Here is a 54238-nt window from a genome sequence, read left to right on the forward strand (position 1 = left end):
CCCGCCTTCGCGCAACGGGCCTGCTTCATACGGACGTACGTGGCCGACGCGGGGTCCTCGCCCACCAGCACCGTGGCCAGACAGGGGCCGGTCCCCGAACTCCGTGAGATCTCCGCCGCTTCGGCCGCGGCCTTCTCGATGATGCGCCGGGCGAGGCCGGTGCCGTCCATGAGCTGGGCTGTTCGAGTCGTGGACATGATGCCCTCCAGGCGTGGCTGACTGCTCGCCCAGGCGCACGGCAACGACATCTCGTCAGACCGCTCCCCGGTGGTGCTCCACCTCAGCGCCAGTCACGGCCTGTACCCCAGCCTACTGGGCGAAGCCCTGCACCTCGGCGTACTTCGCGACTCCGCCGGTCACCGGGCGCCCGGCACGGATGTCCTCCGCCGCGCCCACCGCCGCCCCCAGCGCCGCCCGGTAGAGCAGCGAGCCGAGGCTGACACGGCGTACGCCCAGGGCGCCGAGTTCCGCCACGCCCGGGCCCGAAGGCGAGTACAGGATGTTCAGCGGTACGTCGAGGAACCGCACCAGGGCGGAGATCCCCGCCGGGTCGGACAGACCGGGGACGAAGACGCCGTCGGCGCCGGCCCGGATGTAGGCGTCGAGCCGGGCCGTGGTCTCGTCCTGCTGGGTGCGCAGCCAGTGGGTGTCCGTGCGGGCGTTGACGAAGAGGTCGGGCACGGCCGCCTTGACCGCCGCGATCTTGGCCGCGTGCACCGGGACGGGGCTGAGCGTTCCATCGCCCCTGCCGTCCTCCAGATTGATGCCCACAGCACCGGCGGCGGCCAGCCGGACGGCCAGCTCCGCCACCTTCGCCGGGTCGTCGCTGAAACCGCCCTCGGCGTCCACGGACAGCAGGAACCCCCGATGGCCCAGGAGCTGTGCCAGCCGAAGAGTCTCCTCCTCGGCCACCCCCGCACCGTCGGGCAGCCCGGCCGCGGCGGCCACGCCCAGGCTGGTCGTCCCGATCGCGGGAAAGCCCCGTGCGGCGAGGGCCGCGGCGGACGCGTGGTCCCAGGCATTGGGCAGCAGCAACGGCGTCCCGGTGTGGTGCAGTGCGTGGAAACTGGTCATGGCGCCAGGCTAGGACCCGCATGGTTCGGCGCCGGCCGAACCATGCGGGCGGGAATCCTCGGCGTGGGTCAGGGCTGCCAGGTGAACGTCGCCACCGCACCCGCCGGAAGCGTGTACGTCAGCGAACGGCCGTCGTCCGTGAGGGAGAACTCCTGATCGGACGTGCCCGTGTTCACGGCGTACAGGACGCGTTCGCCGTCCGGATTCTGGAAGGCGACGTTCTGGATCGTGCCGTCGGCCGTGGAGCCGATCCGGTCCGCGCCGACGTCCACGAACTTCGACAGATGTCCGAGGGTGTAGTACTCGGCGTTGGGTGTGACGTCGCCGCCCGCGATCTCCACCACACCGTTGCAGCGGGTCGAGCAGTTGCCCTGGTGGGGGCCGCCGTTCTGGTCGAGGGCCAGATTCCAGTCGACGACCGTCTCACCGCCCGAGCGCATGTTCCGCACGACCAGGTTCTCGGCGTGCCACCGCAGGGTGTCCTCGAAGGTGTTCGCGGTGTTCTCGGAGTCGGAACCCGAGCACTCCGTGAAGAAGACGCGCTTTCCCGCGTCGCGGACCTGCTGCTGCGCCTCGGGGGTGCCTCCGTAGCAGTGGAAGGCCGCGCCGATCAGACGGTTCATCCCGGACGTCCTGCTGAAGACGTCCAGCGGATAGTCGGGGTGGTCCCAGTTGTGGTCGTAGGCCAGGAGGTTGGTGTCCAGATCGTTCTCCGTGAGGGTCTCGTCCAGGACCTTCAGGAAGTCCGCCTGCTCGGACGAGGTCATCGCCATGGAGGGATAGGTCGCCTCGAACTCGGGCTCGTTCTGGGCGGTGAGGTCGGTGAGCTCGATCCCCTCCGCTCCGTACGCCTCGACGGCCTTGACCAGGTAGTCGGCGTAGTCCTGGTAGTGGGCGGGGTCGAGCTTGCCGCCCTTGAGATCGTTGCCGGTCTTCATCCAGGCAGGGGCGGACCAGGGTGTCCCCATGAACCGGATCGAGGAGTTGACCGCCTGGGCCTGCTTGATCACCGGGATGGTCTCCTGCCTGTCCCGGTCGATGGAGAAGGCCCCTGGGGTGTCCTCGTACGTCGTGAAGCCAGGTTCGGCGTTGAAATCACTGCTGCCGAGCGGCTGGCGCAGATAGTTCAGGCCGATGCCGTCCCCTTCCCGGGAGAAGAGCGACCTGAGCAGGGAGTCCCTGGTGTCCGAGGGAAGCTGCTGGATCAGATGGGCCGACGCCTCCGTCACGGAGGCACCCGCGCCGGTGAACTTCTGTCCGGTGTCCCCGGCGTCGATCCTGATGTCCGTCGACTGCGGGCTGCCGGTGAAGGCGGCGGTGCCGTCGTCCTTGAGCTTGCTGGTGCCGTCCGGCGTGGTGATCCAGACATGGGCCGCATCGTCGGCGGCCACACCGGGGGGTGTGCTGTGGGCGCCGTAGGCGATGCCCGTGCAGGTGAGGGTCAGAACGGCCGCCGCGACGGCGGTCCTCGTGGCTCTCGCCCGGGCGCGACTGTGTGCGGGTGCTGTCATCTTGCGGCTCCTTCGACTGCGGTGGGGCGCGTACGTGATGTGCCGCCGGCTCCTCTCGTGCGGTGGTTGCCTGAGTGGGTCACGGGCGGCATACAAGCACGCTTACTGAGTACTTAGTAAGTGGTTGTGCGGAACTTCTTCTGCATCGATCACGTCCGGCCTAGACTCCGGCAGGTGAGCACCGAAAAGACGGCGACGTCCGCACCTCGAACCGGTCGGCGCAGCCGCCGGGAACGCAGCCCCGCCGCCCAGGAACGTCACGACGAGATCCTCGGCATCGCGATGGAGACCTTCGCGGCCCGGGGCTACGGCAAGGCATCCCTCGCCGAGATCGCCGACCGCGCGGGCCTGACCCAGGCCGGGGTCCTGCACTACTTCCACTCCAAGGCCAACCTGCTGACCGAGGTCCTCGACCTGCGGGACGCCACCGACATCGCCGACCTGGGCCCGGACCGGCCGCGCGGCCTGACCTTCCTCCGGCATCTGGTGGACACGGTCCGCCACAACGCCGAGCGCGAGGGCATCGTCCGCCTCTACGCGGTGCTCTCGGCGGAGAGCGTCACCGACGACCACCCCGCGCAGGCGTATTTCCGTAACCGCTACGCCGGCCTGCGTGAATTCGTCGCCGAGGCGCTGACGGAGGCCTGCGCACTGGGCGAGGTGCGCCAGGACCTGGATGTCATCGGTGCCGCGAACGCGATCGTCGCCGTGATGGACGGCTTGCAGGTGCAGTGGCTGCTCGACCCGGATGCCGTGGACATGGCGGCATCGACGGAGTGCGTGATCGAAGCGCTGGTGGGGAGGCTGCGGGCCTAGGGCATTTCGTACGTGGTTTCGCGCAGGGCGACGGTGTTCCCGCGGCGGGCCAGCAGCCAGTAGAGGACCGCCGGGACGACCAGGCCGACGATCCAGGAGATGTCCGCGCCGCCCAGCGGATCCGCCAGCGGGCCCGTGTAGAAGTGCGTCACGAGGAACGGGAGCTGCGCGAGGATCCCCACCCCGTAGACCGTGAGGGCGTCCCAGCGCCAGGCGCCGTAGCGGCCATCGGGGTCCGTCAGTGCCGGTATGTCGTACCGCTCCCGGGAGATCAGGTAGTAGTCGACCAGGTTGATCGCCGACCACGGGGTGAAGAACGTCAGCAGGAACAGCAGGAAGTCCTTGAAGGACGTCAGGAAGGTGTCCTTGCCCAGCAGGGCGACCACCGTGCCGGCCACCATGATCAGGGTGATGTACGCGGTCCTGCCGCGCGCCGACAGGGTCCTCTGCCCGCGGAACCCGCTGACGCTGGTCACCAACGACATGAAGCCGCCGTAGGTGTTGAGCACGTTGATGGTCAGCTTGCCGAGCGCGATCACGAAGTACAGGAACGAGGCGATCAGGCCCGTGCCGCCCAGGCCGACCACGTATCCCACCTGGTTGTCGAGGAACGCGTCCCCCGCACTCGCCGCCACGAGCACCCCGAAGGTCATCGACCACTGCGAGCCGACCGCCGACCCGGACAGGGTCCACCAGAACGTCGCGCGCCCCGACGTCGAACGCGGCAGATAGCGCGAGTAGTCCGCGACGTACGGCCCGAAGGCGAGCTGCCAGGACGCCGAGAGCGACACGGCGAGCAGGAACATCGGCAGGTCGAAGTGGGCGTCACCGAGCAGCGCCGAAAGATCCACGCGGTCCAGCAGCCGGATGCCCAGGTAGACGAAGGCGAGGGCGCAGACCACGCCCGCCACCCGTCCCAGGGCGTGGATCAGGCGGTAGCCGACCGCCGCAGTCACAGCGGTGATGACCGCGAAGACGATGATTCCGGTGGTGTCGCTCGTGTGCGTGAGCTCGGCGGTCGCCTGGCCGGCGAGGACGCTGCCGCTCGCGAAGAAGCCCACGTACATGAGGATGACCAGGAGGAGGGGCACGATCGCGCCGCGTACCCCGAACTGGGCGCGGGACTGGATCATCTGGGGCAGCCCGAGCTTCGGCCCCTGCGCGGAGTGCAGGGCCATGACGGCGCCGCCCAGCAGATTGCCCAGCAGCAGACCGGCCGCGGACCACACCACGTCGCCGCCGAAGACGACGGCGAGCGCGCCCGTGACGACCGCGGTGATCTGGAGGTTGGCGCCGAGCCAGAGGGTGAACTGACTGAACGCGGTCCCGTGTCGTTCGTCGTCCGGGACGACGTCGATGGAGCGCCGCTCCACCAGGTCTTCAGCTGCCATGACTCGGCTCCCTGGCCTCTCGGTGTGTCCCGCCGCCCGGCCGGGCGGCGGCTACTTCTTGATCCCGTGCCGTGCGGCCCAGTCGTGCGCGACGTCCTCGGGGTCCTTCTTGTCCTTGTCCACCAGACGGTTGAGCTCGGTGAGGTCCTTGGTCGTCAGTGCGTTGCCCAGGCGGGCGAGTGCCGCGCGCACCGTCGAGTCGGCCTTGCGGTCGGCGATGAGAGGCACCACGCGCTGGCCGGGGACGAGGTTCTTGGGGTCGGTGAGCACGACCCACTTCTCGGCGACGATGTCGGTGTCGGTGGTGAAGAGGTTCGCGACATCGACGTCCCCCTTCTTCAGGGCGCCCTTGACCAGCGGTCCCGAGGAGTCGAGTGACTTGAACTCCTTGAACTCCACGCCGTACACGTCCTTGAGGCCCACCGCGCCCACGGTGCGCTTCTTGACCTCGGGCGCCGCGCCGATGATCAGCTTGCCGTTGTGCCGCGCGAGGTCCGCGAGTGAGCTCAGCCCGTACGTGTCGGCCGTCTCCCGGGTGACGACGAAGGCGTCGGAGTCCTCGGCCGTGCCGTAGGGAAGGATCTGCAGGCCGGGCGGCAGGACCATGGCGAGGGCGTTCTGCATCTCGCCCTCCTCGGTCGCCGTGGCCTTGGGGTCGAGGTAGTGCAGCAGCGCGCCCTGGTATTCGGGCAGGAGGTCGATGTCGCCGCCCTTGAGGGCGGGGATGAGGATCTCGCGGGTGCCGAGGTTGGGGCGGACCGTGGTCTTCACCCCGGCCGCTTCGAGCGCTGCGGCGTAGAGGTGTCCCAGCACCTGGTTCTCGGTGAAGTTGGCGGTGCCGATGGTGACGCCGCCCTCGCTGGAGCCCGCGCCACCGCCGCCGGATCCCTGCCCGTCGAGTGAGGTGATGCCGCTGCTGCAGGAGGCGAGCGCGGGGACGGATGCGGCGGCGAGGAGCCCGCCGAGGAGAGTTCTGCGGTTCATGGTGCGTACTCCTAGGCAGGCGTGGCCGGGCGGTGGCGGAAAAGGACGCGCTGGAGCGCGGAGAGCGCGAGATCGAGGACGACGGCGACGACCGCCACGAGCACGGCGCCGCCGAGCACCTGCACCAGGTCGCGCTGGGCTAGCCCGTCGAAGACGTACCGTCCGAGCCCGCCGAAGGAGACGTACGCGGCGATGGTGGCCGTCGCGACGACCTGGATGAGCGCGAGCCTCAGCCCGGTCGTGATCAGGGGAAGCGCGAGAGGCAACTCGACCTGGAGGAGGACCTGGTGCCAGCGCATCCCCTGGCCGCGTGCGGCGTCCCGCACCTCGGGGTCGACGGCCGTCATCCCGGCGTACGTGTTGGTGACGATGGAGGGAACGGCCAGCGCCACGAGGGCGATGTAGACGGGCCACATCGACAGGCCGCTGGCGAGGAAGACCAGGACCACGAGTCCGACCGTGGGCAGTGCGCGTCCGAAGCCGGCGAGATTGATGGCGAGGAAGGCGCCGCGTCCGGTGTGCCCGATGAGCAGTCCGACCGGCAGTGCGATGGCGGCGGCGATGAGGGTGGCGAGCAGCGAGTACTGGAGGTGCTCGGCGAGGCGGTGCCCGATGCCGTCGGGGCCGGCCCACTGCTCGCCGCTGACGAGCCAGGAGCCGAGGCCCTTGAAGAGTTCGTACATGAGGTCAGGCCCTCTGCTTCTGCCGACGGGTCCAGGGAGTCAGGACGTACTGGAGGGTGACCAGCAGCGCGTCCGCGACGAGTGCGAGGAGCAGCGTCAGGACGACGCCGACGATGACGGGGGTGGGGAAGTTGCGCTGGAACCCGTCCGTGAAGAGCTGCCCGAGTCCGCCGTCGCCGATGTATGTGGCCACGGAGACGAGGGAGATGGCCATCACCGTCGCGATTCGCACGCCCGCCATGATCACGGGCAGCGCGAGGGGCAGTTCGACGGTGAGCAGGGTGCGCAGCGGCCGGGAGCCCATGGCCCTGGCGGCCTCCTTGGTCCGGGCGGGGACGGAGTCCAGACCTTCGACGGTGTTCCGCAGGAGCACCACGAGCGTGTAGATGGTCAGGCCGATGACGGTGGTGGTGCGGGTGAGCCCGCTGACCGGCAGGAGGAGCACGAAGACGGCGATGGACGGGATGGTGAACAGGATGTTCGACAGGCCCAGGAGGAGTCCGCGCAGCGCGTGTACCCGGTGGGCGACCACGGCCAGGGGGAGCGAGACGACCAGGCCGAGGAGTACGGCGGTGAGGGCGGCCTGGAGATGGGAGAGGGCCAGGGTGGTGAGATCGCCGGCGTGGTCGGATATCCACGACCAGTCGACGGTCATGCGACCACCTTGCTCGCCGCGCTGTGTACCTGCCCCGCGTGGTCGTGGATGTCCTCGCGGGACGTCACGCCCGTGAGGACGCCGTCCGTGTCGACCCGTGCGACCAGGCCGCTCGGTGCGGCGATCGACTCGTTGAGCGCGGAGAGCAGCGAGTCCGTGTCCCGGAGCGGCCGGACCGGGGTCCGGGTGTCCGTCTCGCTGTCGCGCCAGGCCAGCGGCTTGCGGGCGGAGTCGAGGACCAGTCGCCAGCGGGTGCCTTCGGGGGCGGGGCCCTGAGGGGCATCGGCGAGCGTCGACAAGGACAGCAGCTTCAGACCGCGCTCCGCGCCCAGGAAGTCCGCGACGAACGCGTCCGAGGGCCGGGCGAGCAGTTCGGCCGGGGCCGCGCACTGGACGAGATGGCCACCGGTGCGGAAGACGGCTATGCGGTCACCGAGTCGTACCGCCTCGTCGATGTCATGGGTGACGAATACGATCGTCTTGCTCAACTCCCGCTGAAGTCTGAGTAGTTCGTCCTGGAGCTGGGTGCGGACCACCGGGTCGACGGCGCCGAACGGCTCGTCCATCAGAAGCACCGGCGGGTCGGCGGCGAGAGCGCGGGCCACACCGACCCGCTGCTGCTGGCCGCCCGAGAGCTGGTGGGGATAGCGCTTGCCCGCGTCGGCGGCGAGGCCGACCGTCTCCAGGAGCTCCGCCGCCCGCGTACGCGCCTTCCTGCGGCCCCAGCCGAGGAGCAGCGGCACGGTCGCGATGTTGTCGAGGACGGTGCGGTGCGGGAAGAGGCCGGACTGCTGGATGACGTAGCCGATCGAGCGGCGCAGCTCGGCGGCGTCCTGTTCCAGGACGTCCCTGCCGTTGACCCTGATGGTCCCGGAAGTCGGATCGACCATCCGGTTGATCATGCGGAGTGTCGTCGTCTTGCCGCAACCGGAGGATCCGACGAGGACGGTCACGCCCCCTTCCGGCATCTCAAGGGTGAGGTCGTGCACCGCGGTTGTGCCGTTGGGGAAGCGCTTGTGGGCCTTGTCGAATTGGATCATGAGGAGTCCCTTGCCCGGCTGCATATCATCATGCAGAGTTCTCGGTGACTGAATAGATTGTCAATAGGTCGTCGCCACTCAGGCGTAAATCCCTGGTTACGAGTGGTCGTCGTGCATGACAGAGCGCCTGATCGAGGAGGAATCACCACTGATGTCGTCTCGAATCGCGGACGAGGTCGTCGGCGGCACCGGCGCGACCGTCGTCCTGGACGGCTGCGGACTGATGGTCGCAGATGTCGTACGCCTGGCCGAATCCACCGCAAGGCCCGTTCCGGCAGCCGACGGGATGAAGCGGGTGGAGACCTCGTGGAACGCCGCCCGGGAAATCGCCTCATGGGGCCGCGTCTACGGTCGTTCCACCGGAGTGGGCGCCAACCGGAACGAGTCGGTGCCGACCGAGGCGGCCGCCGACCACGGCCTGCGGCTGCTGCGGAGCCACGCCGGCGCGATCGGCGCGGAACTGCCCGCACGACAGGTCCGCGCCATGCTCGCGGTCCGGGCCAACCAGCTGCTCGCGGGCGGTGCGGGCGCGCGCCCGACCGTCGTCACGGCGCTCTGCGACGCCCTGGAGGCGGGCGCGTACCCGAAGGTCAACGAATTCGGCTCGGTCGGCACCGGCGACATCGCGGCGCTCGCACAGATGGGCCTCGCGCTCGCGGGCGAGCATCCCTGGCAGGGCGAGGGACGGGCCCCGGACCCGCAACCCCTCGACAACAACGACGCCCTAGCCCTCATCAGCAGCAACGCCCTCACCCTCGGCCAGTCCGCGCTCGCCGTGCACGAGCTGCGCGGTCTGATCGAGGCCACCCAGGTGGTGGCGGCGCTTTCCCTGATGGCGACCGACGGTTCGTACGAGGCGTACGCGCTGCCCGTGCACGAGGCACGGCGGCACGCCGGGTCCTACGCCGTAGCGGAACGCATGCGGACACTACTGGGTGCGCCCGACCGCCCCACGCCGCCACTCGGCAGGATCCAGGACCCGTACGGCTTCCGCTGTGTGCCGCAGATCCATGGGCCGGCGCACGACGCTGCGGACGCGCTCGACGACGTCCTGGCGGTCGAGATCAATGCGGCGGCGGAGAACCCGCTGATCTCGGCTGACGACATGGCGGCCTATCACCACGGCGGCTTCTACCTTGCTCAACTCGCCCTGTCGTTGGACCACTTCAGGCTGGCGGTGGCACAGGTGGCGCGCCTGTCGACCTCGCGTCTCTCGACATTGAACGAGCCGGGCTTCACCCGTCTGCGGCCATTCCTCGCGGACGGCGAACCGGCCTCGTCGGGCGTGATGATCCTCGAATACGCGGCCGGTGCGGCGCTCGGCGACCTGAGGGCCTTCTCCGCACCCGCTTCACTGGGCCACGCCGTGCTCTCGCGGGGCGTCGAGGAGCAGGCCAGCTTCGCCTCGCTGGCGGCGCGTCAGACACTGCGGGCCTGCGAGGCGTTCCGGCTCGTCGTGGGATGCGAACTCGTCGCAACCGTACGGGCGTTGAGGCAGCGGGACATGCGTCTGGACCCCGCGCTGCCCGTCGGCCGCGCCTTCGAACTGGCGGACTCGGTGCTCGACGTCGATCTGGCGGACCGGCCGTTGACGGACGATGTGACGGTGGCTGCCGGGCTGCTCGACCGCTTCAGCGAGCTCCGGCTGAGCCTCGGCTCCGGAGGTGGGACGGCGTTCGACGGTCTGGGTGCGGTGCGGCGTTGACGTTCATCCACCGCGCGGTCCAGCTTCCGTCTCCGTCCACGGCCAGGGTGGTTCCGGTGACGTGATGTGCGGCGCTGGGATCCGTACGGAAGCGGCCAGGCGCCAGGGTGTTGGCGCGCACATTGCGGTCGGCCCCGGGGAACGCGGTGCGCAAGCCGCTGCCCTAGCGGCGGAGTGTGGCGACCGCCTCGTCGAAGAGTCGCACGGGATCGTCCGCCCCACCGGAGCGGTACCACGCGTCGACGGCCGCGTCGACGCAGGCAAGCGCGGCAGCGACGAACGCCAGGGCTCTGGGGTCGGCCTCGGTGGACGCGGGCAGGCCCAGGCGGCGCTGAATCTCGGGGGCGAGCAGCTGCTGCCAGCGCAGGTGCTTCTCCAGATGCCGGGCGCGGAGCGAGGGCGCCTCGTGGTGGAGGCCGGCGAGGGTCAGCCGCTCCGCCGGGTCGCCCCCTACTTGGCCGAGGATCAGCAGGGCTCCCCGGATGGCCTCCCAGGCCGACTCGCCTTCCGGCCGGGCCTCGAGTTCGGCTCGCACCGACTCGCCCAGCGCGTCGGTGTCGCCCAGGACGAGATCTTCCTTGCTTCCGAAGTAGTGGAAGAAGGAGCGGCGCGAGATGCCGACCGCTGCGGCGATCTGGTCGATCGTCGTCGCCTCGAAGCCGTTCTCCGCGAAGAGCTGGATGGCGGTGGCGGCGATCTCCGCGCGTGCCGCGCGGCGCGCACGCTCTCGAAGCGTGGGGGTGTCGGCCATGCACCCACCCTACAAGCGTGCACTTGATGTGCCATCTTGCACTGAGTGCAAAAGTCAGCCTACAGTGCAGAAATGACTCCGATCGACTTCTCCGGCCAGACCACGATCGTCACCGGTGCCAGCTCCGGCATAGGCGCCGCCTTCGCCCGCGAACTCGCCCGCCGCGGCTCCGACGTCGTCCTCGTCGCACGACGACGGGACCGTCTGGAGGCACTCGCCTCCGAATTGCGGGCGCGACACGGGGTGCGGACCACCGCGATCTCCCTCGACCTGAGCGAGCCGGGCGCGGGCCGACGGCTGGCCGCCGACCTGGCCCAGCGGGGCATCGCCGTCGACGGCCTGGTGAACAACGCCGGGTTCGGCACCGACGGCGCCTTTCACCAGGAGGACCCCGACCGCCTCACCGACGAGATCAACGTGGATGTCGCCAACCTCGTCGATCTCACCCGCGCCTTCATCGAGCCGCTGCGCACCTCCGGCCGGGGCATCCTCGTCAACCTGGCGAGCATGGCCGCCTACACGCCCACTCCCGCGATGGCGGTCTACGCCGCCTGCAAGGCATTCGTCCTCAGCTTCACCGAGGCGCTCTGGTACGAATCACGCGGCACCGGCCTGCGCGTGCTCTCCTTCGCTCCGGGCCTCACCCGCACCGAGTTCTTCGACGCTCTGGGCGGTGGGGCGTACCGGGGCAGATACCAGACCCCCGAGCAGGCGGTCGCGACCGCGATGAGAGCACTCGACCGCGGCCGCCGGCCCAGTGTGCAGTCGGGCCGTGTGAACGCGCTGGCAGTGAGGCTGCCGCGCCTCTTCACCCGCCGACGCGCCGCCCTGCTCAGCGGGATGATCTCAGCGCGCTCCTCCGGACTCGTAACAGCGGCCACCTGACCCGTCCTGCCGGTCCAGTGGCTCCGCCCGTGAGCTCCGTCGGCCCCTAGGGTGTGTCGTCAAACTGTCGCCTGCCGCGCCGCCCTTCGGGCGACGACGGCAGTTTTGACGACCCCTAGTCGCCGGTCGTGCCGTCCAGCATCTCGCGCAGGATGTCCAGGTGCCCGTTGTGGCGGGCCGTCTCCTCGGTGAGGTGGAGCAGGATCCAGCGCAGGTCGACATGGAGATCGCCACGCACGGCCCGCTGGGCCGGCTTGTCCAGGTCGTTGCCGACGGCCAGTTCGCGGTAGCGGGCGCTCTGTTCGGCGTATTCGTCGAGCAACTGCGTGAGCGGGAAGTCGACGGCGATACGCATCTCGCGGTCGGGGTCCTCGTCGGTCCAGGGCCCGTGGTCTTCCTCACCGAGGAACACCACCTGGAACCAGTGGTACTCGACCCAGCGGAGATGGTTGATCACTCCGCTCATGGTCATCAGCGGCGACCCCGGCAGGAGCGCCTTGCGGGCGTTCTCCGCGGAGACGCCGTCGCACTTGGCGCGGGCGGTGTCACGTGCGTAGTCGAGAAACGTGGTGAGCTGGGTGCGCTCGTCCCACGCGTGCGGCGTGTCGTCGATTCTTGTCATCGCGTGAAGCCTCCCCGATCACCGCGAGCCATGTCGAGGCAATTAACGTCGGCGGGAGTCGAGCTGTTCGGTCAGCCGCTCCAGTTCGGCCGCCGTGGAAGGTGAGAGGTCGCTGAGTCCGCTGTTCACAGCCGTCGGGCTCTTCAGGAAGCGCTGGAGTGCGGCCACGAGGAGCCCTTGCGGCAGTGCCCGCAATGCGGCGAACGCGCGAGGTACCGGCGGTGTCTCCATCGCGGCGAGGTTCTCTCGCATGAGGTGGAGCATGCCGCGTACCGCGTCCGGGGTGCCGGCCAGCGCCACCGGGCCGGCAGCGGCGTGCACCGCCCGACCGAGCGGGACCTCGAACGCGGCGTGCGTACGGAGCCATGTATCCATCTGCGGCTCGGCCTTGGCGTTGATCCCAGCGGCACGGAACGTCTCCACGATCCGCTCCAGCCGCGGGGTGGTGCGGCCGTCGGGCTCGCCGATCGGCATCGCGACCCGGCGGGTGATGACATTGGTCTTGCGGTAACGGACCACGTCGCCGTCCATCGTGCCGCCGAACGCGGGGAAGCCGAGCAGCACCCGCTCGTCGCCGATCGCCGCACCCAGCGCCTTGGGGCCGGCTGCCCAGTTGAGCAGGAACAGCACGTCACCTTGGACGCCGACGAGAGACTCCAGCACCGCGTCCACCTGGTGGGTGCGGACGAAGACGGTGATCAGGTCGTACCTGTCGTCCGGATGCGCTGTCACCGGTACCGGCACCTGCCTGACAGGGGCGTCCTCCTCGGCCATCTGTACTCCCAACCGGCGCAGTGCGGTCAGGCGTTCGCCCCGGGCGAGGAGCGAGACGTCGTGTCCGGCCTCGTGCATGCGGGCGGCGAACAGACTGCCGCAGACCCCGGCGCCGTACACGAGCAGCTTCATGACAGTCTCCCTCAAACGCTCGTTTGATTCATACGTTCGTTTGATTCAAGCATATGTAGAGTCCCTCGTGTGGCGACCCCAGACACCCGCACCCAGATCCTCGACGCGGCCGAGCACCTCTTCGCCGAGCACGGATACCGTGGCACCTCGGTCCGCGCGATCACGAAACTCGCCGGGGCGAACCTGGCCGCCGTCGGCTACCACTTCGGCTCGAAGGCGGAGCTGATGGGGGCGGTCGTCCGCCGTGTGGTCGAGCCCATCACGGCTGCCCAGTGCGCCGGGCTCGACGCATTGCTCGCCCGGACCCCCGAACCATCGGTCAGTGAACTGGTGGAGGCGTTCGCGGGGCCGCTGTTCGACGAGATGCCGGCCGGCGGCGAGGGGGGCGCCCGGACGTCCCGGCTGATCGTGACGATCCTCAGCGACCCGGCCGAGGAAGCACGCAGCTGGACCGGACCGGCCGATGACTCGGTCCGTGAGCGCTACTTCGCAGCCTTCACGCGCGCACTGCCCGGCGTTTCCTCGGAGGAGCTGGCGTTCCGGATGCGGGGGATTTTCGCCGTAACGGCCGTCGACCGCCTTCAGGTTCACCAGCAGTCCACACCCGGCTGTATGTCCCCGGTGGCGGGCGACGCTGCCCGGCGATGGGCGATCACGTTCCTCACGGCAGCGATGAGTGCGCCGCCGATCCGGCCCTGACGACCCGGACCTTGACCCGGCCCCGGCCCCGGTCGGTCCACTGAAGGTATCGCGCGTGGACGCAGGACCATGAGCGAGCCATCCCACGTCGCCACCATGGCAAAGGGGAACCGGTCGACCTCCAGGCACAGCGCAACGTCGTCAGGATGCACCCCTTGACGCACGCCCTCCGTCAGTTCAGCGGCGGCGCGTGACGTGGCAGCGCGGCGGACGAATGGAGCGCTGTCCGGACCGGATCACCGGAAACAGGTGATCAGTGACCACTCCGCGCCGTGGGCCGTGTCGGCTTGGCACGACGGATCCTGGCCTCACCGAGCAGGGATGTGCGCCGCTCCGAACCGACGCTTGGCCATACCGAGGCGTTCATACGTGGCGATGGCAGGCGCGTTGCCGGTGAGCACCATGAGCGCGGCGCGGCCGTAGCGGTCGACGAGGGCGTCCAGGACGAAGGCGGACACAGCGAGGGCGAGCCCCCGCCCGCGGGCGCCCGGGTGGGTGACCACCCCGCCCATGAACCCGCACCCGGCCGCGGACCACGCATCCGCCGCGACCGCCATCGGCTCCGCACCGGCGTTGCCGTCCACCGTGCCCACCACCCCGGCCCATCGGCGCACGCCCGCGCGACCAGGCTGCGCATAGGAGTCGGGGAAGAAGCGATCGAACAGCGTTGTCGCTTCCTTCTCCTCGTGGGTCTCCAGCCACCGCACGCCTGGGGTGGCGACGCCGCAACGGGACGTGGTCTCCATCCAGAGGAAGTGGTGGACCGGCACCAGGCCGGGCAACTGCCGCACCAGCGCATCGATGAGTTCGGCCTCTCCCAGAAGCCGGTAGGACGCGCCGACCTCCTCCAGAACCTGCCGCACCAATACGACCGCGTCGGCGCTGTCACCGTCGACCATGAGCCGGTCCTGTTGCTGACTGGGGCTGGCGACCGCCAGCGCCGCGCCATGGCGCCAGGCCCGCACCCCCGGTCCCAGGCTCTCGCCGCCTTGCCCCTGGGCGGCCCACACCAACTGCCCGTGACCGCCCGTGGTCTGCTCGATGTCGCTGAGGCGCGTGAGTTGCTCCATGTGTCGTGCCTACCACGCCTACCAGGAATTCCTGGAACTTCTGGAACTCCTCGATCCGTCCAGGGAGTCGACGTACGCGGAGAGTTGCCCGGCGGCGTACAGCTGGGCCGTGCCACGGGACCTGAGGTCGCGCCGCCACCCTTCCAGGGTCCTGGTGAGCGCCTCGGGGCTTCCGGCGTCGCGGAGTTCTCGGAGGACCGTGGCGATGGTGTCCAGGGGCTGGCCTCCCCGGCGTAGCAGGTGGGCGAGTTCGGCGTCGCGTACGTCCTGTGCGACGTACTGGCGGTGTCCGCGCGGGTCACGCTGTGGGGCGAGGACTCCGGCGCGTTCCCAGGCGCGCAGGGTGGCCGGGTCGAGCGAGAGGTGGCGGGCGAGTTCACCGATGCTGTACGGCGCCGAGCTGTTGTACGGCGACAGAGCGCCGGACAACGTATCGGGGGTGGAGGCTCCGAGGGATGAGAGTGCCGCTTCGACGGTTCGGAGCGTGTCGCGGTCGCGAGCCAGGAGGCAGTGCCCGTCGTCGACGTACTCCAGCGCTTCGTCGAGCCGGCCGGCGGTGACGGCCCGCATGATGCGACGGCTCGTCGAGTAACCGAAGGCAGGTACGAGCGCCAGGTAGGCCGCGAGGCCGGCGGCGTGAGTGGCGGTGTAGTTCCGGTACCCCGTGCGGCTGCGCTGGGCCGGCGGGATGATGCCGCCGTCCTCGTAGTTGCGGACCGCCTGCGTGGAGAGGCCATGACGACGGGCCAGGTCCACGGGCCGCATGTGACCTCCGGTTGAGGGTTGGGACGGAAAGTGGGCGGAGAAGTGGCGCAGAGTCTCCACCGGGCGTTCAAGGATACGATTCAGGTCCATGGCACAGAGCAAGCACACAGTGTCCGGAGACTTCGACCTGACGATGGACGAGTTGCGCGTCGTGGCGCGTTACGTGGCCCGGCACGCAGAGGACGTCCTATCCGTTTTCGAGCAGGCCGTTCCCGACGATCCGCGTCCACGTGCGGCGATCGAAGCGGCCTGGGTGTTCATCAACGGCGCCAACAGGACGATGTCGCAGCGCATCACCTCCCTCGACGCTCATCGAGCCGCCCGATACGCACCCTCCGAAGCCGCACGACTGGCAGCGCGATCTGCCGGTGACGCGGCGTCGGCCGCATACCTGCACCCCATCGCCCAGGCCGGCCAGGTCGGCCACATCCTGCGAGCCCCCGCGAGCGCCGCACACATCGCGCGGATCGGTGCGGGTGGCGATCCCGCGATGGTGGACGCCCCGCTGGAACGGTCGAGGCGGCGCGCGACACCGGTGCTCATCGATGTGCTCTGCCGCTACCCGCCCGTGGCGGGCGGCAGCAGTCCCGTCGCCCGGCTGATGAGCACTCTGGACCGCTTTCTGCGTCAGGCCGGTGGGCAGCCGCCAGGGCGCACTGAGGCGGGCGGGGTCGATGCGCGCAAGGAGAGGAAGTACACGTCGTGATCCTTCCGAAGGTCCGCGACCCCCGCTTCGTGACGATCCGCAGCGGCGGGACGCTCACCGATGCGGATCACCACCTCCTCGCGCTCTGGGCCGCCGCCTGTGCGGAGCATGTCCTCGGCCTCTTCGAGTCGGCCCGGCCTCAGGACCCACGACCGCGTCAGGCGATCGAGCAGGCGAGGGCCTGGGTACGTGGCGAGGTCAGGATGATGCAGGCGCGCGCGGCGGGCGGCCATGCGATGGGGGCAGCCAGAGATCTGAGCGGGGCCGCACGGCATGCCGCGTACGCCGCAGGCCAGGCCGGGGCCGTCGCCCATGTCGCCGCGCACGAACTCGGTGCGGCAGCCTACGCGATCAAGGCCGCACGTGCGGCGGCACCGGAGGGCGAGAGTGAGACCGCGGGACGAGCCGAGTGCCGGTGGCAGCGCAACCAGCTCCCGGAAGCGATCCGGGAACTCGTACTCGATGACCAGCGGCTGCGCAACGACATCTGCTGGTCGGTGTTCGACTGCTGAGCCGAAGCCCGCTCTTCGGTGGGGGTCCTCAGAAGCCTCGGCCGAGCGTCGTCCCGGCACCGCCGAAGAGGGATCCGAGAACATCACCGGCGAACCGCAGGCCGCTCTTCTCCTTCGCGGTGAGGTGATGCGGGTCGTTCGTGGGCGCGGCGGACGCGGTGCCTGTGGCGAGAGACCCCGCGAGGACGAGACCTGTGAGCACGATGGCGATACGTCGAGACATGTTCATACTCCTGCGGTGTGTGACTGCGGCGCTCAGCGCGCGCACCTGGTACGGCCGGCGCACGGCACATGTGCTGAATGTCTGACGCCGGATGGTATGTGTCCGGGAGCCCGCACTGTTGGTGGCGCGCCACCCGGCACCCCCATCGGGGCAAACACTGCGGCGCCACACCACGATTCTCGGCGAGTTCAGACATCTCGGAGACCACCTGTTCCAGGGCATCAACTGCCAGCTGTTGAAGGCTTGCAGGGGCCAGGCGATTCCTGAACAGCACAGGTTCAAACGGGATGAACAAGCCTCGGAGGTGGACATATCCTGCGGATCATGACTGCGGTATTTGTGCTGGACGGAAAACGGATTCGAACGCTGGACGACTTCTGGCGGGTCATCATGGACGCTTTCGACAGTCCCGGGCGCCAGTACTTCGGCAGGAACCTCGACGCTTTCGCCGACTGCCTCAGTGGCGGCCCCGGACACCCCGACGTCGATGACTACATGGTCGAATGGCGCGACCACGAAGTATCGCGTGATCATGATCATCTCGGATACCCGGAGACGGTGCGCCAACTGGAGCTTCAGCAGGCGCGGTGCCACCCGTCGAATCGAACCGCCGTCGCGGCGCGACTGGCCGCGGCCTGTGACCAGCATGGACCGACCGTCTTCGACCAACTGGTCGAGATCTTCGAGAATCGTGCTCCCGGCGTTTTGCGGCTGCAGTAGCTCGGTTGCCCGGACCTCTGGTACGCAGATCGGTGGACTGCTCGGCCAGGACGAGGCCGACGGCCGCTGCCCGCCTCGTGCCCTGCCAGCGGTGACCGGGAAGCCGTCGCCGTCCTCATCGGCTTGTACAAGTAATTGCGCCGTTCATGGAGCCGATGACCACTCCTTCGACGTCCATGACGGTGGCGGTGCGAGCGTGTTGGTGCGCGTTGGTCACATCGCTGACTGCTACTCACCGAATCGTTCCGTGGACGAGGTTGCCTTCATGCCGTTGCACTACCGGTCCTGTACGTTCCGCTACAGCCGCAGGAGACCCCCTGTCATCGACGGGCTCGACCTGCATTTCTCGTCGGGCAACACCGTGCTCCTGGGGCCCAACGGCGCCGGCAAGAGCACTCTGCTCGCGCTCGGAGCGAGCGCGAGTGCGCCCCAGAGCGGGGAGGTCCGCTTCGGTGAGCTGCGGTCCTCGAACAGCAGGACTCTGCGCGACTACCGACGCAAGGTCTCCTGGCTTTCCCAACGGGCTGCGTTCCTTCCAGGTATGACATGCCAGGAACACGTCGCCTACGTCGGCTGGCTCAAGGGAATGAGGGAGCGTGAGGCGTGGAGTGCCGCCCCCGCAGCGATCGAACGTGTCGGACTGACGGCCAGGGTGAAGGACAAGGTCGGCACCCTGTCCGGTGGACAACAGCAGCGGCTGGCCATCGCCCAGGCCCTGGTCCACGATGCGGAACTTCTCCTGCTGGATGAGCCCACGGCCGGCCTTGACCCCAGCCAACGCCGCAGGTTCCACGATCTGCTCGTCGAACTCCGTGGAAGCGTGCACGTGATCGTCTCCACCCACGACATAGCCGATCTGGACCAGGCCTTCGACGAGGTCGTGGTGGTGGAGGACGGCACTGCCAGGTTCCAGGGCGGGGTGGCGGAATTCGAGAATCACGCCGACCCCGAAAGCGTTCCGGGGCGACGTATGGAGAGTGCGTACTCGGCTCTGCTGGGAGTCGTGGAACAGTGATCGCACTCGGGAATCTGCGTGCGTCCTCCGCTCCCTGGCTGTTACTACCGGCGCTCCTCCACATGGGAAGTCTCATCAGGGGCGAAAGCCTCTGGGGCATACCCGATTACGGACCCGCGTCGGGTGAATTGGCCTCGTGTGGAATCGCCGCGATCGCTCCTGCGGTTGCTGGTGCCGCGGCCTGGGAAGCCGGCCGTCAGCGAAGTCTGGGGGACATCCGGAAAGTCAGTTCACGAAGCACGGTGAGCCGGTGGTTCTGGGCAGTCCGACCAGTCTTCGTACTCCATCTCCTTCTCGTCGCCGGCGCCCTCATCATGGCCAGGCTCGCAGTCGGGGTCTGGCCCGGCGGCTCCGGACTGTTCGCCGTCGGGCACCTGTTGCTGCTGCCCTGCGGCTGGATGGTCATCGGTTGGGTGGTGGGGCTGCTGTGCCCCCGCGCCGTGGCCGCACTGGTCGCCGCGGTCGGCAGCTGGGTGTGGCTGGCCATTCCGCAGTCCATGAGCGCTCCCGCCTGGCGCCATCTGGCCGGATTCCCGACCGAGAGCTCCACGCTGACCGACACGCTCGACCCGCTGGTCTACCTCATCCCATGGCTGGTCACAGCAAGCCTCGCTGCGGCCGTCGTGCTGCTGACCGGTGTCCGCCGCAGGCCTTGGCTGCTCGCCTGCAGCGTGGCCATCGTCGCAGCCGTACTGTTCGCCGGCCGCGTCCTGGTGTCGGACTGGGGGTACAGCCCACTGATGGATGCGCGTGTGGGCCACACCGCATGCGTGGGTACGGCGCCCGCACTCTGCCTGCCCGAGGAGTACGAGCAGGAGGCAGCCGCTCTGCGCCTCGATGCCTTGCCTGCTCTGGAGGCACTGAGAGCCGCCGGAGTGCCCGGCCCTCGGACGCTTCGCATGGCCTCCGACGACCTCGATCTGAAACCGGGCACCTGGCCCCTGTACTGGTCGCCGGAAATCTCCACGCAGGACTTCGAGACACACCTCGCGCGGTCGGCCGTCGTCGGCGTTGCCGCACTCCACGGAGTGCGTGACTGCCAGCAGCCGTACCTGGCCGACTCATGGGCGCAACTGGTCGTGGGTGCGGACGAGGAGGACGTGCGAGCGAGCGTCCCTCCCCAGGAGTGGGCACAGGTACAGCGGATACGCGAACTCCCGGCCACGCAGCAGGCCGACTGGTTCACCAAAGCCGCCCAGGACCAGACGCACTGTGTGGCAGGCCAGACATGAGGCTTTACTTCTCCGTCGTACGACGCTGGTGGGCCGTGCCCGCAGCACTCGCACTGCTCACCCTGGTCTGCTGGACACTCGGTGGGACAGAGGTACCCGTCCCGAGTTTCCTGGGCGGCATGGTCGGCACGCGCGTCGAGTACTTCACACCGATTCTGGTCATCGGGGCGGTCCTGTACTGCGTCGACCGCTGCCTCAGCGCCCCGGAGGCCACAGCAGTCGTGCGTGTGCGGCGCTGGGACCTGACGGTCGTCACAGCGGCTGTGGCGGTGTGCCACCTGCTCGGCCTGGTCGTGGGCATGGACATCCCACGCAACCTCATGGTGCTTCTTGCGGTGGCCCTGATCGTCCGGCGACTGAGCAACGAGGCCGCGGCCGGCGCCGCCTGCCTGCTCCTCCTGCTGGTCAGCGCCAGCCTCGGCCGCGCCTACCAGCCTTCCGGACAACCTGTGGGCCGCTGGTGGGCCCTCACGCTCTACCCACCCGAGAGCCTGAGCGCTTGGACGGCAGCAGTCGTGCTGTTCGGATCGGGGCTACTGGCATCCGGCCATCGACTCTCATCGAACCGCTCCCCGCGATGACCGGCAGACGACGAGGCGGCGATCCCGAATCCCCCGAATCCCTTACCGCGTCGCGTCATGACGATCCTGATCATCCGTACACGTACGCGCGGTGCATGATCTTGCGGCCGGCACTCGGGACGGTGTCCTCTTCACCGATGACATCCGCTGCCCTGTACACGTCGGGGACCTGGCCGCCGCTCTGCTGGAACTCGCATTCGATGGAGCGAGCGGCGTTCACCATGTGGCAGGGGCCGACGCCATGAGCCGGCATGAGCTCGGAACCCTCATCGCCAAGCGCGGTGGGCTCGACGCCTCCCGGCTTCCTGCCGGCCTGCGGGCCGCCGGCGCGCTTCCAGGGGCGCTCGATGTCCGCCTCGACAGTCGCGTCACCCAGCGCATGCTGAAGACCACGTTGCGCGGCGCCCGCCAGTTTCTCGCGTAGGCAGGGCCGGACCACCAGCGCACGGCTTCTCCTCCCTACACCGGCTCCCCGTGCTCCAGGTACACAGCCAGCCCTTGCTCACGGGCCCGCACACACGCCTCGACCCGCACAGCGAGCCGCTCCACCAAACGCTCCCTGATCCGTGAGACCGCAACGAATTCCATGGCCCCCAGTTCCTCGGGCTGCAAGCGGATCTCCGCCAGCCGGTCCTCGCTGAGCACCCCGCCGTCGAACACATAGGCCAGGCTCTCGCTGCGCCCCGGCCGTGGGCCGCGCCAGTCCACGCCGAGGAGCTGCCCAGGTGTCCACTCCAGCCCCAACTCCTCCCTGACCTCTCGCGCCGCGCCGGCGCGAGGGGACTCGTCCCGCTCCACGGCACCGCCGGGGATCTCCCACAAGGGTTTGTAGACCGGATCCACCAGCAACACCCGCGCCTCCAGGTCAAAGAAGAGGACGCCGGCGGCGACGCGCTTCCGCGGCAGCGTCCGTTCGTACTCTTCCGGGCTCAACTGCACGTCCATGGCAGGACCCAAACACACCCGCCCGGAAAACCAGGGACTTCTCGCACCACCGGGAACACAACCGTTGCAAGACGCTCCGCCGGCCTGGACGCGTCGGCCGATCGGCGTGGGGCTCGGGCGGCCTGTCGGTGGGTACTGCCGTGCGCACGGTGGCCCTACAGCCTCGTACGGAGGGCGAGCCCGCCCTGACCTCGCTGGAGCTGGTGGAGGTCTTCCTGAGCGCCGGAACCACACATTTTCTGGACTTGCAGGTCCAATTTGTTCGTCGCACAGTGGCACTCCGCCCCGGCTTCCCAGGGCCCCGACCGGTCGGAAGCGCCATGCGGTTCGGCCGTGCGTTTCGAAGCAGATGACCAAGCAAAGGAGTGAATCATGTCGACGCGACTTGAGGGTAGGACCGCCCTGGTGACCGGAGCCACCAGCAACATCGGACGAGCCATCGCGGAGGCCTTCGCAGCCGAGGGGGCGCACGTCGTCGTCTCCGGCCGCAGCGCCGGACGCGGCAAGGAGGTCGTCGACGGCATACGCGCCCGGGGCGGCCGCGCCGACTTCCTGGAGGCCGACCTGGACGGCAGCGCTGCCGCCTCGCAGGCGCTGGCCCGGGAGGCTACGCGGGTACTAGGCGGCCGCATCGACGTACTGGTCAACAACGCGGGCATTTTCCCCGCAAACAACACAGCAACCACCGACGAGAAGACCTTCGACCAGGTCTACGCGGTCAATGTGAAAGCCCCGTTCTTCCTCACCGCGGCCGTCGCACCAGCCATGGCGGAGGCCGGCGGCGGAGCGATCATCAACCTGGGCTCCTGGATCGCCCGCCTGGGCGTTCCGATCAGTGCCCTCTACAGCTCCACCAAGGGAGCCACGGAAACCCTGACCCGCGCCTGGGCGGCGGAGTTCGGGCCGCAGGGTGTCCGGGTGAACGCCATCTCGCCGGGCGTCGTGCAGACGCCCGTCCCCGGCGAGATCCGCCCCGGCGAGGTCATGATGAAGGGCACGCCCGCGGGCCGGACGGGGACCCCGGACGCCATCGCGAACGCCGCCGTCTATCTGGCCAGTGACGAGTCGGCCTTCGTGCACGGCATCGTGCTCGACGTCGACGGCGGTCGCACCGCGGTTGCTGTCATCGCCGGCTGACACACGCACGCGCTGTCGCCCTGGGCGAGGAAAGGCGGTGAGGGGTGCGGCGCCGGGTCACGGGCCTGCACTGCCCGCGTGGCGCAGGTCCGCGATCCCTTGGCCGAGGGCGGCGCGTAGGTGAGCGGACCGGCCCGTCGACAGCAGGATCGACACGCCCCCTTGGATCGCGGCCAGCAGCGCCGCAGCCCTGGTGTCGACATCGAGCGTCGCGGGAAGCCGGCCGGTGGCCTGTAGCGACCGGATGCCCACCGCCAGGGCCTCCTGCCAGCGGCTCATCAACTCGATCACGATGGCCCGTGCCCCGGGGGTCGAGCGCCCGATCTGTTGAAACAGCGATCCGAGCGGGCACTCGTCCCCCTGGACCTCGTACCGCTCGATCATCACGTCCCGCCACTGCTCCCAGGCCTCCCATGAGTCCAGACGGCCCAGATACGGCTGCTGGTCTTCCAGCACTTGATCCGCCTCGAACTGGGCGACCGCGAGCAGCAGTTCGTCCTTGCCTTCCGGGAAGTAGTGGAACAGCTGACTCTTGCTGGTGCTGGTCCGCGCCATGATGTCGTCCAGCCTCGCCGAACCGACACCCTTCTCCCGCAGCACCGCCGCGGCCCCCGCGACGATCCGGCCGCGCGTCGCCTTCCCCTTCGTCGTCAGCTCCCCGCGCAAGACCTGCCTCCTCGAAATGGACTCCGCGGTCCAGTCCAGTGTAGTCCCGGCAGATGTCCGTGCCGCGGTCGAGACGACCCGGGCCACGGGAAGAACAACGGTCCGATCACCGCTGCACCGCGCGGCGATCACAGCCAGCCGTTGGCCTCCGCGAGCCGCGCCGCCTCGGCTCGGGTCCGGGCCTGTGTCTTGCCGATCGCCGACGACAGGTGATTGCGTACCGTGCCCTGGGACAGCCGGAGCGCCCTGGCGATGTCAGCCACGGTGCCGCCCTCGGTGGTGGCGCGCAGCACGTCCGTCTCGCGCTCGGTCAGCGGGCTCGTACCGCCGGCCAGAGCCTCCGCGGCAAGGGCCGGATCCACGAAGCGCAGCCCGGAGTGGACGCGTCGGATGGCGTCGACCAGCTGTTCGGGCGAGGAGTCCTTCACGACGTACCCGGCCGCGCCCGCGGCCATCGCCCGCGCGAGGTAGCCGGGCCGGCTGAAGGTCGTGCAGATGATGGTGCGGCAGCCGGGCAGCGCCCGCTGGAGGTCGGCGGCGACAGCCAGGCCGTCCCGGCCGGGCATCTGCACGTCGAGCAGCGCGATGTCGGGCGCGGTCCGCTGCGCGGCGGCCAGGACCTCGGAGCCGTTGCCGATCTCGGCGACCACATCGATGTCGGATTCGAGCCGGAGCACGGACGCGAGGGCGCCGAGTACGAGCGCCTGGTCGTCGGCCAGCAGGACGCGGATCATGTCGGCTCCGGTTCGGGCGAAGGTGTGAGATCGCGGTCGGGGCCGGAGGTCGGGACCGGCCCGCGGGCGAAGACTCGGAACCCTCCGCCGACGGCAGGCCCGTGTTCGAGCGTGCCCGACACGGCGGCCAGCCGTTCGGCGAGGCCGGTGAGTCCGTTCCCGGCGCTCTCCACGCCGATGCCACTGCCGTTGTCGGTGACCTCGGCCCAGCCGGGACCGACGCGGACGGTGCACACCTCGGCGTCCGAGTGCCGCAGCACGTTGGTGACCGACTCCCGCACGACGTAGCCGAACACCTCGCGCAGCTCGGCGCGCACGGAGCCGGTCGCGGCAGGCAGATCGGCCCGTACGCCGGCGGCATGCAACGCCATACGGGCGCCGGCGAGCTCACTGTCCAGCGAGAGGGTGCGGTAGCCCGAAATGGTGGCCCGTACGTCGGACAGCGCCTGGCGCGCCATGCTTTCGAGCTCGGTGACCTGGCCCACGGCGAGCGTCACGTCTCCGGAGGACTCCAGGATGCGCCGCGTCAGCCCCAGCTTGACGGTCATCGTGGAGAGGCTGTGGCCCAGGACGTCGTGCATGTCCCGGGCGACTCGGCCCCGTTCCTCGTTCACGGCCAGCCTCCTGACCTCCTCGCGCGCGGCCCGCAGGTGACCGATCGTGAAGTTGAGCGCGAAGACGGTGCCGAGTGCCGCGGTCACGCCCACGAGGATGGCCACCTGCACCCAGGCCACCTCACCCTGGGCGATACGCATCCAGACGATCTGCCCCAGCACCGTGACGAGGCCGAGCAGCAGCGCATGGCGCAGCGGCAGCAGCATGAATCCGACGGAGAGGGCGAAGGTCAGATCGGTCAGACAGGACGGCGACGCGAGAAGCACCGCCGGTGCAGCCCCGAGCAGGAACATCACGGCCACGATGATGATGCGCCCCCGGCGCAGCGCCGCCGGCCCGTACCAGGGCGCCAGCATGCAACCGATGCCGTAGCAGGCTACGAGGCCGATCGCGAGCGAGGTGAGCAGGGGAGACCCGGTGCCGTGCGCGATGTCCTCGGCCCGGGCGATCAAGGTGAGGGAGGCCAAGGTCATGGCCGTGGCGACGGCCACACGGCCCCGGCCGCGGGCTCTGGAGCCGCCCGGCCGGCCCTTCCAGAAACTCCAGTCCGGCCACTGCCCGACGGAGAACTCTTCCGGATCGTGTGCGCTCACGTCGGTCATGCTACGGCCCGGCTGCCGCGGGAGGCACAAGCGGCGTCCCGGGAGTGAGACATGGGTCATGCAGGCAAGCATGGCCCGCCCACGACCAGTGCCCCGGTTCCGGTTGTCACCCGGTCATGCATGACACATGGCATGGGTCGGACCGGCGGGCCGATGCTGTGATGGGGCCATGTTGCACGCGAAGAGGATCCATCTGCCGAGCCAGGAGTACGAGCTCACCGAGGACGGCCGCGCGCTGGCCACGTTCTCGTTGCGCCGAGGCAGCATCGGCGCGCGGTTCACACTGCACGGGGCCGACTACGCCGTCCGCACCCACCGTTTCAGCGGTGTCTACGAACTCCTCGACGCCGACGGGACCGCCGTCGCGACCACGGACCGGGTGCGCCGCAGCTGGAACATGACGTGCTCCGGGCGGGCCATCCCCTTCCGGCAGACCGCGGCGGCAGGCCGGGAGTACACGATGACCGGCGACGACGGTCAGCCCGCAGGCACGATCCGCCGCACCGGACATGTCCAGTCCCAGACGACCGCCGACCTGCCGGGTCTGGAACTCGTGCTCCAGGTCTTCGCACTCGTCGTCACGCTCCTGCGCAGGCGGCGCAAGAGGGCGGCGGCCGCCGTCCGGTCGACCTCCTAGGACGCGCATGCTCGGACCGGGTGCGTCCGAGTGCGTCCGGGTGCATCCGGGTGCGTCCCGGTGCATCCGGGGGAGGACCTCGGCAGCAGCGCCCGCTCGTGCTCGAAATGCCCGCCTCGGGCTGCGATCCGTTGCTCAGCAGTAGTCGGGCAGCGCCATCGCCGAGTGTGCCTCGCGTCCTTCCTGCGCACTCGCCATCGCCATCTCCTTCGCCGCCACCTCCGGATCGCGCACCAAGGCGTTGCGGGCATCGAGCTCCTCGCGCGTCGCGGGCGTGACCACCGAGCCGCCGTTGGTTGCCAGCGCCTGGTTGAGCTCCGCGAAGGGCCGCATCCTGCGCTCGTAGGCCGCGAAGGCCTCGGCGTGGTCCGCGTGTGAGGCGAGCTCGCCGGCCAGCACGTACGCGCCGACGAGCGCGACGCTGGAACCCTGACCGGAGAGGAACGAGGTGGCGTGTGCGGCGTCCCCCGCCAGTACGACGCGTCCCTTCGACCACGTGGGCATGTGAATCTGGCTCACGATGTCGCAGAAGAGGTCGTCGGCCTCCCGCATGGCCTCCACCAGGCGCGGCACGTGCCAGACCTGCTCGGGGAAGTGCGCGGCGACCAGGTCGCGTTGGGCCTGCGGGTCGCGGAAGGCGTCGAAGGGCGCGGTTTCGCTGGTGAAGGTGAGGAAACCGTGCACACGGTCGGTCTGCTCGTAGGCGTAGAGGACCGCGCCGCGTCCCGGCTCGTTCCAGAGAGCGGCCTCGTGTGCGTACCCGAACTCGTTCGGCAGCGTGAAGCCGGCGAACACGCGCCCGAGGTAGTGGTGAAAGGGCTCCTCGGGACCGAAGACCAGCCGGCGCGTGTTCGAGTGCAGCCCGTCCGCCCCGACCACGAGGTCGAAGGTGCGGCGTATCCCGCTGTCGAAGGTGACGTGCACGGCGTTCCCGGTGTCGTCGAGTGTCGCGATCGAGTCGTTGAAGAGGAACTCGACCCGCTCCCGCACCGGCGTGTGGAGCGCGTCGGCCAGGTCGCCGCGCCGGACCTCGAGGTCCAGGCCCGACTCTCCGCCGGTGAACTGCTCGGGCCGCACCGAGCCGACCGTGTCGCCCGCCGCGTCCACGAAGGTGATCCGCCGGCTGTCGACATGGGCCTCGGTCAGGCGGGGCAGCAGGCCCATGCGGTCGACGACCTCGCGGGCCGTGCCGCGAATATCGATGGCGTACCCGCCCCCGCGCACGGCGGCGGCCCTCTCGACGACGGTCACATCGAAGCCGTGACGGTCGAGCCAGTAGGCAAGCGCGGGGCCCGCGATACTGGCTCCTGAGATCAGTACGCGACGGGCGGGACGAGACTTGTTGTCGGTCATGGTTTCTCACCTTTCCGCCGGGGCGGACCCCGGGGTGACGAAGGCGGTACGCGTGGCATGCACACCAAAGATGCGTACCTTAGGTATCTTTATCTGGGTCATAGGGTGCCGCCATCGGCGCCGACCACGCCCGACTATATAGATACCTAACTCAGGTATGCAAATGGAGACGTCATGACGACCGAGCCACCAGGGCCTCCCACGCCGGAGAACCCGCCACCCCCCGACCTGCTCGCCGTGCTGCCCCGGATCACCCAGCTCAGCGGCGCCCTCACCAAGGGGCGGCTCATCGAACACGCCACCGAGGCGGCCGGCCTCGCTCTCGACCGTCCCGCGGTGGGCGTGCTGGTGGCCCTGCGGACCGCGGACAAGCCCCTGCGGATCGGGGAAATCGCCGACCGCATGCAGGTCGTGGGTCCGCACGTCACCCGGCAGGTTCAGGCCCTGGAGAAACGCGGTCTCGTGCGGCGCGTCGCCGATCCCCACGACCGCCGCGCGAGCCTCATCGAACCCACCGAGGCGGGCACGGAGGCCGCCAACCGGTACGTGACCTCCCTGCTGGGCTGGTTCGCCAAGGCGCTCGCCGACTGGCCGCAGCAGGACCGCGACGACCTCACCCGTCTCCTCGCCCGTCTCGCCGACGACGTGACGGCGCGGCTGGCCCGATTCGACGAGGAGGAAGGGGGAGGGGTGTGAACAGCCGGCGGGCCGGTCTCAGACCGCGACGGAGACCAGGTCCACCACGAAGAGGAGTGTCGAGCCCGCCGGGATCAACGACGAGAGCGACCGGTCGCCGTAGCCGAGGCGTGGGGGAACGATGATCTCGCGCCGGCCGCCGACCCTCATCCCTCTGACCCCGCGGTCCAAGCCCTTGATGGCCTTGCCGCCGCCCACGGCGAATTTGAACGTACGGCCCCCGTCCCAGGAGGTGTCGAACTCCCTGCCGGACTCGAAGGTGACCCCGACGTAGTGAACCTGGACCACCCTGCCCGGCTTCGCCTCGGGCCCGTCCCCGACCACGAGGTCATGGATCGTCAGCTCGGTGGGAGCGTCACCCTCCGGAAGGCCGACCTCGGGCTTCGTCTGTTCACTCATGGGGTCACCGTACGGCCTGGCCGATGGGGAACGTCACGCCGGTGAGCTCCTCGGAGACGCTCCACAGGCGCTGTTGGGTGGCCTGGTCGTGGGAGTCGGTGCTGGACGTGACCAGCTTCGGGTATCCCCGGACCTCCCCGCGGTTGCCGGGGCCGTAGTACTGCCCGCCGACGACGGCCGGATCGGTGGCGGCACGCAGGGTGGGCAGGGCGCCCATCGCGGCCTTCTGGGTGAGCAGCGGCGCGAGCCAGGTGACAGGCACCCGAAGCGCGGCGGGTGTGTTGCGGGTGAGGTCGGTGTTGGACATGCCGGGATGGGCGGCCACGGCGACCGTGGTGCCGTGCGGTGCGAGCCGGCGCTGCAGCTCGTAGGTGAACATCAGGTTGGCGAGTTTGGCCTGGCCGTAGGCGCCGGCGCGGCTGTACGAGCGCTCCCACTGCAGGTCGTCGAAGTGGATGGCGGCCCGGATGCGGTGGCCGGTGCTGCTGACCGTGACGACGCGGGAGCCGGGAACGGGCAGGAGTCGGTCCAGCAGCAGGCCGGTCAGGGCGAAGTGCCCCAGGTGGTTGGTGCCGAACTGCAGCTCGAAGCCGTCGGCGGTGGTCTGCTTCGGCGTGTACATCACGCCCGCGTTGTTGATCAGCAGGTCGATGCGCGAGTGGGCGGCGCGGAGGTCGGCCGCAGCGGAGCGGATCGAGTCGAGGGATGTCAGGTCGAGGGCCTGGACGGTGACGTCGCCGCTGATGCGGGCGGCTGCCTGCTCGCCCTTCTCGATGTTGCGTACGGCCAGGACCACGGTCGCCCCGCTCGCGGCGAGCATCCGGGCGGTCTCGAAGCCCAGCCCTGTGTTGGCGCCCGTCACGATCGCCACGCGGCCGCGCTGGTCGGGGATGTGTTGCTCGGTCCAGTTGCCGCTCATGACGCACTCCTAAGGAACCATCGGTCTGTTGTATGGATCAACGTAAGAGACTGCCGGTCTAATGTCAATAGACCGGCGGTCTGTAAGTTGGAGTTAGGGTGAGGGCGTGACATTTCAACGGGCGCGCAGCGAGGAGCAGCGGGAGATCCGCCGCCGGGCGATCCTGGACACGGCGGCGGCGATGCTCGACGAGATGCCCGTGTCCGAGGTGAGCCTCAACGAGCTCAGCCGCCGGGTAGGTCTGGCCAAGTCCAACGTCCTGCGGTATTTCGAGTCACGCGAGGCGGTGCTGCTCGAACTGCTCGACGTCTTCCTGGGGAGCTGGCTCGCCGAGCTGACGGACGAACTGGCCGCAGGCGTCGAGGCGCAGGCGTCGCCGGAAGTGCGGGCGGGGCAGCTGGCCGAGATCCTCAGCCGGTCGCTGTCGGAGCGGGTGGTGCTCTGCGATCTCTTCGGTGCACAGGGCGGCGTGCTCGAACACAACGTCTCGGTCGATGTGGTCAAGCGGCACAAGCGCTCCTCGCTCGCGAGGCTCGACGTCATGACCGATCTCGTACGCCGTCACCTGCCGGAACTCGGTGCCGGTGCGCAGCTGTTCTGCCTGATGAGCCTGGTCTCGGCGGGCGCCCTGTCGGCGTACGTCCCGCCGCCGCCCAGCCTCGTCGCCGCCTACGCGGAGGAGCCCGCCCTCGGCGTGCTCCACCTGGACCTGCGCGAGGCTCTACGGGACGCCTTCACCGCGGCGCTCGTGGGCGTGCTGCCGCGCGCCTGAACCCTGCCGTTCGCTGTGAGGCAAGAGGGTCAGGGCCGCTTGAAGCACCAGCCTCCGTTGCCTGAGGCGTGAGTGACCAAGGGCGTACGCGCTGCGCCTACCACCCGCTGAGGTCTTCCAGCGCGGCCCTGAGCTCGTCCGCGTCCGGTGGTTGTGCTCCGGGCCGGGTCGTGGCGAGCGCGCCCGCGGTCACCGAGCGGGTGAGCAGTGTGCGCAGCGCCTCCTGGGTGTCGGGCAGCTTTACGGACACACCGTTGCCCGGACTCTGCATCAGGAGGCCGTCGAGCAGGGCGGACTGGAAGGCGTCGCCCGCTCCGATGGTGTCCACGACCTGTACCTGTGGGGCGGCCACAGACACCTCGGGGGTGTCGGCCCCGATGTACGCGGAGGCCCCCTGCGCACCCCGGGTCAGAACAACCAGCTGAGGGCCGAGCGCGAGCAGCGCCCGGGCGGAGTGCCCGGGGGTGCGGTCGGGCCAGAGCCAGCGCAGGTCCTCGTCGCTGGCTTTGACGACGTCGGTGACGGTGGCCAGCTGTTCGACGGCGGCACGGTAGGCCGCACGGTCGGGCTGGACCGCGGGTCGGACGTTGAGGTCCGCCGATACCGCGCAGTCGGCACGGCCGTGCAGGCGCTCGCACAGCTCCAGCACTCTGCCGGCGCCCGGTTCGACCACGGTGGCCAGCGAACCGGTGTGGATCAGCGCGGCGCCGTCGTCGGCCGTCGGCAGCTCGACGGGGTCCCAGTGGGGTACGAATTCGTAGGTGGCGGAGCCGCTCTCCTCGTCGACGTACGCGAGCGCCACCGTCGTGCGTGCGGAGGCGCTGGGTGCGCGGACGACGTCGAGCCCGGTGCCGGTGAGGGAGCGCGCGACCAGTTCGCCCGGCGGGTCGTCGCCCCAGCAGGTCACGAGGGTGACGGGACGGCCGAGGCGGCGCAGGCCCGTGGCCACGTTTGCGGGGCTGCCGCCGGGGGCCGGACTGACCTCGTCCGCGCCTGGGCGCCATACGAGGTCGACGAGGCTCTCGCCGATCACGACAACGCGGGAGTCGGTGTTCATACGGTGGTCCTTCGGTGGTCCTTCTGACGAGTGAGGCCTCTTGGGGGCGGCCGACGCGCAGGAAGCCTAGTTGCCGGCGCCCACCTCGACGTGTGCGGTTCCGGCGGAGGTTCACGCCTGAAGCCGCCAGCGGCAGGACCGGTAGGGCAGAAGCGGAGGGCGGCGCCCGCCCGTCGCCGAGGAAGGCCTCGGCGACGGAATGGCCCACGAGCTCACGGAGCCCACGAGCCCACCGAGCCGGAAGGGACCGGTGCACTCGCAGTGTTCCAGCTCATCGGAACGGGCGCTCATGACGGGCTGCTACCACCGGTCCGCGCGTCCGGCTACGCGACGGCTCCATTTTCGCTTCCCCGGTCCCGGTCTGTCGCAGGGAGGGCGTTGTCGACGAGGACGGCGGCGATGGCGGCTGCGGCGGGGAAGGACTCGGCGTTGAGGACTCGGGTGCGGGCCGAGGCGCCATCGAGGAGCAGTGCCAGTTGCTCGCCGAGCTGTTCGGGATCGGCGGCGCCGGCTTCGCGGGCCGTTTCGGTGAGCCGGGCGGCGACGGCGAGCTTGTAGTCACGCGCGTATCGGGACGCGGGGTGCTGCGGGTCGTGGATCTCGACGGTCGCCGCGATGTACGGGCACAGGGGCGTGAGCTCCTCCGTGTCGGATGTAGGGACCTCGAACGCGGCGAGGAGTCGTTCGCGGGGTGTGAGATCCGTACGGTCGAACACTCCGGCCATGATGTCGGGATCGAAGCGGCGCAGGTATTCGGCGACCAGGTCGTCCTTGGTGGTGAAGTGCTGGTAGGCCGTGCGCTTCGATACCTGGGCCACCGCGCAGAGTTGGTCCATGCCGGTGCGGTTGATGCCCTGAGCGCGGAACAGTTGCTGTGATGCGCTGAGGATGCGTTCACGCGCACCCCTGCCGCGGCGCAGACCTTGCGGGCCCTTCTCCAGCTTCGTCATGACCCCATCGTAACCCATGTCGGTACCGATCGGTGTACATAGCTTGCGCTCCCACTGGCCGTCGAATACGTTAAGTACACAGATTGGTTTACGTAGATAGGGAGCGGTCATGGGAAAGCTCGATGGCAAGGTTGCGGTGATCACGGGCGGGTCGACCGGCATGGCACTGGCCGGCGCGAGGCTGTTCGTCGAGGAGGGGGCTCATGTCTTCATCACGGGGCGGCGGCAGGAAGCGCTGGACGACGCCGTCAAGGTGATCGGCCGGAACGTGACCGCTGTACAGGGTGACGCGGCCGACCTGGACCGTCTGTACGAGACGGTCGAGCGGGAAAAGGGCTCGATCGACGTGCTCTGGGCGAGCGCGGGTATGGGTGAGCCGGGCAAGCTCGGCGAGATAACCGAGGAGCAGTTCGACCGCGCGTTCTCACTGAATGCGCGCGGCACGCTGTTCACGGTGCAAAAGGCGCTGCCGCTCCTCAATGACGGTGCCTCGATCTTGATGACCGGATCGAACGCTTCGCTCAGGGGCTTCCCCGGGTGGAGCGTGTACGCGGGGAGCAAGGCCGTGCAGCAGGCGTGGGCCCGTGTGTGGCTGAACGAGTTGAGGGACAGGCGGATCCGCGTGAACGTGCTGACCCCCGGTCAGGTCGCCACCGCCAAGCAGGAGGAGTTGTTCGACGAGGAGACGAAGCGGCAGTTCGAGTCCCTGATCCCTCGGGGTGAGATGGGCCGCCCGGAGGAGGTCGCGACGGTCGCGCTGTTCCTCGCCTCGGACGACTCGAGCTATGTGAACGGGCTGGAGCTGACCACCGACGGCGGCACCACGGTGATCTGAACAAGGACGCAGGTATGTGCTGTGCGGGACGGACACCCCCGGCACACCGCTCGGCAGAAGCGAATCACAGCGGAAGTTCGAGAACACGGAAGAGAGCGCACCTCATGAGCAGCATCAGCATCATCGGTACCGGGAACATGGCCCGTACCATCGGCACGCTGGCGACAGCGGGTGGCAACACCGTCGAGATCATGGGCCGCGATCACTCCAAGGCCGCCGACCTGGCCAAGACTCTCGGCGGCGGTGCCACGGCGGGGGAGTGGGGCGCCGTCCCGGCAGGGGACATCGTCATCGTGGCCCTGCTGTTCGACAGTGTCGTACCGACCGTCACGAAGTACGGAAGTGCCCTCGCGGGCAAGGTCATTGTCGATATCAGCAACCCCTTCAACTCCACGTTCAACGGTCTGGCCCACGGAGAGGTCACCTCGATCGCGCAGGAAGTCGCCAAGGTGGCCCCGGCCGGTACCAGCGTGGTGAAGGGATTCAACACCGTGTTCCGTCATGTCCTGGAGAGCGGCCGGCCCGATGTCTTCATCGCCGGTGACAGCGCGCAGGCCAAGGCGGATGTGGAGGCGTTCATCCAGAGTCTGGGGATGCGCCCGTTGGACGCCGGTGGCCTGGAAATGGCGCACTGGCTGGAAGGCGCGGGTGTCCTCACGATGGGCCTCGCCCGCCACGGGGTGGGGGGCTGGGACTTCGCCCTCGGCGTCACGGAACTTCCCGCCTGAGCCGGACCGGAGGAGTCACTCGCCTTGAGCTTGTGGCTGCTTCGGCGGCGTCACCCCTCATGGGGCCGTTTCGGCCCTGTACCCTTCGCCGGCTGACCACCGGCACCCGAGTCACTCACCGACGCCCGCCTGCCAGGCGGGCGTCGGTGCTGCTCTGTCCTGGCGCATCAGGTCGCGTACCGCGCCAATGTCCACCGCCTGGTCGCTGTTCCGGCTACTGCTGATGCCCAAGGCCCGCCCGCCCGCAGGCCGCACCGCCTGCGTTCCTGACCGACGCGATTCGACCCTAGCGCCACTAGACAATCGAGCGGCAGTAGGTCTAGCGTTGCATCATCACCTAGCGGCACTAGATTTCAAGATTCACCCTGCGGACCACTGCCCTCACCTGGACCTGCGGGCCCTCCGTCCATCCACTGACCGACAGCAAGAGGAAGTACCGAAGATGGCCAAGCTCCAAAGCCTCGACCCGCAGACGCCGATGTTCGCGCAGTTCAAGGAGAAGACCGGGCCCATCGTCCTGGCCAACACCTTCTTCGTCCCGAAGGAGAGAACCGAGGCGTTCCTGTCTCTCTTTCGGAGGCAGGCGGAGTTCATGAAGGCTCAGCCAGGGTTCATCTCCCTGCGGATGCACAAGGGAACGGCTGGCAGTCAGCTTCTGATGAACGTCGCGGTCTGGGAGTCGACCGAGGCGCTCGCCACGGCGTTCGGCAGCCCGGAGTTCCAGCGTATGGCTGCCGAGTTCGCCGACGACGTCGTCTCGTACCCGCACATCTTCGAGCAGATCGACGTATGACACATCGACGTACGACACGGCGGCTCCAGCCGGGGAGGGCGGCCGGATGCGCGTCGCCCTTCCGGATGCAGCCGCCGCTCACCAGGCTGACGAAGTTCCGCAAGGAGAAGACCAATGCAGCTCAAGAAGATCAACACCGTCCTGGCCGCCATCCTGGTTCTCTTCATCCTCTGGTTCGGGGCGCAGTTCATCCTGAGCCCGGAGACGACGGCGCCGACTTTCGGTCTGCCTGACCGGCCGTCCGGTGACGGCGGCGGCTTCCTGATCATCAAGGGGATCCGCGATGTCGTCCTGGCCCTGGTCCTGGGCATCCTGCTGGTGACGGGGCACCGCCGGGCGCTGGGCTGGGTGTTGCTGGTGGAGGCCCTCGCCGCGTACGGCGACATGACCACGGTGCTGGCCCACCACGGCTCCGTGTCCACCGCGCTCGGCGTCCACGGCCTGACCGCGACGGTGATGGTGGCCAACGGTCTGCTGATGATGCGCGAGACCCGCAAGGTCGCTGCCGGTTCGGAGATGCCCGCCCCGCAGCCCGCCTGACGCCGTCTCGGCGCGTGTCGGTCAGTACGCACCGTACGCAGCTGGTCACCCCGCACTTCGCCGTGGTTCGCCAACGCCGTGGATGCCGTGATCATCCGTTGCGGTCGTGTCATGTCTCGCGCGGTGGCCGGCTACCGGCGGCAGCAGCGATGCCGGCAGGAGAGCGAGAGCGGCGAGTGCGGCGAGGACCAACAGGGTGGGGCCCGCCGCCGAAGCCGACGTTTCCGGGGTCGCGCCTCAGCAGTGCCAGTGTCGTCGGCTGGAGGAGCGCACCGAACACGCCTTGTGCGGCGCGCAGGGCGATCACCCGGCCGACGCCGGGGGCGAGCGCGACGCAGGCCGAGGCGGCCGCGAAGCCGAGCACGCCGACGAACAACATTCGCGCGTGTCCGTACCGGTCACCCAGGCGTCCGGAGATGACGAGAAGCGAGGCCACCGCGAGCAGGTAGGCGGTACTTGTCCACTGGACCTGCGTCATGCTCGCACCCAAGTCCCGTTGCAGGCTGAGGTGTCTACGGACTTGGGGAACGTGTGGTCGAGTGCCGTCATGTGCCCGTCTGCCGAACGGGCTTGGCTGCCGTCATGCGGGGGAGGGGGACGCGTCACCGCTGTCGATCGCGATGGCGCTCCGGACGCAGTCGCGGAGTAGGGTGCGACGCCGTTCGTGTACGTCATCGGGCTCCTGGCTGCCGGCCGCGTACACGTTGCTCACCGGTGACCAGGCCATCGACATGGCGATGACCATGGCCATGATGTCGAAGGGGTCACCTGCCCTGACCCGCCCGGCGGACTGGGCCTCGGCAATGGCCGTGAGCTTGCGGTCGTCGTAGTGCTGGTGGGTCTCGACGAGGTGTCCGGCGGGCCGGCGCTCCAGCCGTGTCCAGGTCGCCAGCCGGATGAGGTCGGGGCGGCGCAGGTACTCGTCGTAGAGACGAACGGCCCACTCCGCGAGATCGTCGGCGTCGATGGGTACGACGTTGGTGATGCGCTCCAGCGAGCTGAGGAAGATCGCGTCGAAGAGGCGCTCCTTGTCGCCGAAGTAGGCGTAGAGCTGCGCCTTGTTGGTGCGCGCTGCCGCCACGATGCGTTCGATGCGCGCTCCGGCGATGCCGTGCTGGGCGAACTCTTCGGTCGCGGCGTCCAGGATGCGCTGGTAGGTCGCGGCGCCTCGCGAGGTCTGGGGCTGTTCCGGCATGCGCCGACCCTACCAAACAGAACAGTTGGTTTGCCTCATGGCCCGACCGCGCTTACGCTCCAACAGACAGAACAGTCTGTTTGAGGAGTCGACATGCGAACGACCACCGGATGGCGGGCGGCCGGCCCGACGGCGCTGCGGCGCACCTCGCTGGAGCGCCGTGACCTGCGCCCGGACGATATCGCGGTGCAGGTCGACTACTGCGGCGTATGCCACACCGACCTGCACGCCTTGCACACGTACGACCGGCACACACATGCGCCCCTGGTACCCGGTCACGAGTTCACCGGAGTGGTGACGGGGACCGGCCGCGAGGTGACCACCTTCTCGGTCGGGGACCACGTCGCAGTGGGCAACATCGTCGACTCCTGCGGCGTGTGCGCCATGTGCGAAGCCGGACAGGAGAATTTCTGCCACTCCTTCCCGACCCTGACCTACGGCGGCACCGACCGGCACGACGGGATGACCACCCTGGGCGGCTACACCCGCGAGTACGTCGTACGCGACGCCTTCGCCTACGCGCTCCCCTCCGGCCTCGACCCGGCCGCAGCGGCCCCGCTGATGTGCGCCGGAGTGACCGTCTGGGAGCCCCTGCGCTCCCTGGGCGTGGGTCACGGCAGCCGGGTGGCCGTGGCCGGCCTCGGCGGCCTGGGCCACCTCGCGGTCAAGATGGCCGTGGCACTCGGCGCCACCACGACCGTCATCAGCCGTACCGAGGACAAGCGCGACGACGCGCGCAAGCTCGGCGCCCACGACCTGGTCGTGTCCACCGACACCCAGCAGATGGCCGCGGCACGCGACACCTTCGACGTCGTCATCGACACCATCTCCGCCCCTCACGACCTCGCTCCGTATCTGAAGCTGGTGGCGATGGACGGCACGCTCAGCCTCCTCGGGTATCTGGGGTCTGTCACCGTCGAGGCCATGGACCTGCTCATCGGCCGCAAGAAGCTCAGTTCCGCGGGCAGCGGAGGCCGCACGGCGACGGCCGAGATGCTCCGGTTCTGCGCCGAGCACAGCATCGGCGCCGACATCGAAGTGCTCCCGTCGTCACAGGTGGACGCGGCGCTCGACCGCCTCCGGCGCAACGACGTCCGCTACCGCTTCGTGCTCGACATGTCCGACCTGGACTGAGGAGACGCCCGGCCGGGACACGTCTGGAGACCACCGCCCGCCAGGCCCTCAGCCACGGCTACGACCTGGTGCTGGTGGCGGACGGGCCCACCACATCGGTCCGCACCCGGCCGACGGAATTCGCCACGCCTGACCGGTCGATCGCCCGTCACAACGACATCTACCGGCACATCGACTTTCCTGATCGAAGTGTTCGAGTTCTGCCCGCCGCCGAGATCGACTACCTGGCACCTGAGCGGGAACCACGCGAGGGCTGAGGGAGGGGTTCAGCGGGCCACCAGTCCGGCCGCGTCCGCCGTGAAGAGCGCACGCCCGGCGGCAATCCTGCGGTCCCGGTCAGGGCCGGGGCGTGCCAGTCGGTCCAGTGAGTCGAGCAGCGTGCTGTCGTCGGCGGCGTATTCGGTGACGCCCGCGTCGGCCATCTCGCCCACACCCTCTGCCCCGTGGCCGGGAATCGGGCGGTATCCGATGACCGGTACCCCGGCGGCCAGGGCCTGCGTGGCCGTCTGCCCTGCGGCGTTGTCGACCAGCGCACTGGATGCCGCCATGAGGTCGGGCAGGTCCTCGATCCAGCCCAGGGCCAGGACGCCGGGGACTCGGGAGGCGCGGGCCCGTAGCTTGTCGTCCCTGCCGCACAGCAGTACCGGCAGGTGGCCGGCCCCGGCAAGCAGGAGCGCGGTGCCGGTCAGCCTCTCGCCCACACCCCAGGCACCGGCTGACACCAGCACCACAGGCCGGCCCGGGCCGCGTCGCGCCAACTCCCGCGCCCAGCGGGACGGTGGACGGCCCGTGTGTGTGCGGCCGGCCTCGGCGAAGGCCCTGGGCACGACCGGCCCGCACACTTCTGCCGGGCGTCCGGTCGCGACGCGTACGCGGGCCGCGGCGGCCTCCGTCGGACACAGGTACAGATCGTTGCCCGGGTGGAGCCACTGCCGGTGCACGGCGAAGTCGGTGACCACGACCGTGCTGGGTGGGCAGCTCCCGTACGCGGCCCGCAGCCGCCCTGTGACCTGGGCGGCCTGATGGAAGGTGGAGACGAGTGCGTCCGGGCGCCAGTGGTCGACGACATGGCGCAGCCGGGGCTCAAGGGCTGCGGCCAGCGGAGCGGTATCCGGCGCCCAGCCACTCCTCCGCCCGGCCGGTGCCCCGCGGTCGCGGAAGAACGCCGCGTAGACCGCTTGGTAGGCCCATGGGCAGTGGCGGACCGCTGTGCGATAGGCGGCGCGCAGACCGCGGCCGGCGCCGGCGGGCAGGAGGTTCAGGAGGTCCACGCACGCGGTCCGGTGGCCGCCGGCCCGCAGCCGTCCGGCCAGTTCGGCAGCGACGGCGTCGTGACCGGCACCCATGCTCGCGCTGACGATCAGAAACCTGCCCATTCCTGAATATTCCTCCGATGGCGTCCGGGGTGCCAACCGTGTACCGGGGGAGCCGTTAGCCCAGGGAGGCGATGCACGTTTGCCGGTGTGCCCGATGCATGAAGGATGACTCAGTACGTCCGGTGCGGGCTGGCTCGGAAAGAGGCTCAGCACGTCGGCGGCCACGAAGGACGGAAGCCCATGCGCGCGAGCCCCCCACCCCGCGGCAACCCCGCACCCCTCGGCAACCCCGAACCCCGGGGCAACCCCGCGGCCGAAGCCGACGTGTCGCCGTCGGTCGCGGCCGGCCGGGCCGCCCACAGAGGACGCAAGGCCGTGTTGATCACCGGCGCCTCCTCCGGTATCGGCGCCGAAGTCGCCTCCCGGCTCTCGGCCGGTGGCCGGTGGGAGCTGCTGCTGAGCGGACGGGACGAGGGCCGGCTCGGCGAGGTCGCAGCCCGCACCGCCGGAACCGCGCTGCCGATGGACCTGGCTTCCCAGGAGGGCTGCCGGAGTCTGGCCGAGGCGGCCCTGGCGCACAGCGGCAGGGTCGACGCGCTGGTCGCGGCGGCGGGGCTCGGCTGGGCCGGCGCCTACACCGACATGACACCCGCTGCCGTGAATCGCCTGGTGAGCGTCAACGTCTGCGCCGTCCTTCATCTCGTCAACCTGTTGCTGCCGCAGATGGTGTCCCGTGGGTCGGGCCGGCTGGTGCTCATCGGCTCGGTGGCCGGGCGGCTCGGCGTGCGGGGCGAGGCGGCGTACTCGGCGACGAAGGGCGCGCTGATCCCCTTCGCGGAGAGCCTGCGCTACGAGCTCCAGGGCACCGGCGTCCGACTCTGCCTGGTGCTGCCCGGCCCCGTCGACACGCCGTTCTTCGACCGCCGTGACGCCCCGTACACGCGCTCCTGGCCTCGGCCGCTACCGGCAGGGCGGGTTGCGGCAGCAGTCGAGGACGCACTGACCGGGGACCGGGACGAGATCACCGTGCCGCGCTGGCTGGGCTTCCCCGCCCGACTGCAGGGCATCGCCCCGCACGTCTTTCGCAGGCTGGCCATGCGCTTTGGCTGACCGGCTTCAGGCTTCCGGCCTCCCGTGCAGCGGAACGAATGCCGGGGTCTGACACATGATCGCCCTTTCTGTCGCACTGGCGCTGTTCGCCGCCCTCGGGAACGCCGCCGCCTCCGTCCTGCAACGCCGCGCCGCAGCGGCCGACCCGCCCGATACCTCAGGCGGACGCCTCGTCGGCCGGCTCGACTTCGTTCGCCGTCCGGTCTGGCGCTGGGGGGCTGGACTGCTGATCGTCTCCGGGGCGGCGCAGGCCCTCGCCCTGGCGACCGGCCCACTGGCGGTGGTGCAGCCCGTGATGGCGACGGAGCTGTTGTTCACGCTGGTGGTGGCCGCTGTCGTCTTCCGGTGGCCGCCCGGGGCCCGGACCTGGGGGGCGTTCGTCGGGATGGCGCTGGGTCTGGTGGCTTTCCTCCTCCTGGCCGGTCCGACGGGCGGCTTGGAGACCGTTCCTCCGAAGAGGTGGCTCTTCAGCGCCGTACCCGCCGTCGCCGTGTCGATCGTGCTGGTCGTCGTGAGCGCGGGGCTGCGGGGCTCGGCTCGGGCCGTGACGCTGGGGACGGTGACCGCCATCGGCTTCTCCTTCACCGCGGCGCTGGTCAAGGACCTGCTCGGTCTGCTCGGCGGATCCCGGGGCGTACTCACCTCGTGGCAGATCTACACGGCCGCAGCCGTCGGCCTGGGCTCCTTCCTGATGCTCCAGGCCACCCTGCGAGCCGGGTCCCTCGCGGCGTCGCAGCCGGCGCTCACACTCGGCGACTCGCTGCTGAGCGTCGTCCTTGGCGTGTCGCTGTTCGACGAGCAGATCAACATCGGCTGGCGCGTAGTGCCGGAAGTGGCATCGCTCGGGCTCATCGCGCTCGCCTGTGTGCATCTGAGCAGGTCACCATTGGTATCGGGCAAGGAGGTACGCAGATGGTGAGACGTCCTGGTCCAGAGCGTGCGGGCGGGGCGTCCGGAGCCGCAGTCGGTGGGCCGGCCGTGGCGGCCGGTGTGCCGACCGCGGCGGCCGGTGTGCCCACCGTGGCCGCGGCGCTGACCACTGCCGGTGGGCTGACCGCAGTTGGTGCACTGGCCGCGACCGCCGCGTGGCACGTGGGCCCCGCCGCCACCTGGCTGCCACCTGTACGGAGGATCTTCTTGCCGGCGCTGGACGGCCGAGGCCGTCCCGACCATGTGGCGCTGACATTCGACGACGGACCGGACCCGGCCGGCACCCCGTACGTCCTGCGGGTCCTCGCCGAGCACGAGGTGCGGGCCACCTTCTTCCTCGTCGGCGCGTCGCTGATCCGTCATCCTGCCATCGGCAGGGCACTCGTGGCAGGTGGTCACGAGGTCGCCGTACACGGCTGGCGGCACGACCGCCCCTGGTTTCCCACGCCGTCGCGCGACGTACGGGAGGTGGCGCGAACCGCCGACGCGGTACGGCGGATCTGCGGGACGGCTCCGCAGTGGTACCGACCGCCCTACGGCATCCTCACCGGCGGCCGACTGGCCGCCGCCCACCGTGCCGGGCTGCGACCGGTCCTGTGGTCGACGTGGGGCAAGGACTGGACGGCGAACGCGGACGCCCGCTCGGTGAAGGCATCGGTCCTCAGGAATCTGACCGGCGGCGGCACCGTGCTGCTGCACGACGCGGACGGGTGGAGCGCGCCGGGCGCGTGGCGAGCCACGCTGGGCGCGCTGCCCGGCCTGCTCGCCGAGTGTCGCCGACTCGGTCTGAGCGTGGGCCCCCTGGGTGAGCACGGCGTCGGACACGTCGACGCGCTACCGGGTCGCCGAAGCCACCCGTTGTCTCCGGGGCCTTGAGCCGACGTCTCGCGGAACGCTGAAGGTGCGCGGCACCCGGGACGACACCGCCCGGGTGGCTGTACGGGCCACGACGGACGCCCCGATCGGCACGCACCCGATCACCCTGGAGTTCCGGCTGACCGACGGCACCCGGCTTGTCCCTTCCGCGGTCGAGGCCGACATCCGCTGGACTCCGGTGACCTCCGCTGATCTCCGTGGCCCGGTCAGCGTGCCGATTCCGGCCCTTCACGCCGTAAGGGTTCGGAGAGTGGCGTGAACCTGCTGCGTGGCGCGAACAAGCGTGTTTGGGCGGCAAGTTGGGATGGAAATCAGGAATGGGGAATCGGGACCATCACGCACGACCCGCGGTTCGGTGGGGGCGCCGGATCCCCGGAACCGGGGGCATACATGGACGCACAGGACAGCGCATCAGTACCGTCCGAGCAGCGCCCTGCGCAACTACCGCTTCCCCCACTTCCCCCGTACCCTCCGCTGCCACCCCTTCCCCGGCAGGCGCCGCACCTCTGGCCACCGCCATCGCCGCCCCCGGCGACGCCACCACCGCCGGCGGGCAGCCGGGCGTCCAGGGCGGCCGGAGGGCTCGTCCGGTGGACCCGGTCCAGTCCCTGGTACTGGCGGTGGGGTGTCCTGGCACTGGTCACGGTGCTCGTCGCCGGTCTGATGACCTTTGCGTTCCGGCCAAGCGAGGAGACGCCCCCGCAGCTGGCCTCGGCGGCCACGAAGAGCCTGCGCGCCTGGCGCGGGGTCGCCTACGCGGGGACCACCGTGAACGACGACGGCGCGATCATCGGCTTCCGTCTGACGGTCGCTCGCGACGGCACCACGTACGGAACTCTGAGCCGGGACTCAGGGGCGTACGCGGAGCTCGCCGTGCGCCCCGGGCGAACCCTGCTGCGCGGGAACAGCCAGTGGTGGTTCGAGCACGAGCCGGGCAGCGCCGAAGCGCTGGCCAATACCTGGGTGGCAGACCCGCCGCAGGGGGTGATCGGCCTGGCTGAGCTGTCCCGGATGACGCCGACGGCGCTGGCCGACGCCCTCTCGGGCAAGGACACCGACGGTGCATCCGGGCAGGCCTCCGAGTGGCGCCAGAGCGGGGCCACGTCGGTGAACGGCCGTCCGGCGAAGGTACTGACCGACGGCACCTTGCGCTTCGTGGTGAGTGCGTCCCCTCCGTACCAGCCGCTCTCGGTCGGCCTCCCGAGTTCCCCTGGATCTCAAGGAGCCGCCACACCCGACCGCGAGGCGGACGCCTCGGATGCGCGCACCGCAGTCTTCCGCTCAGGCCCGCAGGACGGTTGGGCGCGGGCCGCGGACGGTGCGGAGTCCGCAGGTCAGGTACGGTCCGCGGGCCGGGGGACAGCCGCGGATCAGGTGCCCGCGGCGGCCGGTGAGCCCGCGCCCGCACTGTCGTCCGCGGTCAGCGAGCCCGACAAGGCCCAGGTGCAGAGCGCAACGGAGAACGTACGCCGGGTCGGCGCCTCGAACGAGAAGGCCGAACCGCTGAGCCGGCGTGTGGCGGCCCAGACGGACGTGGCCGTACAGCTCTCGACATCGTTCTGCAGCACCCCGAGCTGCCCGGCCACCGTCACCCTGACCAACAGGGGCACCGCTCCGGCCAGTGGCACGGTGATGGTGACCGTAGCCGGACAGACGCCCCTGAACAGTCCTGTCTCCGTGCCTCCCGGCGGCAACCGCACGCTGACGACGGCGGCGAGGAACGTGGCGCCGCCCGGCCAGACGATCCAGGTGAGCTGGTCCGCGGTCTTCTACGAAGCGAGCGTCATGGGCGACGACCCGGCGCTCGTCAAACGACTGATGGCCCGAGGGTTCCAGCTCAACGAGGCACTGGGCGACCAGCGGGCCAACGACAGCAAGGGCAAGCCCGTCCTGCAGCTCCTCGACGCCATGACGGACGGCATCGGTCCGCGGACCAGTGCCGAGGTCCGCGAGAGCCGGCTCAGCAACGTCGGCAGGACGGTGGCCAATCTGGAGCAGCAGGGAGCGTTCGAGCCGTTCTACGACCTGGCCGTGAACACCGACAATCTGGAAGTCTCCGGCGAGAGCGGCATCGCCGAACTGGCCGCCAAGACAGCCCAGCTCTCCGTCTCCGACCGGCGGACCCTCCAGTATGCGAGCGATCTGGCGCGCGCGGGGAACAAGGTTGTCTGGGGTAACACCTACAAACCCGAGGGCTCTACGGACGGATACAAGGCCGACCTCCAGAACCTGACCGGCAAACAGACCATCCAGCGCAAGGCCGTGTCCGGGGGCACGGACGCGGTCGTGAACGACTTCGCGGCGGCGATCGACGAACTCTCCGGTCCGGGGGTGGTCCCGCCCGGTTTCAGCAAGGTCGCCTGGATCGACATCGACCCGAACGCCGCCACCACCCTGGCCGGCAGCGACCGGCAGGCACTGGCGAAGGAGTTCAAGAAGCTCAACCTCGAGAGGTACTGCGACGGCACGGGCGGGCCCGCTTTCGACGCGGCCGTGTTCACCACCTATCCGCCCGGCCCGGACGGCACCCCGCAGCGTACGAACAGCGTGTTCACCTGCAACGAGCTGCTGAGCAGCGCCGTCGACCCTCACAAGCACATTCAGGACGAGATGGTCTGGAAGGCCAACAACGACCCGGTCTGGTACTCCGGCCACTACATCAGTGACGGCCGCCGAAGGAGCGAGACCACCACGGAGAACGGCGTCACACTGCCGCAACTCGCCCGCGACAACGAGAACCACTGGATCTCCAAGAGCAAGCTGCCCTCGGCGCCCGGCGCGAAGCTGTCGCCCGCGAAGTCCGTCGGCCCGGAATCGGTCAGCGACAAAAAACGGAGCGGCCTTCTCGACAAGGTCGCCGACCATCGCAAGACGTCGGTGGATCTCACCAACGCGGAGCGGAAGTTCCAGAAGGACAAGACGGTGGCCAGTGGGCAGAGCCGCGACAAGGCATTGCAGCATTACCGCAAAGAATTAGGTGTCAAGCCCAACAACAGCTCCATATCCGAGCGGCTCGGCGAGAGTGCGGCGCGTTACCACATCATTCCCACGGAATTCGAGGGAGCTCGGTGGATCTCCCTGCCCAAAACCCCCAACGGTGCGGATATGTTCGACCAGCTGTACCGGCTCAAGGACGACAAGCTGCTCATCGTCGAGGCCAAGGCGCCGTCGAGCGGCCTCGGCTGGCGTCAGGGGAAGGGCGCGCACAAGAACAAGATGGTCCAGCAGGGGACCAGGGAGTACGTCGAGACGATCATCGAGGCGATGAAAGAGCGTGCGGCGAAGTCCCCACGGGACGGCAAGCTGGCGCAGTCCCTGCAGGACGCGCTGGACCACGGCAAGCTCCGCTACGTACTCGTGAAGGCAAAGGACGGCGGCAGCTCCTACGCGGGTGGCACCTTGCAGGAAGGCGTCATGAACTAGGTGTATTGATCACGAGCGTTGTTGACACTCAGTGGGTCTTGAACATGACGAAGACCTCCGGTGTGGTGGGAGCTGTCTAGGAACTCACCGCACGGAGGTCTTCGTGTCCCACCGTAATGCCCGGCTGACCGTTTTCGGTAGGCGCCTGCTGGTCGAGCGGGTCTGCTCGGGCCGCCCGGTCGCCCATGTCGCAGCCGAGATGGGCATATCGCGGGCCACGGCCCACAAATGGATGCGGCGGTGGCGGGCCGAAGGCGAGGTTGGCCTGCACGACCGCTCCAGCAGCCCACTCACGACACCGCACCGGACTCCGGCCGCCATCGAGGCGCAGGTCTGCGACCTGCGGCGGTCCCGCAAACTGGGACCGGCCAGGATCGGCCCGATCCTGGGCCTCCCGGCCTCGACGGTCCACCGGATCCTGACCCGCCAGGGACTCCATCGGCTGGCCTGGCTCGACCGGCCGACCGGCACGGTGATCCGCCGCTACGAACGTGAACGGCCCGGCGAACTCATCCACGTCGACGTCAAAAAGCTCGGCCGGATCCCCGACGGCGGCGGCCACAAGGTCCTGGGCCGCCAGGCCGGCCGGGCCACCCGCAGCCAGATGGGCTTCGACTACGTCCACTCCGCCGTGGACGACCACTCCCGCCTGGCCTACAGCGAGATCCACCCGGACGAGAAAGTCGCGACCTGCGCGGGCTTCCTCACCCGCGCGGCCGCCTTCTTCCACAGTCAGGGCATCACCCGCATCGAACGAGTCCTCACGGACAACGCCTGGGCCTACCGCAAGGGCCTGGCCTGGAAGGCCGCCCTGGCCGAACTCGGCGCGACCAGCAAACTCACCCGCCCCTACCGGCCCCAGACCAACGGCAAAGTCGAACGCTTCAACCGCACCCTCGCCGACGAATGGGCCTACCAACGGCCCTACACGTCAAATGACGAACGGACCACAGCCCTGGCAGACTTCCTCCACACCTACAACCACCACCGCTGCCACACCGCACTCGGAGGCCAACCCCCGATCAGCCGAGTGAACAACGCTGCGGGTCAATACAACTAGGCACTGTCCGGCGGATCATGTGACTTTCTGACCGGTCGCTCGTTGGTTGGGTCATGGGGCGGGGGGATCTGACGAATCGCGAGTGGTCGCTGCTGGAGCCGCATCTGCCTTCGCCGGGTGGCCGGGGCGGCTGGTGGAACGATCACCGGACCGTGCCGAACGGGATTCTGTTCCGGGTCCGCACCGGTATTCCGTGGCGTGACCTGCCGGAACGCTACGGCCCGTGGAAGACCGCCTGCAAGAGGGCCTACGTCTTCCACGGCACAGTCACGGTCGCAGCGATCCGACTCTGGCTTCTACCCTGAGCGGGCTCACTCCTTCTGAGTCGACGCCCGGGAAAACAGCCGCAGCGCGACAAACAAGACCACGGGATAGACACCCCCGCTCCACGGTTGCGGCACGATCTTCCCGACCGCAACCGCCACGACTGCGAGCACAACCCAGCTCGCGATCAGCCATGGGCGCTTGACGAGCGTCCTACCCACGAACGCCCAACGGCTGCGGAAAATATCCCCCATTGATCCCATGGCCAGACGATAGCCCCCGCGGGGAGCAACCATCCGAGATCCGCCGGACAGTGCCTAGGTGTATTGACCCGCAGCGTTGTTCACTCGGCTGATCGGGGGTTGGCCTCCGAGTGCGGTGTGGCAGCGGTGGTGGTTGTAGGTGTGGAGGAAGTCTGCCAGGGCTGTGGTCCGTTCGTCATTTGACGTGTAGGGCCGTTGGTAGGCCCATTCGTCGGCGAGGGTGCGGTTGAAGCGTTCGACTTTGCCGTTGGTCTGGGGCCGGTAGGGGCGGGTGAGTTTGCTGGTCGCGCCGAGTTCGGCCAGGGCGGCCTTCCAGGCCAGGCCCTTGCGGTAGGCCCAGGCGTTGTCCGTGAGGACTCGTTCGATGCGGGTGATGCCCTGACTGTGGAAGAAGGCGGCCGCGCGGGTGAGGAAGCCCGCGCAGGTCGCGACTTTCTCGTCCGGGTGGATCTCGCTGTAGGCCAGGCGGGAGTGGTCGTCCACGGCGGAGTGGACGTAGTCGAAGCCCATCTGGCTGCGGGTGGCCCGGCCGGCCTGGCGGCCCAGGACCTTGTGGCCGCCGCCGTCGGGGATCCGGCCGAGCTTTTTGACGTCGACGTGGATGAGTTCGCCGGGCCGTTCACGTTCGTAGCGGCGGATCACCGTGCCGGTCGGCCGGTCGAGCCAGGCCAGCCGATGGAGTCCCTGGCGGGTCAGGATCCGGTGGACCGTCGAGGCCGGGAGGCCCAGGATCGGGCCGATCCTGGCCGGTCCCAGTTTGCGGGACCGCCGCAGGTCGCAGACCTGCGCCTCGATGGCGGCCGGAGTCCGGTGCGGTGTCGTGAGTGGGCTGCTGGAGCGGTCGTGCAGGCCAACCTCGCCTTCGGCCCGCCACCGCCGCATCCATTTGTGGGCCGTGGCCCGCGATATGCCCATCTCGGCTGCGACATGGGCGACCGGGCGGCCCGAGCAGACCCGCTCGACCAGCAGGCGCCTACCGAAAACGGTCAGCCGGGCATTACGGTGGGACACGAAGACCTCCGTGCGGTGAGTTCCTAGACAGCTCCCACCACACCGGAGGTCTTCGTCATGTTCAAGACCCACTGAGTGTCAACAACGCTCGTGATCAATACACCTAGGGCGGCCCCGTCCTCGACCGCTGCCAAGCCGTTGGGACCTCATCGCGTGCAGGCGATCCTGGCGAGACGGCTCATCGTGATCTCCCCGCCCGCCAGGTCGTACCGGACGAGGTCCAGCGCTGCCGGTCGCACGGTCCCGTAGCGCTTCTCACGGCGTGCGGAGACGACACCGGCGATCGAACGCTCGGGGACGACCGGTGCCTGGAACACGGCGACGGAGACGTGGGCGATGTCCCGCATGGTCGTGTAGTCGTTGCTGGCGAACGCCTGAGGACCCTCCACCGCGCCGGCCTCGTGCAGTCCGGTCCGCAACCGCACCAGACCGTCACTGGGGACCCCGGACACGAACAGCCCGCCTTTCGATCCACCCAGGCCGGACAGCTCGATCTCGATCGGCGGGCAGTCCTTCAGCGCGGTTTCGACGAGGTCCGCGTAGTGGACAACCTGATCCCGCGGCACCTGGTCCTGATAGCCCTCCAGGCTGCGCACGGTGCTGTGCAGGTTCTCGGGAAGGTAGGTGAAGTGGTGCGGCGACAGAGCCGCGGCGATCGGGACCAGATCCTGGGCGATAGCGTCCCGGATCGCGCCGTCGATGGGCACGACCAGACTCAGCCCCCAGCGCGGGTCGCCGTGGCGGGGGACGGAGTCGGCGTGGTAGGTGCCCTCCGTGAGAGCAGCCTCGGCGTCGCTCCACATGGCGTGGAACTTCGCGGCCAGGTCGGGCGTCCGGTAGGCGTCAGCTGTCTCGGACATCGGCTCGGGCATCAGCCACTCATCAGGGTGTCGGCGGGATCGGGCGGCGTCGAACGGCGGTCACGCCTCCAGATACTCCTGGTCGAGCCAACGACACACGAACGCGGCCACCTCGGCGGCCGACATGTCGCTCGTCTCGACGACGAGGTCGGGTTTGGTGGCCTGCTTGGGCAGATTGTTCTGATGCAGCGAAAGACCGACCGGATGAGCGTGGCGGCGCTGCCGGTCAGCCAGCGGCTCGTCGGTGACCGAGAGCTCGATGAAGGCGACCCGGGCGAGCGCCCGTGCGCGGAGGCCGAGGAGCCGGTCTTCGAGGTCCGTGTTGATGACGGGCTCGAACGCCTGACCGTCGACGATCACGCCGACGCCGGCGCCGAGAATTCCCACGATTCCCGCGTTCATCGCGCGAAGCATGGCGATGGCGTCGACCCCGTTGTTGATCCGGCGCGCCCCAGGCATGGACGGGACATCCTGGTAGGTGAAACCGCGTTCTGCGAATCGGGCATGTGCAACGCCACCGGCCCACTGGCCGGGCACCATTCGGTAGAGCTCGTCCACTCCGAAGCGCAGCAGGGGCTCACGGGCATGCTCCTGGACGGCGGTCGCCAATGTCGACTTTCCGGCGGCGGAAGGCCCGGTGATCACCACACACAGTGGGGGCTTGCCATCCATACAGGGACCCTTTGCCTTGGCTTGCCCGGCCGCGCTCCACGAGGCGCTTCGTCGTCGACCGTACCCCTTCCACACGCCGGCCGGGCGGAAGCAATTTGCTGATGGCTCACCGCGCATCAGGGCGTCGTCCGTAGTGCGCTTCAGAGCACCGAGAGTCGTAGCGATGTGTTCGCGAAGTGCTGCCGGGGCCAGGACCCCGGTATCGGCGCCGATTTGGAGGAGCTCGGGAGGGTCCTGTTCAGCGGACTCCATCGGGATGGTCACCTGGACCTCCAGAGTGTCCGCCAGCTCCTGGGCTGTCATCCGTTCCCTGTTCTGCAGGAGTAGCAGGACGGACAGCAGCTGGCTCGCGCGCATGCGATGAAGTCTGTCTCCGCTCCACTGACACACGGTGTCAGTGGAGCGGAGACAGCGTCCCGTTCATGAACGGTTCTGGCCCTTGACGAGAACGGGCTCACAGCCGGGAAGGTGTCCCGGATCTTGACCGACGGCACGGACGCGATCGTGCTGGGTGACATCCGACAGCCTCACGGTCGCTGAAGCCCTCACGGGTGCACCACTGGACAACCAACCGCCGGGACAACCAACTGCCGGGCAGGACCTGAGGAGCGTCCCATACCGGGGCCGGACCGTCTCCCGGCGTGGTGCCGCAGGCGACGGCGAGCCTGGGTGCGCCGTACCTGGGCGGACGGCAGCCTGGTTGCCGCCGTCCGCCGAGCCGAGGCTGGAGTCATCGCCTACTCCGCAAGGGCCCTCGCCCTGACATGGCATGACGAAAAGGATCTCCCCTTGAACGCATCCGGCACCACCAGCCCTGCCCTGCTCGCACAGCTCCAGCGCCGATCCTCCGACCCGAACCGGCGCATCCTGTTCACCGGCGCGACCATCGTCACCATGGACTCCGGCCTCGGCGTCCTGCACGGCGCGGACCTGCTCGTCGAGGGCGACACGATCAGGGCGGTCGGTCCCGGCCTCAGCCCGGAGGGCGCGGTGGTCGTCGACGGTACCGGCACGATCCTGGCCCCCGGCTTCATCGACACGCACCGGCACGCCTGGGAGACACAGCTGCGCCGGATCGTGCCGGACGTCGATGACCTCGGCGCCTACGTCATGTCCACCCTCGCCGGTCATGCCACGGTCTACCGGCCCCATGACATGTACGTCGGGACGAAGCTGGCGGCTCTGACGGCGATCGACAGCGGCATCACCTGCATGCTCGACTTCTCCCACAACTCCCGCACCCCCGAGCACTCGGACGCCGCGATCCAGGCCCTCATCGACACCTGTATCCGCGGCGTGCACGCCTCCATGGGCCCGCACTTCGGCGACTGGGACAGGCAGTGGCCCGGCGACCTGACCCGCCTCAGGGAGAAGTACTTCGCCGACGACGACCAGCTACTCACCCTGCGACTGGCCGCCCTGGCCACCGGCGAGATCGCCGGGCCGACGTTCTCCTACGGCCCCGAACTCGCCCGTACAGCCCAGGAACTGGGCATCGGGGTGAGCGTGGATGCCGTGTTCGGAATGTCCTCCTCGCAGGCCGTCCTGGGCTGGGAGAGGGACGGCATCCTCGGCGCGGACCTCACCCTCATCCACGCCACCGGCCTCACTCCCCAGGCATGGGAAGCGATCAGGAGGACGGGGACGACCATCGCCCTGGCTCCCACATCGGACGCGCAGATCGGGCTGGAGACCGCGATCCCCGCGATCGATGAGGCCCTGGCCGTGGGGGTAAGGCCCGGTCTGAGTATCGACGTCGAGGTGGCCCTGGTCAGCGACATGTTCACGCAGATGCGGGCCCTGCACGCCATCCAGCGGATGCGCGCGGTCAACGCCGTCCACGGCTCCGAGCAGCGGCCGGACCGCATCACCACCCACGACGTCCTGGACTTCGCCACCCTCCAGGGCGCCCGCACCAACGGCCTGGCCGACGTCACCGGCTCGCTCACCCCGGGCAAGAAGGCCGACCTCCTGGTCATCCAGGCGGAAGACCTCAACAACATGCCGCTCAACGACGCCGTCGGCACCATCGTCCTGGGCTCGGACGCGCGCAACATCAGGGCCGTCCTCATCAACGGCGAACCTCGCAAATGGAACGGCCAGGTCATCGACGTCGACCTGCCCGCTCTGCGCGACGAGGTCCACGCTTCCCGCGAGTACGTGCTCAACGCCTCCGCGGCCTGAGCCACAGTCACTGCGGGGTGCGAGGGGCTCACCGGCACAGAGGCGGTCCGTACCCGGGCGTTACTGCTCCGGGGCGGACTCCTGGTGGCGTGTGGCGTGGAGGCTGCCGAGCAGGGCGAGCGCGTGGGCGTCGGGGCTGTCCGGTCGGGCGTGGTAGATCACCAGTTGCTGGCCCGGCGCTCCGCGCACGTCGAAGGTCTGGTAGGTGAGGTCGAGGGGGCCGACGTCGGGGTGGACAAGTTCCTTGCGGGCATGGGACTTTCCGTGCACGGTGTGCGAGGACCACAGGGCGGCGAACTCCTCGCTCTCCTCGGTCAGGGAATCGACAAGCTCGTGCAGGCGCCGATAGTCCGGGTCCAGACCCGTGGCATGGCGCAGCCCGGCGACGACCGCCTCGGCGGCCCGTTCCCACTGGGTGAAGAAGCTCCGGGCGGCCGGGTCGAGGAACGTCATACGGGCCATGTTGTCCATGTTCTCGAACGGTGAGAACAGTGCTTCGGCCAGCGCGTTGGACGCCAGGAAGTCGTTGGCCGGGTTCAGTACGAACGCCGCGGCGGTCGGGTGTACGTCCAGAAGCTGCCGCAGAGCAGGACTCACCGCTTCTCTCGGCTGCGGCCGCTCACCTTCCGGCGCGGTGCCGGCCAGCCGGAACATGTGGTCCCGTGCTGCGTCATCCATCCGCAGGGCGCTGCTGATCGCGTCGAGGATCTGAGGCGAGGGGCTGCGCTCGCGGCCCTGCTCCAGGCGGGCGTAGTAGTCGCTGTTCATCCCGGCGAGGACGGCGACCTCCTCCCGCCGCAGCCCCGCGACCCGGCGTGCGCCGTAGGAGGCGAGCCCGACATCGTCGGGGCGCAGGCGGGCGCGGTGGGCGCGCAGGAAATCTCCGAGATCGTTGCTGGTCACCCCTTCAGGCTATGCCGCACTCCACCCGCGTGCCTGGGTACGCCGTACCCAGGCACGACTCGTCCTGGCTCCCTCCTCCCGGGCCGTCCACGCTGGTGATCAGCAGAGCGAGACGAGAGGGAGCACACACATGGTGAGGAACCGGCCGAGGCCGCCGCAGGAAGCTGCCGGCCGAGAGACCGAAGACATGAACACGAAGGTCGACGTGGACGTGGTCGGGATGTGGGTGACCGCGGACGGACACATCCGACAGGAACTGCTGCCCGACGGACGTTACGACGAGGCCCGTGGCAACCGCCGCAGCGCCTACACCGGCCGCTACACCGTGACGGGCAGCCACCTCGAGTACGTCGACGACACCGGCTTCACCGCCACCGGCGACATCCGCGACGGCGTGCTCTTCCACGAACACCTCGTCCTGTACAAGGAGAACCAGGCATGACATCCACCGCCAAGGTCTTTCTCATCACCGGCGTCAGCAGCGGTCTGGGCCGCGCCTTCGCCGCCACCGCACTGGACGCCGGGCACACGGTCGTCGGCACCGTCCGCAAGGACGCCGACGCGGAAGCGTTCACCGCTCTCCACCCGGAGCGCGCTCACGCCCGCCTCCTCGACGTCACCGATGACGTTGCGGTGCTCGCCGTGACCAGTGAGGTGGAGAAAACCATCGGCCCCGTAGACGTACTGATCGCGAACGCCGGATACGGCCTGGAAGGCACCTTCGAAGAGACGTCCCTGACCGAGCTGCGCGCCCAGTTCGACGTCAACGTCTTCGGCGCCGCCGCCACCGTCCAAGCCGTCCTCCCCTACATGCGCGAACGGCGCCGCGGGCACATCCTGGCCGTCACCTCCATGGGCGGCCTGACCTCCTTCCCCGGCGTCTCCGCCTACTGCGGCAGCAAGTACGCCTTGGAAGGCATCCTCGAAGCCGTCGGCAAGGAAGTCTCCGGCTTCGGCATCCACGTCACCGCCATCGAGCCCGGCTCCTTCCGCACCGACTGGGCGGGGCGCTCCATGGTCCGCGCACCGCGGACCGTCCCCGACTACGACGAACTGTTCGAACCCATCCGCGCCGCCCGGCAGACCGCCAGCGGCCAACAGCTCGGCAACCCCGCCAAGGCGGCCACCGCCCTCCTGCGCATCATCGACGAACCGACCCCGCCGTCCCACCTCGTCCTGGGATCCGACGCTCTGCGCCTGGTACGGGCCGGACGTGACGCGGTCGACCGCGACCTCGACACCTGGGAAGACCTCACCCTCTCCACCGACCACACCCCCTGATCGCTCGTTGGTTCAAGACGGTTACCTCGGCGAGAGCGTGTTGCGGCGATCCACGACCAGTTGTCAGGGGAGTTGTTCGAGCCGGACGTCATCGACAAGACAGTCGATTTTCTGGCGGGCCTGACCGACATAGGCCGAACCCGGTCCATCGCGGCAAGAAGGGCAGCAAGCTGCACGTCCGGTCCGGCGCCCAATGCCCAGGGCATCCCGCGCGCTCTGCCCTGCTACAAGCAGCTCGCGAAACAGGCCACGTCAGCAATCGCCGACCCGGGACGCCCCACGGACAGCATTTGTCGGGCCAAGGGGGGTGTCCGATCCCGCTGCCACGCAGATTTTTTCGTCGGGCCAGAGAATTTTGTCGATGTTGATTTTTTCGCTGGTCGTGATGCAGTTTCGCCAGTATCGGTACTGCGTGTCCAAGACCTGGTGCGTGTGATTGCCGCAGGGATCAGTTGCCTTGGTGGCGGGCGTCGCCTCGGCTGCGTTCGCCGAAGTGATCATGGTCAGAGCCAGGGTGAACGCCACGGCGCCGAAGCCGAGGATTCGAGGGATGCGCGGTGTCTTCATTTCGCTGTCCTTCCAGACCGTGTCGGCGCTGAGCCGCCACGGATGCGTGTGGCTTCCATAGCGCTACACGGCCCGGCCTTCCTACCGGTGGCGTACTCCCTACGATCTAGGGCCGGAAGAGAGGACATAAGTCTGAATCCAGCCATATGTCATGCAGGAGGGTGATGTGACGCTGCGTCGCGAGCGACCCGTAGTCGATGCCCGGAGGGCAGGTATCTGCGGGTTCCGGTCGACCGGCCGTCGTTGCTGTTCTGTGTGTGACGGT

Annotated in this window: 57 protein-coding genes, 5 pseudogenes and 1 riboswitch (1 of these 63 only partly in view); of the genes and pseudogenes, 29 read left to right on the top strand and 33 right to left on the bottom strand. The window is 69.2% G+C overall.

Features of this window, described 5'->3' with window-relative positions; all coding sequences use genetic code 11:
• From OG623_RS33910 to OG623_RS33920, 3 genes and pseudogenes are all read right to left on the bottom strand, one after another.
• Positions 1–197 carry the start of a bifunctional 5,10-methylenetetrahydrofolate dehydrogenase/5,10-methenyltetrahydrofolate cyclohydrolase gene (locus OG623_RS33910; protein WP_406151439.1) on the bottom strand. Its footprint begins 706 nt before the window's first position, so only the first 197 of its 903 coding nucleotides appear in the window; the start codon lies at positions 195–197; the stop codon falls past the left edge of the window.
• Positions 198–218: 21 nt separating this feature from the next.
• Positions 219–304: riboswitch (ZMP/ZTP riboswitch) on the bottom strand.
• 5 nt (positions 305–309) lie between these two features.
• Positions 310–1074: an isocitrate lyase/phosphoenolpyruvate mutase family protein gene (locus tag OG623_RS33915; protein ID WP_406151440.1), complete on the bottom strand. Its 765-nt coding sequence runs from the start codon at positions 1072–1074 to the stop codon at positions 310–312.
• Between the two features lie 77 nt (positions 1075–1151).
• Positions 1152–2585, bottom strand: a pseudogene (locus tag OG623_RS33920) (glycoside hydrolase family 30 protein); the annotation flags it as partial.
• Between the two features lie 267 nt (positions 2586–2852).
• On the opposite strand from OG623_RS33920, the gene OG623_RS33925 reads away from it, so the two are divergent.
• Positions 2853–3401: a TetR family transcriptional regulator C-terminal domain-containing protein gene (locus OG623_RS33925; protein ID WP_406152119.1), complete on the top strand. Its 549-nt coding sequence runs from the start codon at positions 2853–2855 to the stop codon at positions 3399–3401.
• On the opposite strand, the gene OG623_RS33930 is transcribed toward OG623_RS33925, so the two are convergent.
• From OG623_RS33930 to OG623_RS33950, 5 genes are read right to left on the bottom strand one after another with little or no spacing between them, the layout of a single operon-like run.
• Positions 3398–4792, bottom strand: a complete 1395-nt coding sequence (locus OG623_RS33930; RefSeq protein ID WP_406151442.1) for a purine-cytosine permease family protein — start codon at positions 4790–4792, stop codon at positions 3398–3400. The genes OG623_RS33925 and OG623_RS33930 overlap by 4 nt on opposite strands.
• Positions 4793–4843: 51 nt before the next feature.
• Positions 4844–5776: an ABC transporter substrate-binding protein gene (locus tag OG623_RS33935; RefSeq protein ID WP_406151444.1), complete on the bottom strand. Its 933-nt coding sequence runs from the start codon at positions 5774–5776 to the stop codon at positions 4844–4846.
• Positions 5777–5787: 11 nt separating this feature from the next.
• Positions 5788–6459, bottom strand: coding sequence for an ABC transporter permease (locus OG623_RS33940; protein WP_406151445.1), 672 nt, complete (start codon positions 6457–6459; stop codon positions 5788–5790).
• A gap of 4 nt (positions 6460–6463) precedes the next feature.
• Positions 6464–7114, bottom strand: coding sequence for an ABC transporter permease (locus tag OG623_RS33945; RefSeq protein WP_406151447.1), 651 nt, complete (start codon positions 7112–7114; stop codon positions 6464–6466).
• Entirely contained in the window at positions 7111–8178 is a 1068-nt protein-coding gene (locus OG623_RS33950) for an ABC transporter ATP-binding protein (protein ID WP_406151448.1), read from the bottom strand. The genes OG623_RS33945 and OG623_RS33950 overlap by 4 nt, the downstream gene beginning before the upstream one ends.
• 127 nt (positions 8179–8305) lie before the next feature.
• Here OG623_RS33950 and OG623_RS33955 point away from each other — a divergent pair, with 127 nt between their 5' ends.
• Positions 8306–9859: an aromatic amino acid ammonia-lyase gene (locus OG623_RS33955; protein ID WP_406151450.1), complete on the top strand. Its 1554-nt coding sequence runs from the start codon at positions 8306–8308 to the stop codon at positions 9857–9859.
• 163 nt (positions 9860–10022) lie between these two features.
• On the opposite strand, the gene OG623_RS33960 is transcribed toward OG623_RS33955, so the two are convergent.
• Complete coding sequence (locus OG623_RS33960) at positions 10023–10610, bottom strand: TetR/AcrR family transcriptional regulator (protein ID WP_406151451.1); 588 nt, start codon at positions 10608–10610, stop codon at positions 10023–10025.
• Between the two features lie 72 nt (positions 10611–10682).
• Here OG623_RS33960 and OG623_RS33965 point away from each other — a divergent pair, with 72 nt between their 5' ends.
• Positions 10683–11495, top strand: coding sequence for an SDR family NAD(P)-dependent oxidoreductase (locus tag OG623_RS33965; RefSeq protein WP_406151452.1), 813 nt, complete (start codon positions 10683–10685; stop codon positions 11493–11495).
• Positions 11496–11610: 115 nt separating this feature from the next.
• Here OG623_RS33965 and OG623_RS33970 read toward each other — a convergent pair whose 3' ends face one another.
• Entirely contained in the window at positions 11611–12117 is a 507-nt protein-coding gene (locus OG623_RS33970; RefSeq protein WP_406151454.1) for a DinB family protein, read from the bottom strand.
• Positions 12118–12159: 42 nt separating this feature from the next.
• Positions 12160–13023, bottom strand: a complete 864-nt coding sequence (locus OG623_RS33975) for a ketopantoate reductase family protein (RefSeq protein WP_406151456.1) — start codon at positions 13021–13023, stop codon at positions 12160–12162.
• A gap of 69 nt (positions 13024–13092) precedes the next feature.
• Here OG623_RS33975 and OG623_RS33980 point away from each other — a divergent pair, with 69 nt between their 5' ends.
• Complete coding sequence (locus OG623_RS33980; protein ID WP_406151457.1) at positions 13093–13722, top strand: TetR/AcrR family transcriptional regulator; 630 nt, start codon at positions 13093–13095, stop codon at positions 13720–13722.
• Between the two features lie 41 nt (positions 13723–13763).
• On the opposite strand, the pseudogene OG623_RS33985 reads toward OG623_RS33980, so the two are convergent.
• From OG623_RS33985 to OG623_RS33995, 3 genes and pseudogenes are all read right to left on the bottom strand, one after another.
• Positions 13764–13949 (bottom strand): annotated as a pseudogene (locus OG623_RS33985) (2-phosphosulfolactate phosphatase); the annotation flags it as partial.
• Positions 13950–14030: 81 nt separating this feature from the next.
• Positions 14031–14792: a GNAT family N-acetyltransferase gene (locus OG623_RS33990; RefSeq protein WP_406151459.1), complete on the bottom strand. Its 762-nt coding sequence runs from the start codon at positions 14790–14792 to the stop codon at positions 14031–14033.
• An 18-nt stretch (positions 14793–14810) separates the two neighbouring features.
• Entirely contained in the window at positions 14811–15557 is a 747-nt protein-coding gene (locus tag OG623_RS33995) for a MerR family transcriptional regulator (protein ID WP_406151460.1), read from the bottom strand.
• Between the two features lie 88 nt (positions 15558–15645).
• Between OG623_RS33995 and OG623_RS34000 the strand changes: the two genes are divergently transcribed.
• Together OG623_RS34000 and OG623_RS34005 are read left to right on the top strand one after the other, a co-directional pair.
• Positions 15646–16263, top strand: a complete 618-nt coding sequence (locus tag OG623_RS34000) for a putative immunity protein (RefSeq protein WP_406151461.1) — start codon at positions 15646–15648, stop codon at positions 16261–16263.
• Complete coding sequence (locus OG623_RS34005; RefSeq protein ID WP_406151463.1) at positions 16260–16775, top strand: putative immunity protein; 516 nt, start codon at positions 16260–16262, stop codon at positions 16773–16775. The genes OG623_RS34000 and OG623_RS34005 overlap by 4 nt, the downstream gene beginning before the upstream one ends.
• A gap of 28 nt (positions 16776–16803) precedes the next feature.
• Here the strand turns inward: OG623_RS34005 and OG623_RS34010 are convergent, their stop codons facing one another.
• A complete protein-coding gene (locus OG623_RS34010) occupies positions 16804–16998 on the bottom strand; it encodes a hypothetical protein (RefSeq protein ID WP_406151464.1) in 195 nt (64 codons plus the stop codon).
• A gap of 324 nt (positions 16999–17322) precedes the next feature.
• Here OG623_RS34010 and OG623_RS34015 point away from each other — a divergent pair, with 324 nt between their 5' ends.
• The 5 genes and pseudogenes from OG623_RS34015 to OG623_RS34035 form a co-directional block, all read left to right on the top strand.
• Positions 17323–17718 (top strand): barstar family protein, encoded by a 396-nt coding sequence (locus OG623_RS34015; RefSeq protein ID WP_406151466.1) that lies wholly within the window; start codon positions 17323–17325, stop codon positions 17716–17718.
• A 247-nt stretch (positions 17719–17965) separates the two neighbouring features.
• Positions 17966–18733, top strand: a complete 768-nt coding sequence (locus OG623_RS34020) for an ABC transporter ATP-binding protein (RefSeq protein WP_406151467.1) — start codon at positions 17966–17968, stop codon at positions 18731–18733.
• 314 nt (positions 18734–19047) lie between these two features.
• Positions 19048–19965 (top strand): hypothetical protein, encoded by a 918-nt coding sequence (locus OG623_RS34025; RefSeq protein WP_406151469.1) that lies wholly within the window; start codon positions 19048–19050, stop codon positions 19963–19965.
• A gap of 35 nt (positions 19966–20000) precedes the next feature.
• A complete protein-coding gene (locus OG623_RS34030; RefSeq protein WP_406151470.1) occupies positions 20001–20546 on the top strand; it encodes a hypothetical protein in 546 nt (181 codons plus the stop codon).
• A gap of 73 nt (positions 20547–20619) precedes the next feature.
• Positions 20620–20970, top strand: a pseudogene (locus tag OG623_RS34035) (sugar nucleotide-binding protein); the annotation flags it as partial.
• A gap of 35 nt (positions 20971–21005) precedes the next feature.
• Here OG623_RS34035 and OG623_RS34040 read toward each other — a convergent pair.
• Positions 21006–21491 (bottom strand): NUDIX domain-containing protein, encoded by a 486-nt coding sequence (locus tag OG623_RS34040; RefSeq protein WP_406151472.1) that lies wholly within the window; start codon positions 21489–21491, stop codon positions 21006–21008.
• A gap of 372 nt (positions 21492–21863) precedes the next feature.
• On the opposite strand from OG623_RS34040, the gene OG623_RS34045 reads away from it, so the two are divergent.
• Complete coding sequence (locus OG623_RS34045; RefSeq protein ID WP_406151474.1) at positions 21864–22628, top strand: SDR family NAD(P)-dependent oxidoreductase; 765 nt, start codon at positions 21864–21866, stop codon at positions 22626–22628.
• Between the two features lie 57 nt (positions 22629–22685).
• Here the strand turns inward: OG623_RS34045 and OG623_RS34050 are convergent, their stop codons facing one another.
• The 3 genes from OG623_RS34050 to OG623_RS34060 form a co-directional block, all read right to left on the bottom strand.
• Positions 22686–23294, bottom strand: a complete 609-nt coding sequence (locus tag OG623_RS34050) for a TetR/AcrR family transcriptional regulator (RefSeq protein WP_406151476.1) — start codon at positions 23292–23294, stop codon at positions 22686–22688.
• A 128-nt stretch (positions 23295–23422) separates the two neighbouring features.
• The gene (locus OG623_RS34055) at positions 23423–24028 is read right to left on the bottom strand and encodes a response regulator (RefSeq protein WP_406151477.1); all 606 of its coding nucleotides are present in this window, start codon (positions 24026–24028) and stop codon (positions 23423–23425) included.
• Positions 24025–25245 carry a sensor histidine kinase gene (locus OG623_RS34060; RefSeq protein WP_406151479.1) on the bottom strand — a complete coding sequence of 407 codons (1221 nt, stop codon included), beginning with the start codon at positions 25243–25245 and terminating at the stop codon, positions 24025–24027. The genes OG623_RS34055 and OG623_RS34060 overlap by 4 nt, the downstream gene beginning before the upstream one ends.
• Positions 25246–25414: 169 nt before the next feature.
• Between OG623_RS34060 and OG623_RS34065 the strand changes: the two genes are divergently transcribed.
• On the top strand, positions 25415–25882 hold the full coding sequence (locus OG623_RS34065; RefSeq protein ID WP_406151480.1) for a hypothetical protein: 468 nt from the start codon (positions 25415–25417) through the stop codon (positions 25880–25882).
• A gap of 135 nt (positions 25883–26017) precedes the next feature.
• On the opposite strand, the gene OG623_RS34070 is transcribed toward OG623_RS34065, so the two are convergent.
• Entirely contained in the window at positions 26018–27235 is a 1218-nt protein-coding gene (locus tag OG623_RS34070; RefSeq protein WP_406151482.1) for an FAD-dependent monooxygenase, read from the bottom strand.
• A gap of 174 nt (positions 27236–27409) precedes the next feature.
• Here OG623_RS34070 and OG623_RS34075 point away from each other — a divergent pair, with 174 nt between their 5' ends.
• Positions 27410–27931, top strand: coding sequence for a MarR family winged helix-turn-helix transcriptional regulator (locus tag OG623_RS34075; RefSeq protein WP_406151484.1), 522 nt, complete (start codon positions 27410–27412; stop codon positions 27929–27931).
• Between the two features lie 18 nt (positions 27932–27949).
• Here OG623_RS34075 and OG623_RS34080 read toward each other — a convergent pair whose 3' ends face one another.
• The gene (locus OG623_RS34080; protein ID WP_406151486.1) at positions 27950–28330 is read right to left on the bottom strand and encodes an FKBP-type peptidyl-prolyl cis-trans isomerase; all 381 of its coding nucleotides are present in this window, start codon (positions 28328–28330) and stop codon (positions 27950–27952) included.
• A gap of 4 nt (positions 28331–28334) precedes the next feature.
• Positions 28335–29249 carry an SDR family NAD(P)-dependent oxidoreductase gene (locus OG623_RS34085; protein WP_406151487.1) on the bottom strand — a complete coding sequence of 305 codons (915 nt, stop codon included), beginning with the start codon at positions 29247–29249 and terminating at the stop codon, positions 28335–28337.
• Between the two features lie 106 nt (positions 29250–29355).
• Here OG623_RS34085 and OG623_RS34090 point away from each other — a divergent pair, with 106 nt between their 5' ends.
• Positions 29356–30021 carry a TetR/AcrR family transcriptional regulator gene (locus OG623_RS34090; RefSeq protein ID WP_406151489.1) on the top strand — a complete coding sequence of 222 codons (666 nt, stop codon included), beginning with the start codon at positions 29356–29358 and terminating at the stop codon, positions 30019–30021.
• 97 nt (positions 30022–30118) lie between these two features.
• On the opposite strand, the gene OG623_RS34095 is transcribed toward OG623_RS34090, so the two are convergent.
• Complete coding sequence (locus tag OG623_RS34095) at positions 30119–31078, bottom strand: carbohydrate kinase (protein WP_406151491.1); 960 nt, start codon at positions 31076–31078, stop codon at positions 30119–30121.
• A gap of 323 nt (positions 31079–31401) precedes the next feature.
• Positions 31402–32028 carry a TetR/AcrR family transcriptional regulator gene (locus tag OG623_RS34100; protein ID WP_406151492.1) on the bottom strand — a complete coding sequence of 209 codons (627 nt, stop codon included), beginning with the start codon at positions 32026–32028 and terminating at the stop codon, positions 31402–31404.
• Between the two features lie 109 nt (positions 32029–32137).
• Between OG623_RS34100 and OG623_RS34105 the strand changes: the two genes are divergently transcribed.
• From OG623_RS34105 to OG623_RS34120, 4 genes are all read left to right on the top strand, one after another.
• Positions 32138–32863 (top strand): SDR family NAD(P)-dependent oxidoreductase, encoded by a 726-nt coding sequence (locus tag OG623_RS34105; protein WP_406151494.1) that lies wholly within the window; start codon positions 32138–32140, stop codon positions 32861–32863.
• Positions 32864–32967: 104 nt separating this feature from the next.
• Complete coding sequence (locus OG623_RS34110) at positions 32968–33591, top strand: NADPH-dependent F420 reductase (protein ID WP_406151496.1); 624 nt, start codon at positions 32968–32970, stop codon at positions 33589–33591.
• Positions 33592–34033: 442 nt separating this feature from the next.
• Entirely contained in the window at positions 34034–34384 is a 351-nt protein-coding gene (locus tag OG623_RS34115; RefSeq protein WP_406151497.1) for an antibiotic biosynthesis monooxygenase family protein, read from the top strand.
• Between the two features lie 114 nt (positions 34385–34498).
• A complete protein-coding gene (locus OG623_RS34120) occupies positions 34499–34924 on the top strand; it encodes a DUF4267 domain-containing protein (protein WP_406151499.1) in 426 nt (141 codons plus the stop codon).
• 234 nt (positions 34925–35158) lie between these two features.
• On the opposite strand, the pseudogene OG623_RS34125 reads toward OG623_RS34120, so the two are convergent.
• Both OG623_RS34125 and OG623_RS34130 read right to left on the bottom strand, forming a co-directional pair.
• Positions 35159–35426 (bottom strand): annotated as a pseudogene (locus tag OG623_RS34125) (MFS transporter); the annotation flags it as partial.
• Positions 35427–35504: 78 nt separating this feature from the next.
• On the bottom strand, positions 35505–36119 hold the full coding sequence (locus tag OG623_RS34130) for a TetR family transcriptional regulator (protein WP_406151500.1): 615 nt from the start codon (positions 36117–36119) through the stop codon (positions 35505–35507).
• Between the two features lie 93 nt (positions 36120–36212).
• Between OG623_RS34130 and OG623_RS34135 the strand changes: the two genes are divergently transcribed.
• A complete protein-coding gene (locus OG623_RS34135) occupies positions 36213–37253 on the top strand; it encodes an NAD(P)-dependent alcohol dehydrogenase (RefSeq protein WP_406151501.1) in 1041 nt (346 codons plus the stop codon).
• Positions 37254–37519: 266 nt separating this feature from the next.
• Here OG623_RS34135 and OG623_RS34140 read toward each other — a convergent pair whose 3' ends face one another.
• On the bottom strand, positions 37520–38629 hold the full coding sequence (locus tag OG623_RS34140; RefSeq protein WP_406151503.1) for an MGDG synthase family glycosyltransferase: 1110 nt from the start codon (positions 38627–38629) through the stop codon (positions 37520–37522).
• 180 nt (positions 38630–38809) lie between these two features.
• Here OG623_RS34140 and OG623_RS34145 point away from each other — a divergent pair, with 180 nt between their 5' ends.
• The 6 genes and pseudogenes from OG623_RS34145 to OG623_RS34170 all read left to right on the top strand — a co-directional run.
• Positions 38810–39679 carry an SDR family NAD(P)-dependent oxidoreductase gene (locus tag OG623_RS34145; protein WP_406151505.1) on the top strand — a complete coding sequence of 290 codons (870 nt, stop codon included), beginning with the start codon at positions 38810–38812 and terminating at the stop codon, positions 39677–39679.
• A 55-nt stretch (positions 39680–39734) separates the two neighbouring features.
• A complete protein-coding gene (locus OG623_RS34150; protein WP_406151507.1) occupies positions 39735–40598 on the top strand; it encodes a DMT family transporter in 864 nt (287 codons plus the stop codon).
• Between the two features lie 101 nt (positions 40599–40699).
• Positions 40700–41485 (top strand): polysaccharide deacetylase family protein, encoded by a 786-nt coding sequence (locus OG623_RS34155; RefSeq protein WP_406152120.1) that lies wholly within the window; start codon positions 40700–40702, stop codon positions 41483–41485.
• A gap of 663 nt (positions 41486–42148) precedes the next feature.
• The gene (locus OG623_RS34160) at positions 42149–44908 is read left to right on the top strand and encodes a hypothetical protein (RefSeq protein WP_406151509.1); all 2760 of its coding nucleotides are present in this window, start codon (positions 42149–42151) and stop codon (positions 44906–44908) included.
• A gap of 103 nt (positions 44909–45011) precedes the next feature.
• Positions 45012–45968, top strand: coding sequence for an IS481 family transposase (locus OG623_RS34165; protein ID WP_406147790.1), 957 nt, complete (start codon positions 45012–45014; stop codon positions 45966–45968).
• Positions 45969–46021: 53 nt separating this feature from the next.
• A pseudogene (locus tag OG623_RS34170) lies at positions 46022–46213 on the top strand (transposase); the annotation flags it as partial.
• A 66-nt stretch (positions 46214–46279) separates the two neighbouring features.
• Here the strand turns inward: OG623_RS34170 and OG623_RS34175 are convergent.
• The 4 genes from OG623_RS34175 to OG623_RS34190 all read right to left on the bottom strand — a co-directional run bounded on the left by OG623_RS34175 (position 46280) and on the right by OG623_RS34190 (position 49395).
• Positions 46280–46495, bottom strand: a complete 216-nt coding sequence (locus OG623_RS34175) for a hypothetical protein (RefSeq protein WP_406151511.1) — start codon at positions 46493–46495, stop codon at positions 46280–46282.
• Positions 46496–46549: 54 nt separating this feature from the next.
• Positions 46550–47506, bottom strand: a complete 957-nt coding sequence (locus OG623_RS34180; protein ID WP_406146123.1) for an IS481 family transposase — start codon at positions 47504–47506, stop codon at positions 46550–46552.
• Between the two features lie 146 nt (positions 47507–47652).
• Positions 47653–48378 (bottom strand): hypothetical protein, encoded by a 726-nt coding sequence (locus OG623_RS34185; RefSeq protein ID WP_406151512.1) that lies wholly within the window; start codon positions 48376–48378, stop codon positions 47653–47655.
• Positions 48379–48426: 48 nt separating this feature from the next.
• The gene (locus OG623_RS34190) at positions 48427–49395 is read right to left on the bottom strand and encodes a hypothetical protein (RefSeq protein ID WP_406151513.1); all 969 of its coding nucleotides are present in this window, start codon (positions 49393–49395) and stop codon (positions 48427–48429) included.
• A gap of 432 nt (positions 49396–49827) precedes the next feature.
• On the opposite strand from OG623_RS34190, the gene OG623_RS34195 reads away from it, so the two are divergent.
• Positions 49828–51222, top strand: a complete 1395-nt coding sequence (locus OG623_RS34195) for an amidohydrolase family protein (RefSeq protein ID WP_406151515.1) — start codon at positions 49828–49830, stop codon at positions 51220–51222.
• 60 nt (positions 51223–51282) lie between these two features.
• Here the strand turns inward: OG623_RS34195 and OG623_RS34200 are convergent, their stop codons facing one another.
• Entirely contained in the window at positions 51283–52125 is an 843-nt protein-coding gene (locus OG623_RS34200) for a helix-turn-helix transcriptional regulator (protein ID WP_406151516.1), read from the bottom strand.
• 187 nt (positions 52126–52312) lie between these two features.
• Between OG623_RS34200 and OG623_RS34205 the strand changes: the two genes are divergently transcribed.
• Positions 52313–52567: an Atu4866 domain-containing protein gene (locus tag OG623_RS34205; protein ID WP_406151518.1), complete on the top strand. Its 255-nt coding sequence runs from the start codon at positions 52313–52315 to the stop codon at positions 52565–52567.
• Positions 52564–53406 (top strand): oxidoreductase, encoded by an 843-nt coding sequence (locus tag OG623_RS34210; protein ID WP_406151519.1) that lies wholly within the window; start codon positions 52564–52566, stop codon positions 53404–53406. Before OG623_RS34205 ends, OG623_RS34210 begins: the two co-directional genes overlap by 4 nt.
• Before the next feature lie 252 nt (positions 53407–53658).
• Here OG623_RS34210 and OG623_RS34215 read toward each other — a convergent pair whose 3' ends face one another.
• On the bottom strand, positions 53659–53973 hold the full coding sequence (locus tag OG623_RS34215) for a hypothetical protein (RefSeq protein ID WP_406151520.1): 315 nt from the start codon (positions 53971–53973) through the stop codon (positions 53659–53661).
• Between the last annotated feature and the right edge of the window lie 265 nt (positions 53974–54238).

The sequence above is a fragment of the Streptomyces sp. NBC_01012 genome, assembly GCF_045162755.1.
Lineage (GTDB): Bacteria > Actinomycetota > Actinomycetes > Streptomycetales > Streptomycetaceae > Streptomyces.

Excerpts from the sequence above, each read along its gene's own strand:
- OG623_RS33955 (WP_406151450.1), top strand. The coding sequence starts at position 8,306 with ATGTCGTCTCGAATCGCGGACGAGGTCGTCGGCGGCACCGGCGCGACC.
- OG623_RS34120 (WP_406151499.1), top strand. The coding sequence starts at position 34,499 with ATGCAGCTCAAGAAGATCAACACCGTCCTGGCCGCCATCCTGGTTCTC.
- OG623_RS33990 (WP_406151459.1), bottom strand. The coding sequence starts at position 14,792 with ATGGAGCAACTCACGCGCCTCAGCGACATCGAGCAGACCACGGGCGGT.
- OG623_RS34010 (WP_406151464.1), bottom strand. The coding sequence starts at position 16,998 with ATGTCTCGACGTATCGCCATCGTGCTCACAGGTCTCGTCCTCGCGGGG.
- OG623_RS33945 (WP_406151447.1), bottom strand. The coding sequence starts at position 7,114 with ATGACCGTCGACTGGTCGTGGATATCCGACCACGCCGGCGATCTCACC.
- OG623_RS34060 (WP_406151479.1), bottom strand. The coding sequence starts at position 25,245 with ATGACCGACGTGAGCGCACACGATCCGGAAGAGTTCTCCGTCGGGCAG.
- OG623_RS33940 (WP_406151445.1), bottom strand. The coding sequence starts at position 6,459 with ATGTACGAACTCTTCAAGGGCCTCGGCTCCTGGCTCGTCAGCGGCGAG.
- OG623_RS34065 (WP_406151480.1), top strand. The coding sequence starts at position 25,415 with ATGTTGCACGCGAAGAGGATCCATCTGCCGAGCCAGGAGTACGAGCTC.
- OG623_RS34095 (WP_406151491.1), bottom strand. The coding sequence starts at position 31,078 with ATGAACACCGACTCCCGCGTTGTCGTGATCGGCGAGAGCCTCGTCGAC.
- OG623_RS34115 (WP_406151497.1), top strand. The coding sequence starts at position 34,034 with ATGGCCAAGCTCCAAAGCCTCGACCCGCAGACGCCGATGTTCGCGCAG.
- OG623_RS33930 (WP_406151442.1), bottom strand. The coding sequence starts at position 4,792 with ATGGCAGCTGAAGACCTGGTGGAGCGGCGCTCCATCGACGTCGTCCCG.
- OG623_RS34175 (WP_406151511.1), bottom strand. The coding sequence starts at position 46,495 with ATGGGATCAATGGGGGATATTTTCCGCAGCCGTTGGGCGTTCGTGGGT.
- OG623_RS34075 (WP_406151484.1), top strand. The coding sequence starts at position 27,410 with ATGACGACCGAGCCACCAGGGCCTCCCACGCCGGAGAACCCGCCACCC.
- OG623_RS34190 (WP_406151513.1), bottom strand. The coding sequence starts at position 49,395 with ATGCGCGCGAGCCAGCTGCTGTCCGTCCTGCTACTCCTGCAGAACAGG.
- OG623_RS33995 (WP_406151460.1), bottom strand. The coding sequence starts at position 15,557 with ATGCGGCCCGTGGACCTGGCCCGTCGTCATGGCCTCTCCACGCAGGCG.
- OG623_RS34055 (WP_406151477.1), bottom strand. The coding sequence starts at position 24,028 with ATGATCCGCGTCCTGCTGGCCGACGACCAGGCGCTCGTACTCGGCGCC.
- OG623_RS34100 (WP_406151492.1), bottom strand. The coding sequence starts at position 32,028 with ATGACGAAGCTGGAGAAGGGCCCGCAAGGTCTGCGCCGCGGCAGGGGT.
- OG623_RS33960 (WP_406151451.1), bottom strand. The coding sequence starts at position 10,610 with ATGGCCGACACCCCCACGCTTCGAGAGCGTGCGCGCCGCGCGGCACGC.
- OG623_RS34080 (WP_406151486.1), bottom strand. The coding sequence starts at position 28,330 with ATGAGTGAACAGACGAAGCCCGAGGTCGGCCTTCCGGAGGGTGACGCT.
- OG623_RS34210 (WP_406151519.1), top strand. The coding sequence starts at position 52,564 with ATGACATCCACCGCCAAGGTCTTTCTCATCACCGGCGTCAGCAGCGGT.
- OG623_RS33915 (WP_406151440.1), bottom strand. The coding sequence starts at position 1,074 with ATGACCAGTTTCCACGCACTGCACCACACCGGGACGCCGTTGCTGCTG.
- OG623_RS33970 (WP_406151454.1), bottom strand. The coding sequence starts at position 12,117 with ATGACAAGAATCGACGACACGCCGCACGCGTGGGACGAGCGCACCCAG.
- OG623_RS34070 (WP_406151482.1), bottom strand. The coding sequence starts at position 27,235 with ATGACCGACAACAAGTCTCGTCCCGCCCGTCGCGTACTGATCTCAGGA.
- OG623_RS34215 (WP_406151520.1), bottom strand. The coding sequence starts at position 53,973 with ATGAAGACACCGCGCATCCCTCGAATCCTCGGCTTCGGCGCCGTGGCG.
- OG623_RS34135 (WP_406151501.1), top strand. The coding sequence starts at position 36,213 with ATGCGAACGACCACCGGATGGCGGGCGGCCGGCCCGACGGCGCTGCGG.
- OG623_RS34105 (WP_406151494.1), top strand. The coding sequence starts at position 32,138 with ATGGGAAAGCTCGATGGCAAGGTTGCGGTGATCACGGGCGGGTCGACC.
- OG623_RS33975 (WP_406151456.1), bottom strand. The coding sequence starts at position 13,023 with ATGAAGCTGCTCGTGTACGGCGCCGGGGTCTGCGGCAGTCTGTTCGCC.
- OG623_RS33950 (WP_406151448.1), bottom strand. The coding sequence starts at position 8,178 with ATGCAGCCGGGCAAGGGACTCCTCATGATCCAATTCGACAAGGCCCAC.
- OG623_RS34140 (WP_406151503.1), bottom strand. The coding sequence starts at position 38,629 with ATGGGCAGGTTTCTGATCGTCAGCGCGAGCATGGGTGCCGGTCACGAC.
- OG623_RS34000 (WP_406151461.1), top strand. The coding sequence starts at position 15,646 with ATGGCACAGAGCAAGCACACAGTGTCCGGAGACTTCGACCTGACGATG.
- OG623_RS34185 (WP_406151512.1), bottom strand. The coding sequence starts at position 48,378 with ATGCCCGAGCCGATGTCCGAGACAGCTGACGCCTACCGGACGCCCGAC.
- OG623_RS34085 (WP_406151487.1), bottom strand. The coding sequence starts at position 29,249 with ATGAGCGGCAACTGGACCGAGCAACACATCCCCGACCAGCGCGGCCGC.
- OG623_RS34145 (WP_406151505.1), top strand. The coding sequence starts at position 38,810 with ATGCGCGCGAGCCCCCCACCCCGCGGCAACCCCGCACCCCTCGGCAAC.
- OG623_RS34025 (WP_406151469.1), top strand. The coding sequence starts at position 19,048 with ATGGCCAGGCTCGCAGTCGGGGTCTGGCCCGGCGGCTCCGGACTGTTC.
- OG623_RS34015 (WP_406151466.1), top strand. The coding sequence starts at position 17,323 with ATGACTGCGGTATTTGTGCTGGACGGAAAACGGATTCGAACGCTGGAC.
- OG623_RS34160 (WP_406151509.1), top strand. The coding sequence starts at position 42,149 with ATGACCTTTGCGTTCCGGCCAAGCGAGGAGACGCCCCCGCAGCTGGCC.
- OG623_RS34150 (WP_406151507.1), top strand. The coding sequence starts at position 39,735 with ATGATCGCCCTTTCTGTCGCACTGGCGCTGTTCGCCGCCCTCGGGAAC.
- OG623_RS34205 (WP_406151518.1), top strand. The coding sequence starts at position 52,313 with ATGAACACGAAGGTCGACGTGGACGTGGTCGGGATGTGGGTGACCGCG.
- OG623_RS33935 (WP_406151444.1), bottom strand. The coding sequence starts at position 5,776 with ATGAACCGCAGAACTCTCCTCGGCGGGCTCCTCGCCGCCGCATCCGTC.
- OG623_RS33965 (WP_406151452.1), top strand. The coding sequence starts at position 10,683 with ATGACTCCGATCGACTTCTCCGGCCAGACCACGATCGTCACCGGTGCC.
- OG623_RS34110 (WP_406151496.1), top strand. The coding sequence starts at position 32,968 with ATGAGCAGCATCAGCATCATCGGTACCGGGAACATGGCCCGTACCATC.
- OG623_RS34130 (WP_406151500.1), bottom strand. The coding sequence starts at position 36,119 with ATGCCGGAACAGCCCCAGACCTCGCGAGGCGCCGCGACCTACCAGCGC.
- OG623_RS34045 (WP_406151474.1), top strand. The coding sequence starts at position 21,864 with ATGTCGACGCGACTTGAGGGTAGGACCGCCCTGGTGACCGGAGCCACC.
- OG623_RS34040 (WP_406151472.1), bottom strand. The coding sequence starts at position 21,491 with ATGGACGTGCAGTTGAGCCCGGAAGAGTACGAACGGACGCTGCCGCGG.